The sequence below is a fragment of the Ignavibacteriota bacterium genome, from assembly GCA_013285405.1.
Lineage (GTDB): Bacteria > Bacteroidota > Ignavibacteria > Ignavibacteriales > Ignavibacteriaceae > IGN2.
On record CP053446.1, the window covers coordinates 2076170 to 2133840 of the forward strand.

General features: G+C 34.6%; 54 protein-coding genes and 2 pseudogenes (2 of these 56 running past the window's edge). 37 read left to right on the top strand and 19 right to left on the bottom strand.

Features of this window, described 5'->3' with window-relative positions:
* The 4 genes from HND39_08955 to HND39_08970 all read left to right on the top strand — a co-directional run.
* On the top strand, nucleotides 1-519 hold the 3' portion of the coding sequence (locus tag HND39_08955) for a T9SS type A sorting domain-containing protein (protein QKJ96402.1). It extends 2316 nt beyond the left edge of the window; 519 of the gene's 2835 nt are visible here — the last part of the coding sequence; the start codon falls outside the window, past its left edge; it ends in the stop codon at nucleotides 517-519.
* Nucleotides 520-1022: 503 nt separating this feature from the next.
* On the top strand, nucleotides 1023-1634 hold the full coding sequence (locus HND39_08960) for a T9SS type A sorting domain-containing protein (GenBank protein QKJ97946.1): 612 nt from the start codon (nucleotides 1023-1025) through the stop codon (nucleotides 1632-1634).
* A 115-nt stretch (nucleotides 1635-1749) separates the two neighbouring features.
* Complete coding sequence (locus tag HND39_08965; protein ID QKJ96403.1) at nucleotides 1750-3246, top strand: aminotransferase class V-fold PLP-dependent enzyme; 1497 nt, start codon at nucleotides 1750-1752, stop codon at nucleotides 3244-3246.
* A gap of 337 nt (nucleotides 3247-3583) precedes the next feature.
* Nucleotides 3584-4306, top strand: a complete 723-nt coding sequence (locus HND39_08970; GenBank protein ID QKJ96404.1) for a cytidylate kinase-like family protein — start codon at nucleotides 3584-3586, stop codon at nucleotides 4304-4306.
* Nucleotides 4307-4353: 47 nt separating this feature from the next.
* Here HND39_08970 and HND39_08975 read toward each other — a convergent pair whose 3' ends face one another.
* The 7 genes and pseudogenes from HND39_08975 to HND39_09005 all read right to left on the bottom strand — a co-directional run bounded on the left by HND39_08975 (nucleotide 4354) and on the right by HND39_09005 (nucleotide 11014).
* Nucleotides 4354-5946, bottom strand: a complete 1593-nt coding sequence (locus HND39_08975; GenBank protein QKJ96405.1) for an acetaldehyde dehydrogenase (acetylating) — start codon at nucleotides 5944-5946, stop codon at nucleotides 4354-4356.
* A 144-nt stretch (nucleotides 5947-6090) separates the two neighbouring features.
* Nucleotides 6091-6472: pseudogene (locus HND39_08980) on the bottom strand (four helix bundle protein).
* 59 nt (nucleotides 6473-6531) lie between these two features.
* Nucleotides 6532-7284, bottom strand: coding sequence for a response regulator (locus HND39_08985; GenBank protein ID QKJ96406.1), 753 nt, complete (start codon nucleotides 7282-7284; stop codon nucleotides 6532-6534).
* A gap of 82 nt (nucleotides 7285-7366) precedes the next feature.
* Complete coding sequence (locus HND39_08990; GenBank protein QKJ96407.1) at nucleotides 7367-7741, bottom strand: GxxExxY protein; 375 nt, start codon at nucleotides 7739-7741, stop codon at nucleotides 7367-7369.
* 51 nt (nucleotides 7742-7792) lie between these two features.
* Complete coding sequence (locus HND39_08995) at nucleotides 7793-8884, bottom strand: histidine kinase (protein QKJ96408.1); 1092 nt, start codon at nucleotides 8882-8884, stop codon at nucleotides 7793-7795.
* A 12-nt stretch (nucleotides 8885-8896) separates the two neighbouring features.
* On the bottom strand, nucleotides 8897-9616 hold the full coding sequence (locus tag HND39_09000) for a hypothetical protein (GenBank protein ID QKJ96409.1): 720 nt from the start codon (nucleotides 9614-9616) through the stop codon (nucleotides 8897-8899).
* Between the two features lie 174 nt (nucleotides 9617-9790).
* A complete protein-coding gene (locus HND39_09005) occupies nucleotides 9791-11014 on the bottom strand; it encodes an aminotransferase class I/II-fold pyridoxal phosphate-dependent enzyme (GenBank protein ID QKJ96410.1) in 1224 nt (407 codons plus the stop codon).
* A gap of 174 nt (nucleotides 11015-11188) precedes the next feature.
* On the opposite strand from HND39_09005, the gene metG reads away from it, so the two are divergent.
* From metG to HND39_09050, 9 genes are all read left to right on the top strand, one after another.
* Nucleotides 11189-13231, top strand: coding sequence for a methionine--tRNA ligase (gene metG, locus HND39_09010; GenBank protein ID QKJ96411.1), 2043 nt, complete (start codon nucleotides 11189-11191; stop codon nucleotides 13229-13231).
* A gap of 28 nt (nucleotides 13232-13259) precedes the next feature.
* Nucleotides 13260-15008, top strand: coding sequence for a S8 family serine peptidase (locus HND39_09015; GenBank protein QKJ96412.1), 1749 nt, complete (start codon nucleotides 13260-13262; stop codon nucleotides 15006-15008).
* Nucleotides 15009-15131: 123 nt separating this feature from the next.
* Nucleotides 15132-17108: a hypothetical protein gene (locus HND39_09020; GenBank protein QKJ96413.1), complete on the top strand. Its 1977-nt coding sequence runs from the start codon at nucleotides 15132-15134 to the stop codon at nucleotides 17106-17108.
* Nucleotides 17065-17895: a hypothetical protein gene (locus HND39_09025; protein ID QKJ96414.1), complete on the top strand. Its 831-nt coding sequence runs from the start codon at nucleotides 17065-17067 to the stop codon at nucleotides 17893-17895. The genes HND39_09020 and HND39_09025 overlap by 44 nt, the downstream gene beginning before the upstream one ends.
* 14 nt (nucleotides 17896-17909) lie before the next feature.
* The gene (locus HND39_09030) at nucleotides 17910-19184 is read left to right on the top strand and encodes a parvulin peptidyl-prolyl isomerase (GenBank protein QKJ97947.1); all 1275 of its coding nucleotides are present in this window, start codon (nucleotides 17910-17912) and stop codon (nucleotides 19182-19184) included.
* A 65-nt stretch (nucleotides 19185-19249) separates the two neighbouring features.
* Complete coding sequence (locus HND39_09035) at nucleotides 19250-20227, top strand: MoxR family ATPase (protein ID QKJ97948.1); 978 nt, start codon at nucleotides 19250-19252, stop codon at nucleotides 20225-20227.
* Between the two features lie 446 nt (nucleotides 20228-20673).
* Complete coding sequence (locus HND39_09040; protein ID QKJ96415.1) at nucleotides 20674-21702, top strand: hypothetical protein; 1029 nt, start codon at nucleotides 20674-20676, stop codon at nucleotides 21700-21702.
* 175 nt (nucleotides 21703-21877) lie between these two features.
* Nucleotides 21878-23116: a hypothetical protein gene (locus HND39_09045; GenBank protein QKJ96416.1), complete on the top strand. Its 1239-nt coding sequence runs from the start codon at nucleotides 21878-21880 to the stop codon at nucleotides 23114-23116.
* Nucleotides 23117-23213: 97 nt separating this feature from the next.
* Complete coding sequence (locus HND39_09050) at nucleotides 23214-24110, top strand: hypothetical protein (protein QKJ96417.1); 897 nt, start codon at nucleotides 23214-23216, stop codon at nucleotides 24108-24110.
* Nucleotides 24111-24127: 17 nt separating this feature from the next.
* Here HND39_09050 and HND39_09055 read toward each other — a convergent pair.
* Nucleotides 24128-24995 (bottom strand): annotated as a pseudogene (locus tag HND39_09055) (IS3 family transposase).
* Between the two features lie 89 nt (nucleotides 24996-25084).
* Nucleotides 25085-25411 carry a transposase gene (locus HND39_09060; protein QKJ96418.1) on the bottom strand — a complete coding sequence of 109 codons (327 nt, stop codon included), beginning with the start codon at nucleotides 25409-25411 and terminating at the stop codon, nucleotides 25085-25087.
* A 98-nt stretch (nucleotides 25412-25509) separates the two neighbouring features.
* Here HND39_09060 and HND39_09065 point away from each other — a divergent pair, with 98 nt between their 5' ends.
* The 6 genes from HND39_09065 to HND39_09090 all read left to right on the top strand — a co-directional run bounded on the left by HND39_09065 (nucleotide 25510) and on the right by HND39_09090 (nucleotide 30838).
* Complete coding sequence (locus HND39_09065; GenBank protein ID QKJ96419.1) at nucleotides 25510-25689, top strand: hypothetical protein; 180 nt, start codon at nucleotides 25510-25512, stop codon at nucleotides 25687-25689.
* Between the two features lie 31 nt (nucleotides 25690-25720).
* Nucleotides 25721-26215 carry a hypothetical protein gene (locus HND39_09070; GenBank protein ID QKJ96420.1) on the top strand — a complete coding sequence of 165 codons (495 nt, stop codon included), beginning with the start codon at nucleotides 25721-25723 and terminating at the stop codon, nucleotides 26213-26215.
* A 21-nt stretch (nucleotides 26216-26236) separates the two neighbouring features.
* Nucleotides 26237-26779, top strand: coding sequence for a hypothetical protein (locus tag HND39_09075; GenBank protein ID QKJ96421.1), 543 nt, complete (start codon nucleotides 26237-26239; stop codon nucleotides 26777-26779).
* Between the two features lie 310 nt (nucleotides 26780-27089).
* A complete protein-coding gene (locus tag HND39_09080) occupies nucleotides 27090-28136 on the top strand; it encodes a hypothetical protein (GenBank protein ID QKJ96422.1) in 1047 nt (348 codons plus the stop codon).
* 257 nt (nucleotides 28137-28393) lie between these two features.
* The gene (locus tag HND39_09085) at nucleotides 28394-29881 is read left to right on the top strand and encodes a hypothetical protein (protein ID QKJ96423.1); all 1488 of its coding nucleotides are present in this window, start codon (nucleotides 28394-28396) and stop codon (nucleotides 29879-29881) included.
* A gap of 15 nt (nucleotides 29882-29896) precedes the next feature.
* Nucleotides 29897-30838 carry a hypothetical protein gene (locus HND39_09090; GenBank protein ID QKJ96424.1) on the top strand — a complete coding sequence of 314 codons (942 nt, stop codon included), beginning with the start codon at nucleotides 29897-29899 and terminating at the stop codon, nucleotides 30836-30838.
* A 17-nt stretch (nucleotides 30839-30855) separates the two neighbouring features.
* On the opposite strand, the gene HND39_09095 is transcribed toward HND39_09090, so the two are convergent.
* Nucleotides 30856-32139, bottom strand: coding sequence for an IS3 family transposase (locus HND39_09095; GenBank protein ID QKJ96425.1), 1284 nt, complete (start codon nucleotides 32137-32139; stop codon nucleotides 30856-30858).
* Nucleotides 32140-32459: 320 nt separating this feature from the next.
* Between HND39_09095 and HND39_09100 the strand changes: the two genes are divergently transcribed.
* From HND39_09100 to HND39_09115, 4 genes are all read left to right on the top strand, one after another.
* Complete coding sequence (locus tag HND39_09100) at nucleotides 32460-32804, top strand: T9SS type A sorting domain-containing protein (GenBank protein QKJ96426.1); 345 nt, start codon at nucleotides 32460-32462, stop codon at nucleotides 32802-32804.
* A 171-nt stretch (nucleotides 32805-32975) separates the two neighbouring features.
* Nucleotides 32976-33584 carry a hypothetical protein gene (locus HND39_09105; protein ID QKJ96427.1) on the top strand — a complete coding sequence of 203 codons (609 nt, stop codon included), beginning with the start codon at nucleotides 32976-32978 and terminating at the stop codon, nucleotides 33582-33584.
* Nucleotides 33585-33601: 17 nt separating this feature from the next.
* Nucleotides 33602-34150, top strand: coding sequence for a GMC family oxidoreductase (locus HND39_09110; protein ID QKJ96428.1), 549 nt, complete (start codon nucleotides 33602-33604; stop codon nucleotides 34148-34150).
* A gap of 68 nt (nucleotides 34151-34218) precedes the next feature.
* Nucleotides 34219-35157, top strand: a complete 939-nt coding sequence (locus tag HND39_09115) for a hypothetical protein (GenBank protein ID QKJ96429.1) — start codon at nucleotides 34219-34221, stop codon at nucleotides 35155-35157.
* Nucleotides 35158-35162: 5 nt separating this feature from the next.
* On the opposite strand, the gene HND39_09120 is transcribed toward HND39_09115, so the two are convergent.
* The 4 genes from HND39_09120 to ppk1 form a co-directional block, all read right to left on the bottom strand.
* Nucleotides 35163-36182 (bottom strand): AI-2E family transporter, encoded by a 1020-nt coding sequence (locus HND39_09120; protein QKJ96430.1) that lies wholly within the window; start codon nucleotides 36180-36182, stop codon nucleotides 35163-35165.
* A gap of 43 nt (nucleotides 36183-36225) precedes the next feature.
* The gene (locus tag HND39_09125; protein QKJ96431.1) at nucleotides 36226-36450 is read right to left on the bottom strand and encodes a NifU family protein; all 225 of its coding nucleotides are present in this window, start codon (nucleotides 36448-36450) and stop codon (nucleotides 36226-36228) included.
* Between the two features lie 159 nt (nucleotides 36451-36609).
* Nucleotides 36610-37719 (bottom strand): iron-sulfur cluster carrier protein ApbC, encoded by a 1110-nt coding sequence (apbC, locus tag HND39_09130; GenBank protein QKJ96432.1) that lies wholly within the window; start codon nucleotides 37717-37719, stop codon nucleotides 36610-36612.
* Nucleotides 37720-37812: 93 nt separating this feature from the next.
* Entirely contained in the window at nucleotides 37813-39936 is a 2124-nt protein-coding gene (gene ppk1 / locus HND39_09135) for a polyphosphate kinase 1 (GenBank protein QKJ96433.1), read from the bottom strand.
* Nucleotides 39937-40193: 257 nt separating this feature from the next.
* Between ppk1 and HND39_09140 the strand changes: the two genes are divergently transcribed.
* The 4 genes from HND39_09140 to HND39_09155 all read left to right on the top strand — a co-directional run bounded on the left by HND39_09140 (nucleotide 40194) and on the right by HND39_09155 (nucleotide 43578).
* Nucleotides 40194-40652: a hypothetical protein gene (locus HND39_09140; GenBank protein ID QKJ96434.1), complete on the top strand. Its 459-nt coding sequence runs from the start codon at nucleotides 40194-40196 to the stop codon at nucleotides 40650-40652.
* 312 nt (nucleotides 40653-40964) lie between these two features.
* Nucleotides 40965-41387 carry a hypothetical protein gene (locus HND39_09145; protein QKJ96435.1) on the top strand — a complete coding sequence of 141 codons (423 nt, stop codon included), beginning with the start codon at nucleotides 40965-40967 and terminating at the stop codon, nucleotides 41385-41387.
* A gap of 83 nt (nucleotides 41388-41470) precedes the next feature.
* Nucleotides 41471-42145 carry a response regulator transcription factor gene (locus HND39_09150; GenBank protein QKJ96436.1) on the top strand — a complete coding sequence of 225 codons (675 nt, stop codon included), beginning with the start codon at nucleotides 41471-41473 and terminating at the stop codon, nucleotides 42143-42145.
* 5 nt (nucleotides 42146-42150) lie between these two features.
* Complete coding sequence (locus HND39_09155; protein ID QKJ96437.1) at nucleotides 42151-43578, top strand: GHKL domain-containing protein; 1428 nt, start codon at nucleotides 42151-42153, stop codon at nucleotides 43576-43578.
* 9 nt (nucleotides 43579-43587) lie between these two features.
* On the opposite strand, the gene HND39_09160 is transcribed toward HND39_09155, so the two are convergent.
* The 5 genes from HND39_09160 to HND39_09180 all read right to left on the bottom strand — a co-directional run bounded on the left by HND39_09160 (nucleotide 43588) and on the right by HND39_09180 (nucleotide 46969).
* Entirely contained in the window at nucleotides 43588-43845 is a 258-nt protein-coding gene (locus HND39_09160; protein ID QKJ96438.1) for a tetratricopeptide repeat protein, read from the bottom strand.
* A gap of 300 nt (nucleotides 43846-44145) precedes the next feature.
* Entirely contained in the window at nucleotides 44146-45189 is a 1044-nt protein-coding gene (locus HND39_09165) for a deoxyhypusine synthase (GenBank protein QKJ96439.1), read from the bottom strand.
* A gap of 30 nt (nucleotides 45190-45219) precedes the next feature.
* Entirely contained in the window at nucleotides 45220-45627 is a 408-nt protein-coding gene (locus HND39_09170) for a hypothetical protein (protein ID QKJ96440.1), read from the bottom strand.
* Complete coding sequence (locus tag HND39_09175; protein ID QKJ96441.1) at nucleotides 45599-45808, bottom strand: hypothetical protein; 210 nt, start codon at nucleotides 45806-45808, stop codon at nucleotides 45599-45601. Before HND39_09175 ends, HND39_09170 begins: the two co-directional genes overlap by 29 nt.
* A 123-nt stretch (nucleotides 45809-45931) precedes the next feature.
* Nucleotides 45932-46969, bottom strand: coding sequence for an NAD-dependent epimerase/dehydratase family protein (locus HND39_09180; GenBank protein ID QKJ96442.1), 1038 nt, complete (start codon nucleotides 46967-46969; stop codon nucleotides 45932-45934).
* A 272-nt stretch (nucleotides 46970-47241) separates the two neighbouring features.
* Here HND39_09180 and rplM point away from each other — a divergent pair, with 272 nt between their 5' ends.
* The 10 genes from rplM to HND39_09230 form a co-directional block, all read left to right on the top strand.
* Nucleotides 47242-47676, top strand: a complete 435-nt coding sequence (gene rplM / locus HND39_09185; GenBank protein ID QKJ97949.1) for a 50S ribosomal protein L13 — start codon at nucleotides 47242-47244, stop codon at nucleotides 47674-47676.
* Complete coding sequence (gene rpsI, locus HND39_09190) at nucleotides 47676-48062, top strand: 30S ribosomal protein S9 (protein QKJ96443.1); 387 nt, start codon at nucleotides 47676-47678, stop codon at nucleotides 48060-48062. Before rplM ends, rpsI begins: the two co-directional genes overlap by 1 nt.
* A 271-nt stretch (nucleotides 48063-48333) precedes the next feature.
* Nucleotides 48334-49203 (top strand): 30S ribosomal protein S2, encoded by an 870-nt coding sequence (gene rpsB / locus HND39_09195; GenBank protein ID QKJ96444.1) that lies wholly within the window; start codon nucleotides 48334-48336, stop codon nucleotides 49201-49203.
* A gap of 21 nt (nucleotides 49204-49224) precedes the next feature.
* The gene (locus HND39_09200; protein ID QKJ96445.1) at nucleotides 49225-50079 is read left to right on the top strand and encodes an elongation factor Ts; all 855 of its coding nucleotides are present in this window, start codon (nucleotides 49225-49227) and stop codon (nucleotides 50077-50079) included.
* A gap of 71 nt (nucleotides 50080-50150) precedes the next feature.
* Nucleotides 50151-50891 (top strand): UMP kinase, encoded by a 741-nt coding sequence (locus tag HND39_09205; protein ID QKJ96446.1) that lies wholly within the window; start codon nucleotides 50151-50153, stop codon nucleotides 50889-50891.
* Between the two features lie 13 nt (nucleotides 50892-50904).
* Nucleotides 50905-51459, top strand: coding sequence for a ribosome recycling factor (gene frr / locus HND39_09210; protein ID QKJ96447.1), 555 nt, complete (start codon nucleotides 50905-50907; stop codon nucleotides 51457-51459).
* 274 nt (nucleotides 51460-51733) lie between these two features.
* Entirely contained in the window at nucleotides 51734-54436 is a 2703-nt protein-coding gene (locus tag HND39_09215) for a hypothetical protein (GenBank protein QKJ96448.1), read from the top strand.
* Nucleotides 54437-54445: 9 nt separating this feature from the next.
* A complete protein-coding gene (locus HND39_09220; protein ID QKJ96449.1) occupies nucleotides 54446-56359 on the top strand; it encodes a hypothetical protein in 1914 nt (637 codons plus the stop codon).
* Nucleotides 56360-56529: 170 nt separating this feature from the next.
* On the top strand, nucleotides 56530-57177 hold the full coding sequence (locus HND39_09225) for a T9SS type A sorting domain-containing protein (GenBank protein ID QKJ96450.1): 648 nt from the start codon (nucleotides 56530-56532) through the stop codon (nucleotides 57175-57177).
* 371 nt (nucleotides 57178-57548) lie between these two features.
* Nucleotides 57549-57671: the 5' end (the start) of a L,D-transpeptidase gene (locus HND39_09230; protein QKJ97950.1), read on the top strand. 546 nt of this gene lie beyond the right edge of the window; the window shows 123 of its 669 coding nt (coding positions 1-123); it begins with the start codon at nucleotides 57549-57551; the stop codon falls past the right edge of the window.

Genomic DNA, 57671 nt, shown 5'->3' on the forward strand with positions numbered 1-57671 from the left:
GTAAAAAAAGTTTCTGCCGATAGTGGTTCAATAGATTTAAATATCCTGGTTCATACAAATTCATATCCGGTAAGTCTAGTATGGGAATTAAATCCGGAGAATGGTATTAATTATTCATTCATAAATGATAGTGGGACGGGAAAAATTTCAGCTTCTCTTAACGAATTAAGCCAATTAACTTTTTATAATCTAAATGATAATATGATTAAACTATCGGCAATGGCAACTGATAGAAATGGTTTATCAAATACTCCTCTAAAGTTTGACTTATATCAAAATTATCCTAATCCATTTAATCCTGTTACAATAATAAAGTATGATATTGTTAAAGTGCAGGATGTGAAAGTTACAATTTATGATATTCTTGGGCGAGAAGTGAAAACATTGGTAAATGAACAACAGCAACCAGGGAGTTATACAATAAAGTGGGATGCATCAAATGTATCAAGCGGTGTATATTTTTATCAGCTTAAATCGAAAGACTATATTAATACAAAGAAAATGATATTGTTGAAGTAAGGAGGTGTAAGATGAAATACTTAATCTTAGTTTTAAGTTTAATTTTCTATAGCTATTCAAATTGTCAAACTCAAATTCCTGATTTGGTTATCCCTATTCAATTTACCTTCCAGCTTGGAGGTGGGCCTATAAATATGCAGGTAGGTTTGGATTCTACAGCAACCAATTGTCTTGATCCTCAAATTGGAGAATCAGAATTACCGCCAATACCGCCACCAGGCTGGGAAGCTTTGATTGAATTACCATATCCTGAATGTCAAAACAGCTTTGGTTCTCCAATAGCAGTTCACAAAGATTTTAGATTTGGTGAACTGCCTTTTACCGGTACAAAAACCCATAAATTTTGGTTTCGGCAGGAACTTGGTGTAACCATTCATTGGAATTTACCAAGCGGAGTAACCGGATTGTTAGAGGATGTATTAACCGGTGGTAATATTATAAATTATCCTATGGCTGGGCAGGATACTTTTTATGTGTCGTATAATTTTATCAATGAAATAAATATGATATTGAATTATGATAACGTTATACCGGTTGAGTTTGATTTGTTCACAGCTTCAGTATTACAAAATGAAAAAGAAGTTCGGCTTAATTGGACAACAGCAACTGAAACAAATAACTCAGGCTTTGAGATTCTTCGCATTGCTCAGAATGAAAATGTGTGGGGAACAATTGGTTTTGTTCCGGGATTTGGAACTACAACAGAGCCAAAATCATATTCTTTTACTGATGAGAATATTACAGCCGGAAATTATAAATACCGGCTTAAGCAAATTGACTTTGATGGAACATTCAAATATTCAAATGAAATAGAAGTCACAGTAGATTTTACTCCGAAAGAATTGGTGCTTTACCAGAATTACCCAAATCCGTTCAATCCTATTACTATAATTCGTTTCGAGATTCCGAGTCAAACCCGAAATGTCAATGTGTTTGTAACGTTAAAAGTTTACGATGTACTTGGCAATGAAGTTGCAATATTAGTTAATGAAGAAAAACAACTCGGTGCATATGAAGTTGAATTTAATGGTTCTCAACTATCAAGCGGAATTTATTACTACACTTTAACCTCCGGTAATTTTTCATCAACAAAAAAACTTATCTTGTTCAAGTAGTTCATATTAAGCCCCGTTGAATCAACGGGGCTATTCTTCCATAAATCCGTTGGTGCTTTCCTTTCCTCAATTCATTATATTCACATGCCAAAAGATAAAAAGTTGAATTAAGACAATGAACAAATTAGAACAATATTTCGCTCCATTCAGAGAAAATATTGTAGGTTATAATAAAACATTCACTTCGCCTTATGGTGAAAAGAGAATTATTTATGCCGACTGGATAGCTAGCGGACGTTTATACAAACCAATCGAAGAAAAAATAAGTGAAGTATTCGGACCACTCGTCGGCAATACTCACTCAGAAGCAAGTGAAACCGGCACATCAATGACTCACTCATATCACGAAGCTCACGAGATAATTAAAAAACATTGCAATGCTTCAAAAGATGATGTGATAATTACAACCGGTTCGGGAATGACAGGAGTTATCTGCAAGTTCCAAAGATTACTTGGTCTAAAAATTCCAGAGCAATTGCATGACTATCTGAAACTTCCTGAAGAACTTCGACCGATTGTTTTTGTAACACACATAGAACATCATTCAAATCAAACTACCTGGCTTGAAACAATTGCAGATGTAATTGTTATTTCTCCAACAGATGAAGGTTTGGTTGATGAGAACGATCTCGAAAGATTATTAGTCAAATATAAAAATCGTCAATTAAAAATCGGTGCATTCTCTGCTTGCTCAAATGTTACAGGAATTGAACTGCCTGTTCACAAGCTTGCAAAGATTGTTCACAAACACGGCGGATATTGTTTTGTTGATTTTGCTTGCTCAGCGCCCTATGTAAAAATTGATATGCATCCACCTGATCCATCAGAAAAACTTGATGCAATTTATTTTTCACCTCATAAGTTTCTTGGTGGACCTGGGTCCTCTGGAGTTTTAATTTTTGATTCACAGCTTTATAAAAATAAAGTTCCGGATCAGCCCGGCGGTGGAACAGTTGACTGGACAAATCCGTGGGGTCAGCATAAATTTGTTTCCAATATTGAATTACGAGAAGATGGTGGAACTCCGGCTTTTCTTCAGGCAATTAAAGCTGCACTTTGTATAAAGTTGAAAGAAGAAATGTCAGTTGATAAAATGAGAAAGAGGGAAGAAGAATTAATTGATATTGCATTTGAAGAGATGAGTAAAATCCCCGGTTTACACATTCTTGCTCAACATATCAAACATCGGCTTGGTGCAATTTCATTTTATGTGGACGATATTCATTACAACCTTATTGTCAGATTATTGAATGACCGATACGGAATTCAAACACGAGGGGGTTGTTCCTGTGCAGGAACTTACGGACATTATCTTCTCCACGTTGATCCACAAAGATCAAAAAGAATAACAGATAAAATTGATTCAGGTGATCTTTCAGAAAAACCCGGATGGGTGAGGATGTCAATTCATCCAACAATGACAAACGATGAATTGTATCTTATCACAAATGCCATAAAAGAAATTGTAGAAAATATTGACAAATGGCAAAAAGATTATACGTATGACATTCACAAAAATGAATACTTACACAATTCGTCAAACGGAGAAGATAAAAAAAGAGTTAAAAGCTGGTTCGATCTTTCACAGAAAGAATCAATTGAGAAAGACTGAAGCTTTCCTAAAATATGAATGGGCTAAAGCTCTGTCATTTTAGCTTGATTTCTTTCTCCCCGACCTGCCCGTCTAACCTCGGTGAGCCAGGTGGAAAGGTCGCGGCTAATTGCCACGTCCTTCAGGACGTGGATTATTTGATAAAAACAGAAGTGTATAGGCTTTAGCCAAATACTCAACATCTCAAAGTTGTATTTCTTCATTTTAAAATTATATTATTTATTGTATGTTGGAAATAATTTTGGAGTTTATCATTAATAATTTTTATGAGAGAAATAAATTAGGTTTTGTTTATGCTGAATCATTCAGCGCTTAATTTAGAAAGGAGAAAATTTAAATGGCAATCGGAGTTTACGAAAAAAGCAAACGATATATAGAATCCAACACACAAAAACCGGATCAGCAAAAACACAAAAAAGGTGTTTATCCGTGTATTACTATCTCTCGTCAGACGGGTGCAGGTTCAAAAGTGGTTTGCGAAAAGTTGATAGAAATAATGGATAATTATTCAGAGTTTGAAGGTGTGAAGTGGGCGTACTTTGATCAAAATCTTATTGAAAGAGTTCTTGAGGATCACCATCTTCCGCAACAAATTTCAGAATATATGAAAGAAGAAAAGTTTAAGAATATTGATGCTGTTGTTTATGAGATGCTTGGATTGAAACCATCTGAATGGACAATCGTACACAAAACAACTGAAACTATTTTGCAGCTTGCGCGAATGGGTAATGTTGTGATTGTTGGAAGAGGTGCTCCATTCATTACCGCAAAATTAAAAAATGCATTTCATGTCAGACTTATTGCTTCACTTGAGAAAAGAGTTGAGCATATAAAAACATTAATGAACCTGAATGAAAAAGAAGCATTAGCTCATATTAAAAAGGAAGATGAAGATAGAAAGAAATATCTGAAATCTTATTTCCATGTAGATGTTGACGATCCGTTGCTCTATCATCTGACAATCAATACAGAATTATTAACTCACGATGCTGCTGCTCATTTAATTGCGGAAGCTGTTGTGCAAAAGTTCCCGGATTTGTTTCCGCAGTTTGCGCATTGAAGAGGTTTAAAGATGACATCTTTTTAATAAGATGTCATCTTTAAAAGTCACTTAAACTCTTCAATTATTTTTTTAATCTCTACCTCAGAAATTCCTGTTCCGTAAGTAATTGGTTTGGTTGGTTCTAATTTCTCTTCGGTTGGTTTTTCTTTTTCAGAGTAAGTGTAAACATCTTTTAACGGAAGATTACCTGCACGTTCACGAAGTCTCTCTTCAATTTCTTTTATGAACCAATCTTTTCCACCTTTGTATTTCTGAACTTCGAACTTAACTACACTTTTTCCTTTATTGATTGGATTAGTTTCAAAAGCAAGCGATTTAATATTCAGAAGATGTTTTGCACTAACATTATCTGAAATAATTGAACCACCCCAGGTTCCAGGTCCGAGTGTCATTGAAGGTTCAAGTGCTGTTGTGTAACCAACCGCACCGATTGATGCAACTGTATTGACCAGAATTCTGAATGCCGGTTTCTCGAGTGCAAATTTCATTATTATCGGTTCATCATTGGAATGGATTACAAGTGTATGTCCGATTCCACCAAACTGCAGAAGATCAATACAACGATGACATCCTTCAAGCCAGCCATCAGCAATATAAAAAGATAATATTGGCGAAAGTTTTTCTATGGACAGCGGTTCTTTCTTACCAACTTCATAACAAGTTGCGATTAATACTTGTGTGTTCTCAGGAACTTCAAACCCTGCATACTTGGCAATAAACTTGGCAGGCTTTCCAACTATTTCAGGATTGATATGAAGATTTGTCTGTACTGCTTTTGTAAGTTTTTCTTTTTCTTCTGCATTAACAAAATAGCAGCCTTGTGCAATTGCTTCTTCAATAACTTTTTCTTTTAACGGAAGATCAACAATCATTGATTGTTCGGATGAACACAAAGTTCCGTTGTCGAAAGTTGTTCCGTAAACAATATCGGCAACAGCTTTTCGATAATCAGCAGTTCGTTCAATGAATGCAGGAACATTGCCAGGTCCGACTCCGTACGCAGGTTTGCCTGAACTATAAGCTGATTTTACCATCTGAGAACTTCCTGTTGCTAGAATAACAGAAATATTTTTATCGTGCATCAATGCATCTGTTCCTTCAATCGTCGGCTCACTCATACATTGAATTAATCCTTTTGGTGTACCGACTTTTTCAGCAGCATCAGATAAAATCTTTAACGCTTCAATCGTACACTTTGCAGTTTTAGGATGTGGACTTGCAACGATTGCATTTCTGCTCTTCAAAGAAATTAATGCTTTGAACATTGCAGTTGAGGTTGGATTTGTAGAAGGAACAAGTGCACACACAACTCCCATCGGTTCTGCAATTTTTAAAACTTTTCCGTTTGCTTCCTCTGAAACTATACCGACTGTTTTTAAATTCTTTATCGACTCGTAAACATTCTTTGTTGCAAATTGATTTTTGATAATCTTGTCTTCAAATTTTCCAAAACCGCTTTCATCGCAAGCCATCTTTGCAAGTTTTTCCGATGCAGAATAACCAGCTTCTGCCATAGCTTTTACAATTTTATCAACTTGCTGTTGTGAGAAGTGTTTGTATTCAAGCTGCGCTTCTTTGGCTTTTGCAGCCAGGCTGCGGGCTTCCTGGATTGAAAGTAAATCTTTGTCAAGTATCATTTTATTCCTTGTGAATGGTCAGGGCAAATATATTTATGAAAGTGGAGAGATTCAATTGGTTCGGAGGTAATCAGTGATTGGTAATCAGTAATCAGTAATCGGTAATATGTGTTTAGTTAATATTAATTTTGACTTTTGTAAGTATTAAGTAATAAAATCTTTACAAAATAAATTCGATTTGTTAATCATTCCATTTAACATTTTCCCTACTGTTTCACTTTTATTCAACAGATTATCAAGTGTAGGTTTATCTAAATAATTACAATCGAATGCAGTTTCCAGCCAATGCTGTGTTTATTGTTGTTCACCATCTGCATCTGTTAATTTGCTCGTGAAGTGTTTTTCATATCTCCTTTTAGCCCAGGCTTATTTGAGCACCAATTGAGCGTGAAGACCGTCTCACATGATCTGTAAGTGAATATGTTTCTTCCTTCGGAAAAATTTTCGATAATAAGAAAATATCTCTTGATAACTCACGGGCTAATTTATACACATCTAACTCTCTGAAACTTTTTACATAAGTCATTTTGCCTCCACTATTATAAATACTGATTACCGATTACTGGTCACTGTTTACTACTGTAATTAAAGTGTGTTTCTCAGCTTTGTCAATCCTGTCTTACTAACGGGAAGCTGTTTACTGTTCTTCAGAATAATTTGGTAGGATTCTTTTCCGGTTTGTTCAAGGTGCTGAATAAAATCAACATTGATGATATATGAACGATGAATTCTTATAAAATTATTTTCATTAAGATGGTTCTCGAAATATTTCATCGTCTTTTGTTTGAGGAATCTTCCCTGATCGCAGTTTATCATCACATAATCGTCCTGAGCTTCCAGCCATTTTATTGTTTCCACAGGAATGATTGAGATTTTTGAACCTTCTTTAATAACAACTCTTTCAAGATACTCTATCTTTTCATCTTTATAATCAATAATATTTTTAATTACAGTATCGTGTTCAAATTTATCCTGCAGGAAATTTAAAGATTTTTTTAGTGCATCATTAAAACGTTCTTCAGAAAAAGGTTTGAGCAGATAATCTGCTGCACTCACTTCAAATGCTTTGATTGCATAATGATCGAAAGCAGTTGTGAAAATTATTACGGGTGGTTCTTCGAGAAGTTCAAGCATTTCAAAGCCGCTAATTTTTGGCATTTGAATATCGAGGAAAATTATGTCCGGTTTTAGCTCATTGATTTTTTTTATTGCATCAAATCCATTTGAACATTCTGCAACAATCTCAACTTCGGGATGATTTTTCAGATAGCCTTTTGTTATTTCACGGGCTAACTTTTCATCATCGATTATGATGGCTGTGATTTTACTTTTTGGCATAATTTGTATGAGTTTTATTTTGTGACTATTCGTGAAATTAGTGGCTGATGCGGTTGCCACGAATTACACTAATTAACACAAATTATAATACCAATCTTTGAAATTTTAGAGAATCTTCTCCGAAATTTACGATAATACCTAGTTTATTTTTGGATGCACTTAAGTAATTTAATGTTTGTTTAGTGAATCCTTCTATAATTCCGCTCACTGCTTTTACTTCTAAAATTATTTTATCGTAAACTACAAAATCTGCATGATATTTGTGAGGTAAGATTATCTCTTTGTATGGTATAGAATATTCTTTTTCTCTTTCGTATGGAATAATGTTTTTCTTAAATTCAAATTCAATTGCATCCTTATAAATTATTTCTAAAAATCCCCGACCAAGAGTTCTATGTACTTCCATACAAATTCCAATAATTTTATAAAATTCATCTTTATATATCAATTCAGCCATAGTTTATTTTTTTAGTGAAAATTAGTGAGATTCGTGGCTATGGTTTGGTTTCTAATTATTACGAATATCTTCCTCAATTGGTATAAATAAAGTCACACTAAAAATACCTTTTTCTTTTTTTACTTCCATCAAGTCATTTCGTTTATAAATAAGATTTAATCTGTCGTTTATATTTTTAAGTCCCACGCCCGTACCTTTTCTTGATTTGGTTGATTCATCAAAATTATTGATCAACTGGATTTTTAAATATCCTTCATCTCCGGATGATTTCATTCGGACAAAACTACACTTTAAAGTTAGTAATACTTTATCAAAAGTTTCATAAACAGCGTGCTTGATTACATTCTCAAATAACGGTTGAAGAATCATATTCGGTATTTCAATTTTGCTGCAATCATCATTTAACTCTTCCCTGTAATCAAACTTATCTTCAAAGCGAATCTTTTCGATATCAAGATAAAGACGAATATTTTTTAATTCCTCACTTAACTTATTTTTCTCTCTTTCGTTTGTAGCCAGTATATACCTGAGAAAATCAGCAAGCTTTATTATCATCTCTTTTGCTTTTTTTGGATCGATTTCTGTTAAAGCACTCATTGAATTCATACTATTAAAAATAAAATGAGGATTGATTTGAAACTTCAGTGATCTTAATTCTGCTTGTGTTACCAGATTTTTTAATTCTGATTCTTTAAGGGATCTTTCCTGCAGTTCAGAATAATATGAAACTAGATAGTAAAAAGAAACTACGATTGCATAAAGAAGAAACCCAACGAGAAATCGCCAAAGAATAGTTTTGTAAAAATAATTTTCGTATCTATCACCAAACCCAATTATCGGAACCATTAACAGATAGATAAACAGCACCCATAAACCCGAAGAAATAATCGCACTGATGGTATGACTAATAAAAATTTTAAATAGATGATTTTGCTCAATCGAAATATATTTTGCGGGATAATGCCAGATGATTGTTAACCCAGATAGCAATATGGCAGAAACAAGACTTTCTACAACAGATGCATACAGATCAAGTTTCAGACCGAAAAACAAAATCAGAAAACTGATAACCGCGAATGAAACGGAATACAGCAGAAGAATTATTATGTTCCTGAAATTCCGGAGAATGGGATTGTCTTGCATCAGTCAGACAGCTTACAAATAAGTTTTAACTTCGCCGCCGCCAAACATCGCCAAACCTTTGATATGCAAGGTTCTGGTTTGATCAATTACAATACTTGGATTCCTGACTGCTTTGTTTGAAAATCCACCCAGTATTGAAGTTACATTTATTACAACGTTCCATTCTTTGGGCAGAATTATCGTTGTCCCTCCAAAAATGCAAAGCACATCGAGAACATTATCACCTTCAGCAAGCTGACAATTGATAAGATTAATTTCTGAACCGCCGAAAATGGCTGTGATATTTCCTCCCTGAAAATTACCTGATGAAATTATCTTGGTCCCACCACCGAAAATTGATACATCATCAATTTTATCTTTGTTCACATTAAAAGTACCCGACTCACTTCCTGTTTCGGAATCAATTTTTCTTTTTCTAAGTATAATGTAAATGCCAAGAATGATAAAGAAAATCGGAAGAATGATTCCGCCATCGTAATCAACTTCCGGGAAGATTTTTGGTATGAGGAAGAGAAAACCTATTCCTGTTAAAATTCCTCCAAGAAATTTTTTCTCAGTATTTACTAGCACGAACAATCCGATCACAAACATTATGAACGACCAGGAAAAAATAACATGAGCAATTCTGAAATGAAGAATGTTCATTGTGTTGAGAAGAAATATCCCACCAAGAAATATTAATATTCCACCAAGTAAAACCCTTTTATCCATAGATCTTTTATTTTCAGACATTTTTTGCTCCTTTAATTAAATCTCTGCCAAAACGTATGCAAAATAAACAATGTATGAAAGAAAAAATCGGTGAGTTGTGGAAAAAGCTCGGTGAAAGGGGTTTGAAAACAGTATGGTTGTATGAATGTATGATTTAATAATTCCATACATCCATACAGTCATACAAATAATAGTTTAAATTCGTTCTGCTTCCGCTTCAATGAAATGAGCTTCTTTTACTTTTTCAAGAGCTTGTTCGAGATCAGAGATAAGGTCATCAACATTTTCGATGCCTACTGATAGTCTAACTAATCCATCTGAAATTCCTCCAGCCAATCTTGCTTCTTTTCCCATTGAGAAATGAGTCATACTTGCCGGATGTTGAATTAATGTTTCAACACCACCAAGACTTACGGCAAGCTGACAAAGATGAAGTGAGTTCATAAGAATTTTTCCTGCTTCAATTCCACCATTAACTTCAAAAGTTATCATTCCACCTGAACCTTTGTGTTGTTTTAACCCAACTACATATTGTGGATGATTTTTTAAACCGGGATAAGCAATGCTTTTAACCATTGGATGTTTCTCAAGCCATTCGGCAATCTTCTGTGCGCTTTCACAATGACGCTGCATTCTTAACCCAAGTGTTTTCAATCCGCGGTGTACCAGAAAAGAGTTGAACGGATCAATTACACCCCCGAGTTGGTTGAGAGTTTTTCTGAAATGTTTATAAGTCTCTTCATCTTTTACGACAATAATTCCTCCGACAACATCAGCGTGTCCATTTAAAAATTTAGTCAGACTGTGCATAACTACATCAGCACCAAGCAGCAAAGGATTTTGAAGTGCAGGGCTCATGAATGTGTTATCGACAACAACTTTTGCTTTAATCTTGTGAGCTATTTTTGAAATTTCTTCTATATCAGAGATGCACAGAGTCGGATTACCGGGTGTTTCGAGATAAACAACTTTTGTGTTTGGCTTGATTGCATCTTTAACATTTTCAATCTCTGAAGTGTCAACGAATGTAGTATCAACTCCAAATTTTTTCATTACAGTATTCAATAAAGTAGTTGTTGGTCCGTAAACTGCGGCAGAACAAACAACGTGATCACCAGTTGAAAGCAGTGAAGCAAAAATCGTATGAACCGCAGCCATTCCACTTCCGCAGCCGAGAGCTTTATGTCCACCTTCGAGTTCTGCAATAGCATTTTCCATCGCTTCAATTGTTGGGTTGAGCATTCTTGTATAGATATATCCTTTTTCTTCGCCAGAAAAAAGTGAAGCACCATGTTGAGCAGATTTAAATTTGAATGTTGATGTCTGGTAAATTGGCGGAACTACTGAACCGTATTCATATTCATCAATTCCTGAGTGTACACATTTTGTTTGGAAGTCGAGTTTGGAATGGTTTTTCATAACTGATTTGATCCCATTTTTATGTAGTAAATTTTAAAACAATAAATAATCCGCTACAAAGTTACAGATTTTATGGAAGAATTTGCGAGGGGATGTAATATTGAAATTCAAATTCACTACAAAATCTTTATATTTCTCTCCAATATTTTGAAATTCATTCTGTAAGCAAATCATTTGAGTAAAGAAAAAGTATTAGTTACATCAGCTCTTCCGTATGCAAACGGACCGATTCATCTTGGACATCTCAGCGGTGCATATCTTCCGGCGGATATTTATGTTCGCTATAAAAGATTAAACGGCGACGATGTTTTATATATTTGTGGTTCGGATGAACATGGCGTTCCAATAACGATCACAGCAGATAAAGAAAAAGTTTCTCCTCAGGTAATTATTGATCGTTACCACGAATCAAATAAAAGAGCTTTTAAGCGATTCGGGATGAGTTTTGATAATTACTCAAGAACAAGTCTTCCAATTCATCACGAAACTGCAAAAGAATTTTTCCTCGAGTTTTATAATCGCGGACTTTTCATTGAGAAGAAATCTAATCAGTTCTATGATGAAAAAGCTAAAATGTTTTTGCCTGACAGATATGTTGAAGGAACTTGCCCCCGATGTGGAAATGAACAGGCACGAAGTGATGAATGTGAAAACTGCGGTTCACTTTATGATCCATCTGAATTGATTAATCCGAAAAGCAAAGTAACCGGTGAAACTCCGGTTCTGAAAGAAACCACTCACTATTATTTTCCGCTTGGAAAATATCAGCCTGCATTAGAAAATTATGTTAATGAGATGAATGAAAAATATGGCTGGAAAGAAAATGTTCTTCAATATTGTCGCGGTTGGTTTAAAGAAGGATTAAAGGATAGAGCAATAACTCGTGATCTTGATTGGGGAGTTAAAGTTCCAGTTGATAGTGCTGCCGGAAAAGTAATTTATGTTTGGTTCGAAGCTGTGCTTGGATACATTTCATCCACAAAAGAATTTTCGCAATTAAAAAAACAGCCCGATCTCTGGAAAAAATACTGGCAGGATATAAAAACAAAATACATTGCGTTTATTGGAAAAGATAATGTTGTATTTCATACAATAATTTTCCCGGCAATTCTTATGGCATGGAATGAAGGGAAGAACGAAAAATATTGTCTTCCGCAGAATGTTCCGGCTAATGAATTCCTGAATTTTGAAGGGAAAAAATTTTCCAAGAGTCGCGGCTGGGGAATTGATGTTGATGAATTTCTGAATATTTTTCCACCAGATCCATTGCGGTACACACTCGCAGCGAATCTTCCTGAGAATAAAGACACGGATTTTTATTGGAAGGAATTTCAGTTAAGAAATAACAGCGAACTTGCAGACATACTTGGTAATTTTATCAACCGGACATTTACATTTATCCACAAGCATTTTGATGGAAAAGTTCCGGCAAAAGGGAAGCCGGAAAAAATTGATAATGATATGCTTATCGAAATATCTGAATACCCGGGAAGAATTGCCGAACTATTTGAAAGGTATAAAATAAAAGATGGTGTTAACGAAATGATGAATCTCGCCCGGGATGGTAACAAATATTTTAATGACTCTGAACCCTGGGTAACCATCAAATCAAATAAGGAGAAGTGTGGAACAACATTGAACATTTGTCTTCAGGCAATTTATACACTTGCGGAATTGTTCTATCCTGTTTTACCTTTCTCTTCAGAAAAATTATTTAAAATGTTAAACGCTGAACCTGTTGATTGGAGAGAAAGCGGAAAATCTTTATTGAAAGAAGGACATCAAATCAACAATGCAGAAATATTATTTCCTAAAATAGAGGATGAAGTGATAGAAGAACAAATATCAAAACTTGGTCATACAGAAACACAAGCTGATAAGAAACCAGATGAATTAATTTCATACGAGGACTTTATGAAAACAAAATTGAAAGTTGCTGAAGTTTTATCGGCTGAAAAAATTACAAAAAGTAAGAAGCTGATGAAGATAAAAGTGATGCTTGACGATGGAGAAAGACAATTAGTTGCAGGTATTGCTGAACACTATAACCCGGAAGATTTAATCGGTAAAAAGGTTGTTGTCGTTGCAAATCTTCAGCCTGCAAAATTGATGGGTGAAGAATCCTGTGGTATGATTTTAGCCGTTGATAAAGAACCGAATGGACTGCAAGTTTTAATTGTTGATGATTCTGTTAAAATTGGAACAAGAGTTAAATAATTTTTCAAATAATATTTAAAGGTATAAAATGAAGTATCTGGTAATGTCTTTTATTCTTTTTTCAGGGGCGATTTTAGCTCAATCTTCTGTTGAAAAATTCACACCGCAATTAAATACTGTTGTGGAAAACTCAAATCCAACTGAAGAGTTGTTGGTTTGGGTTTTCTTTTCTGACAAGGGGAATCAAACACAAAACTATTTTCTTGAACCATCCACAGTGGTTAGTGAAAAATCACTGAAGAGAAGAGCAAAAGTTCTTACTGCAGATAAAATTATTTCTCAAAGAGATCTGCCGGTCAATCAAAGTTACGTTGATCAGCTTCTTGCAGTGGGTTTCGTTCTAAAACAAAAATCAAAATGGTTCAATGGAGTCAGCGGCTGGATAAAATCTTCTGAGCTTCCTCAAATAGCAAACTTGTCATTCGTAAATCAATTGGATATTGTTTATCGGTTTCGGTCTGATAAATTCGAAGAAGAAATAATTAGTGATTCGCCGGATGAATCAAACCAAAATTTATTAAAACCACAGGAAATTTATTCTTATAATTACGGTCAGTCATTAACCCAATTAAATATTATATCAGTTCCTCAGGTTCACGATTTAGGATATACCGGTACTGGCGTAACTATTTGTATGATGGATGCAGGTTTTGATTTATGGACAACACATCAGGTATTTAGTTCTATGAATGTAATAGCTACGTGGGATTTCGTTAATGGTGATGCGGATGTTGAAAATGGAAGTGATATGGGTAATGGCTCGCACGGTACATCAACGTTATCATTAATCGGTGGATTTTATGAAGGAGAACTTATCGGTCCTGCTTTCAATGCAGATTTTATACTTGCAAAAACTGAAAACACTGATACCGAAACTCCGATTGAAGAAGATAATTGGATAGCAGCAATGGAATGGGCAGATAGTATTGGTGTGGATATTACCTCAACTTCATTAGGTTACCTTGATTTCGATCCACCGTATCCGAGCTATACATGGGAAGATATGGATGGTAATACAGCTCGGATAACAAATGGAGCTGATTATGCAGTCAGCCTTGGAATTTTTGTTGTTAACTCCGCCGGTAATAGTGGTTATGATGTACATAATACGCTTGGCGCGCCAGCAGATGGCGATAGTGTAATTGCGATTGGAGCCGTTAACAGTGGTGGGACCAGAGCTGCATTTAGTAGTGTTGGACCAACAGTAGATGGCAGAATAAAACCTGATCTTATGGCAATGGGTTCCGCTAACTACACAGCTTGCAACGGCTCAAATAATTGTTACAGCAGTTGGGGAAGTGGAACTTCCTGGAGTTGTCCTATGGCTGCTGGTGCTGCAGCATTGTTATTGGAAGCAGATCCAAGTATGACTCCGATGCAGTTAGCTGAATTAATGAAAAACACTGCTTCACAAAGTGGCAGCCCGGATAATCTGATGGGTTGGGGAATTGTAAATACATACGCAGCACTTCAATCACTTCTCACAAATAACAACGAAACAAACCAGTTCCCGGAAAATTATTATTTGTTACAGAGTTATCCCAATCCATTCAATCCCACGACAAAAATCAGATTTGCAGTTCCTGAAAAATCAAATGTAAAACTTTATTTATATGATATTCTTGGGAATGAATTGTCGGTTCTTTTTAATGAAGAAGTTACTCCGGGTATTAAAGAAATTGAACTTAATGGTAATAACCTGGCAAGCGGAATTTATCTCGTTAAAATGTTGACTAACAATTACCAGAATACCATCAAAATATCACTTCTCAAATAAATTATCTCAGCCTGATCTTGCAACTAAAACAAGCAGGTCAGGCTGAATTTCCCTTGATTTTCAGGAACGCTATACCTAAAATTCCTCTCTCATTTTTCAGAAATTTTTAGGAGTAGGTACAAAATGTGGCGAAATTATTTTCTTATTTCATTTATCCTTATTCAATTATCTGTAGTAGTTGATATATCTGCACAGGTTGTCGCAGAATTTGGTAAATATGAAATTACTTTGGATGAATTCGAGCATGCTTACGCAAAAAATGTAGGCGGCTGGGAAAATGCAATCAATAAAGATTTGCAGGAATACAAAAACTTTTTAGATCTTTATGTTAAGTTCAAAATGAAACTCAGAGATGCTCAGGTTAGAGCGTACGATAAAGATGAGGATTTAATGAATGAACTTAAAGATTATCAGAAACAGGTTGGTGTATCGTACATACTTGAAAAGAAAATTAATGAACCAGGCGTAAAACAACTTTACGATAGAAGAAAGGAAGAATTTAGAGTAAGTCATATTATGATCAGACCAGATTCCTTGGGCGATGAAGCTGCCAGACTAAAAGCTCAGGCGATTTTAGACAGCATTAAGAACGGTCAGAGTTTTGAAAATATGGCTATGAAATATTCCGATGATAAATTCTCAGGGGTTGCCGGAGGTGATATTTATTTTATAACAGCCGGATTGCTTCCTTATGAATTTGAAGATCCGATGTACACATTAAAAGCCGGTGAAATTTATCCTGATGTTGTAAAAACCAGATACGGTTATCACCTGATTAAAGTGACACAAAGACAACATCGGTTTCCTAAAATAAAAGCAAGTCATATACTTATTGGTTACCATAACAGTGAAGGACAAATCGATACGGCTTTTGCCAAACTTCGCGCTGATTCTGTTTTAGCTCAGCTAAATGCCGGAGCTTCTTTTGAGGAAATGGCATTAAAATATTCTGATGATCCTGGATCAAAAGAAAAAGGCGGCGACCTTGGCTACTTTGAAAGAAGAATGATGGTTAAGGAGTTTGATGAAGTCGCTTTTCAAATGGAAGTTGGTCAGATTTCAGATCTTGTTCAGACAAACTTCGGTTACCACATTATTAAACTTACCGACAAAATGGATACTCAACCCTACGAAGCTGAGTATGAAAATCTCAAGGGCATTTTCAATAAGCAAAGATATGCTCATGAACTAGAAGTACTTGTTGAATCTCTGAAACAAAAATATAATTTCAGTATTGATGAAGATAATTTACTTACATTTGTTGTTAACAGTGATTCATTAAGATTTGGAATGGTTCATCCAAAGTATGATGAACTTGCCAATGATGTTTTATTCTCTTATGCTGGTAAAAATGTTACTATTGGTAATTTTCTTGAAGCAGCAAGTCAGAATTCAAAAATAAGTGCCAAACCGATGGATGATGCTGCTGAAGTTACAAATGCTATCAATATTCTTGCAGAAAATTTACTGCTCGAAGAAGAAGCAATGAACCTTGATAAAGAAGACTCACAATTTGCTCAGCTTATGAACGATTACCGTGATGGTATCTTCATATTTAAAATTCAGGAAGATGAAGTCTGGAACAAAGTGAAAATTGATAGCGCTGATGTTCATAATTACTGGAGTACTAACAAAGAAAAATATTCCTGGCCGGAAAGAATAAGTTTTACGGAAATATATTCGACACAGGATTCAACGATTCAAAAATATTACAGCATGCTTAAAGACGGTGCTTCATTTGATACTCTTGCTGCACTTTATACCGAACGAGGTACAAAAAAGAAAGATAAAGGACAATATGATTTGCAGGCGGTTGACTATACAGATGTTTATAAAGAAGCAAATAAAATTGCAAATGCAGGAGATTATTCGCAGCCAACTGCATTCAGCGGTGGATTTGTAATGTTTAAATTGAATGACAGGCAACCAGCAAGAATTAAAACTTTCGAAGAAGCAAAAGCTGAAGTTTCCGGAGAATACCAGGAAATGATAAGTAAAAAACTGGAGAATGATTATTTGGTAAATCTGGAAAAGAGATACGAACCAAAATTATATTATGATAAACTTGAGAATGCATTTAAGCAGAAAGAAAATAATTAAAGGAATAACTCTCTTATTTGTATTTTTTCTTGCTTGCAATAAACCGGAAACGCCTGAAAATTATGTAGCGCGAGTTAATAACTCATATCTTTCAGAATCCGAACTTCAGGATATGGTTGACTCGCAATACGTTTCTGAAAAATATAAATCGGTAATAATTAAGAACTGGGTCCGGCTGGAAATTCTTTATCAGGAAGCTGTTAAGCAGGGCATTACAGATTCGAAGGATTTCAAAGTGTCAATTGAAAATTCTAAAAAAGAATTAGCATCTTCAATACTTCTTGAAAAATTTTCTAATTCAACACAACAAGTTGTAACACCGGAAGAACTGGAAAATTATTATGATGAAAATCAATCAAGTTTCCGGCTGCCTTTTAATTCTTATTTCTTAAACCGTGCAACTTTTACAGACAGAGAATCAGCTGTGATGTTTCGGACTGATGTAATTATGAATGGTTGGCAATCGGCTGCTGCAAAAATTAAAAAGAGTTCATCAATTGCAAGTTTAGATGAAGAAGACCTGGTTCCTGAACAGGATATTTATCCGACAAGGTTAATCGGAATTTTAGATGGGCTTTACCCACTGGAAATTAGCATTGTCATTCCTGACGACAAGAGCTATTATACAGTTGTACAGCTTTTGGATAAATATACGGCTCAATCGATTCCTCCGTTTCAGGCTGTAAAAAATGAAGTTGAAAGAAGATACAAATCTGCTTTAACCGAACTGGCACTGGAAAACTATATAAGCGATTTGTATTCATTAAATGAAGTTGAAATTAAATGATTAATATGATTAATATGATAACCAAAACTATAGCTGTCATTTGTTTTTATGCGGGATTTATATTTGGTCAAACAGGTGTTATAGATAAAATAGTTGCTGTGATTGATAATGAAATTATTCTTCAGAGTGAACTTGATTTTCAGGTAGCGATTTACGCATCCCAAAGAAGTCTTGATCCAAAATCTCCTGAACTTAAAAGACACATACTCAATACGATGATTGATGAAAAGCTGGTCTATGCGCAGGCAGAACTTGATTCTATTACTGTTACTGATGCTGAAGTATCGCAAAGAATCGAATATCAGATCAATGTTTTGAAACAGCAATACGGATCGGAAGCAAATATTGAAAAGATGTATGGGATGAGTCTTGATAAAATAAAAAGAGAATTGCGTGATGATGTTAGAAAAAATTTGATGGTTCAACGCTTGCGTGAAAAGAATTTTGCACCTGTTGAAGCATCACGGCGTGAAGTTGAAGAATTCTACCACAATTTCAAAGATAGCCTTGGTATGATACCGGAGAAACTGCACATATTTCATATCTTCCGAAATCCAAAAACAACCGACAGGCTTAAAACACAATTACGTGAATTCGCTCAGTCTGTGCTTGACTCAATAAAGCAAGGTGCAAGTTTTGAAGATATGGCAAAAAAATATTCTGAAGATCCGGGAAGTAAAGCTTACGGTGGTGATCTTGGTTTTGTGAAGAAAGGTGTTTTCTATCCTGAGTTTGAAGCCGCTGCATTTGCACTTGAAGTTGGTGAAATCTCCGATGTTGTTGAAACTCCTGTTGGATATCACATCATTGAACTTCTGGAAAGAAGAGGTGAATCTATCAGAACCAGACATATTCTCTTCAAATTTAAAACTGATGAAGGCGCCGATCTGGAGACAATTGAATTCCTTACTGAAATCAGAGACAGTATTGTAAATGGTGTTAATACATTTCAATATTATGCAAAAAAATATAGTGAGGATAAGGAAACTGCTCCGTTTTCGGGTGATCTCGGAACTTTCTATATAAACCAGCTTGATAAAAATCTGCTCGACGTTGTTTCCAAAATGAAGCAAGATGAAATCAGTTTCCCGAAAAGAATAGATTATGGGCAGGGTGTCTATGGATATCATATAGTTTATCTTCAATCAAGAGTACCGCAGCATCCTGCAAGTCTCGAAGAAGATTATGCTGAACTCAAAAGACTTGCTGATGAATACAAAAAGCAGAAACAATATGATAACTGGGTTGCTTCACTCAGAGATAAGATTTACTGGGAAGTAAGGTTGTAATCAGAATAAAAAGATTAAGGTAAAAAGTTTTTAAGGAAATAAATTTGAAAGAAAATCCTGCCGGAATAAAAGACGTTGAGCTTGTTGAGAAACTTGCTGAAAAAATCAAGAGAGTTAAATTAGAAATTGCAAAAGTAATTGTTGGTCAGGATGAAATTGTTGATCAACTTTTAATCTCATTATTTTCAAAAGGGCATTGCCTCCTCGTTGGAGTTCCCGGTCTTGCTAAAACACTTCTGATAAAAACTGTTGCCGAAGTTCTTGATTTAAAATTTAGCAGAATACAATTCACACCTGATTTGATGCCAAGTGATATTACCGGTACTGAAATAATTGAGGAAGATGCAGTATCGAAAAAAAGAAATTTTAAATTTATTTCAGGACCCATCTTTGCGAACATCATTCTTGCGGATGAAATAAACAGAACTCCTCCTAAAACACAAGCGGCGCTTCTTGAAGCAATGCAGGAATATAACGTAACGGCTGCCGGTGTAAAATATCAGTTACCACAACCGTTTTTTGTTTTAGCAACACAAAATCCAATTGAGCAGGAAGGAACTTATCCTTTACCTGAAGCTCAGCTTGATAGATTTATGTTCAATCTTTGGCTTGAATATCCTTCTTTCAAAGAGGAAATAAGAATTGTTGAAACAACTACAAGCGAATACAAAGCAAAGCTTGAAAAAGTTTTAAATGCAAATGAAATACTCGAATTCCAGGAACTCGTTAGAAAAGTTCCCGTTGCTGATAATGTAGTCGAGTATGCAGTTAAAGTTGCAAATATGACCCGCCCAACAAATGGAAACTCTCCTCAATTTATTAAAGACTGGATTACCTGGGGTGCTGGACCGAGAGCTTCTCAGTATATGATACTTGCTTCCAAAACACGTGCAGTAATTCAGGGAAGATTCACTCCGAATATTGATGATGTTAAAGTTGCAATGCTTCCTGTTCTGCGTCACAGGATTATCACTAACTTCAGTGCTGAAGCAGACGGAATAAAATCTATTGATGTGATTTCGAAACTGAGTAAGGAAGTTTGAGAAAGTTAAGATCGTTCTTCCTTTAAATTATTTTTCCGACATCGTCTTTGCAATGAAGTAACAAATCTGTTGCCGGAAAAAGATTTTAAACTTTTTTCTTCAAAATATTTTTGAAAATCTCATTCACTCTGCTTAGCACAATAGTTGCAATATCAATTACAGGTTTTTAATTTTACGCTGTGAGTTGCTTAGAAAACTAACCCAATTTCTCGGAGAAATTGGGTTAGTAAACAATCAGTTATTCTCTTTTAACTGATGAGACAAGAAGGTGAAGATTGAAAGGTTTTTGTAAAATATTTAGTCTGTTTTCTGGAGAACATAGAAAAGGAAGACTGAAAAGCTCCTCTCCCAAGGATACCATATACTTATACATACCATTTTTTATAAATAAACTCTTTCGGTTATATTTTTTATTTTGGCTATCGTATTTATTAAAAGGAAATACAATGAAAATAATATTTCTTGCATTTATTTCACTAACGCTAATATCCTTAAACACCTGCGATGAAAACCCGGTTAACGGCGATAATATAAAACCCGGCAGAAGAGATTATGTTTGGACAGTGGATACACTCTTTATGCCTTTTAACTCTTTTACAGATATAACAGGCACATCACCAACAAATGTGTGGGCTTGTGGACCCGGAGGAGATCTTGACAAAACCTTTTATCATTATAATGGACAAAGCTGGAATACTGATTTAATACCACGTCCAATTTCGCCTCTATCGGTTTCTAGCAATTCAATAAATTTTGTTTGGAGTTGTGGATTAGAAGGAAAAATTTGGAAATACTGTGGAAATGAATGGCTTGAGCAATATGTGTATTTTGCTAATACAGACACGTTAGTTGTCTTACAAGAAATCTTCGCAATTTCGGAAAACGATATATATGCAATTGGGCAATATTTTGTGAGTAATGAAGACTATTGGGGATTGATTTTGCATTATAACAACTCTAAATGGCAAGATATGACAATTCCTAAAATCAGAACTTTATTTACTGAAATAGGAAAAGATAAAGTTAAAGACAAACTATATTTGCGAGGACTTACCCAACAAAATCTAAATGAAAACGACTACCAGCTTTATGAAATTAATGGAACAACACTAAATGAAATAAAATCTGGTTCTCAAAACGATGATGAGTTTGGGAATATTTTTGTACTAGGTTCTCATATATACTTTATAATAGGCTATGACTTTTTCAAATTTAATGGAAATGATTTTTTAAAAATTGGAAGACTTTCAGATGACCCAAAATTTCTTCACGTGGGTTGGGGAAGAAATGAAAAGGATATTTTTCTTGGAATGAGAGATGGCATAGCTCACTATAATGGCGATAGCACGGTTTATCTGTATCAGACACCAAATAATGTTTTTGTTAGGGCAGGTATAGTGTTTGAGAATGAAATTTTTTTTATAGGGAGAGATTCTTACGGAAACAATCTCATGTTTCATGGGAAATTAAATTAACAAAAGAGGAGTTGATGCAGCTAGAAAAAACCTTTAATTAACAAGAGACAATGTTGCAGCATTGCCTCTCATAAATTGAATAATCCTCTAAGGCTGGCACCCTTAAGTTATTACTCAAAGAGTAATCGGGATTATTCTTTTTAAATATAACATTTTTTTAAGAAAGGGCAGACATATGAACACTCTTAAATTATTCTTTGTCGTTTTCTTGCTTTGCTCATCAATTTTTCCGCAGACATATACGTATGAAGAATATCCGACCGTAATTCAGGAAATTGAGAGATATTATGACGGTAGTTATAAATATAACAGGGATTCTCAGCTATTTGACAATAATGCCTGGGCTGGAAAAAATGGAGCAATTTTGACTATGAACACTTTCAGGTTAATCTATACCTGGGTTCTCAATATTCCGCAGAACGCGAATATAACTTCTGCGATTTTATATTTTGGCGGTACTACGCATTCAAATGCTCAGCACCCAATTGTTGACATACAGTGGCAGATAAAGAAATTTCCTAACGATAAATTTAATGCTCAACCAAGCGAACAATGGAATGCTATAACATCATCTGATGTATTAAGAAATGAAGTACATGCTTTAAGTACTCAATTTGAAGGTTCACCTACTTTAGATCAAACATTTCTCACTTATATTCAAAACGGTCTTTCTACTCAAAGGCTTCATATTTCTATTCGGGGAACAGATGAAGAAACCTGGGGAAATAATCGCAATGTTCATTACATTGACTATAAGTATTCAGGTCACAATGTTTGGAGTGCCTTAAAAATTAAAATCAATTATACGATTCCTACCCCGCAGATTGATTTAACAGCTCAAAACAATTTTATTTATGGTACTATTAAAACAGGAGTAAATGAACCACCAGTTCAACGCAATAGTCCTTTTACCTTCTCAGCACAGACTGGACAAACAGTAAACCTTGAAGCTCAGAATCAACCTTATGGTGGTTATGAAAGAGTTTGGAATAATAATGCTCCTCTTAATCATAGCAATTGGCTGAGGAGTGGTGCATTCTTTTCTAACATAATTAATCCAAGTTTTACGGTTGCACAGAATGATAATGATGCAGTTTATGAGGCAGGTCTCCGTCAAAACTACAAGATAGACCAAACCCATAAAACAGAGTTTGATGGAAACCAGACTCAACAAAACACTGCCTGGATAGTAGAGCAAAACTCAGGTAATATTTCAACCCAGTCATTTCGTTTAATCAACGGGAAGAATTATCTTTTTGCAGGCTGGGAAGATAATTTATCGCTCGGAACTTCAAGGAATATTACACCAACTGATAATGAGGTGTACGATGTACTTTACAAATACCCTCACCATTCTAATACTACGACGGCTTATCAAAATCCCGGAGGGAAGAATGAAAACTTACTTGCCTGAAATCAGTCTTTATTTTTTCATCCTCTTTTTAATCTCTCAACAGTTGGCGTATTATTTTTTATTTTGCTATAAGATTTTAACAAAACAGGTAACTGCTATGCTTGATAAAACAATTCTTCCATTTCTTTTATTACTTTTCTTTACAATCGGTTGTAATTCAGTAGAACCACCACCCAATGGTAATAGTGTTGATACTACAAGCCACAATTTTACTTGGCAAAACTGGACATTTGGCGAGCACAGCAGCAGTGTGATTTACGATGTTGCAATCATTGATGAAAACAATATCTGGGCGGTCGGAGAAATTTATTTGAATGATTCTCTTGGGCAGCCAGATCCAATTGCATATAACGCTACTTATTGGGATGGAAATGAGTGGAAGTTAATCAGGATAATGACAAATGCTTGTGGTGGTGTAGTCTATCCTCCCATTCAAGCAATTTTTGATTTTTCGTCGAACGATATATTATTTGCTCATATTGATGGCAGTATTTCTCATTTTAATGGAACAGAATTTAATAATGATTGTTCTTTAATCACGCAATTAAACGGATCGGCCTATAGAATGTGGGGGAAGACTAAGGATGATTTCTACGTAGTAAGTGGAAACGGATTTATAGCCCATTATCAAAACGACAATTGGACTAGCATAGAAAGCGGAACAGATTTAGATATTTATGATATATGGGGAGATTACAATACTATCAATGGAACTTATGATATTATTGCAGTTGCTGCAAAACAGTTTGTTAATTATGATAAAAAGATATTTAGAATTAATGGAAACACAGTTCAAAACATACTAACTGATTCAATCCCATACAGTATCCACGGAGTTTGGTTTAAGAGCGGGAAAAAATATTTCGTTGCTGGGGCAGGTCTCTATTCAAAAAACAATGTCAACTCAACTTCACAATGGGGGCTGCTACATCCCGGTGATATTAATTATTATCTGTATTGTATTGGTTCAGCGGAAAATGGAATTTCTGGTTAGTTAAGTAAGGTAGAAAATCAACTGACATTTCTTACCTCAATTCTTTTCAGTTTGGCTTCATTAAGTTTCATTTCTCTTAGCTCTAATTTTTCTTCAACTCTGCTAAACAGAAAATCTTCGGGAGTTAAATAAAACAACGAACTGTGAAGTCGTTCAGTATTGTAGTAATCAATATAAGAGGAAATCTGTTTACGTGCATCATCAAGATTTATTAAAGAAGATTTCATTAAGCAGTCCTGATGAATAGTTCTGTGGTAACGTTCAATCTTTCCGTTGCTCTGAGGATATGCAATAGAGGTTCTGATGTGCTGTAATCCAGCTTGCTTCAGATATTCAGCAAAATCTTTGGAAATAAACTGAGGACCGTTATCAGAAATAATTCTTGGTTTATAACCGGGATATTTTTCTAAAGCTCTCTGCAAGGTTATCTGAACATCAAATTGCTGCATATTCTGCCTAAGCTCGTGATGAACAATATATCGGGAGTAACCATCAATAACAGAAATAAGAAACAGAAACGTTCCGTGATAATTAACGTACTTAATATCTGTATGCCAATGCTGATGAACTGCTGCTGGCTGATTAAAGCCATCTCCTTTAGAAGATCGTTTAACTTTATTCCATCTGTTAAGCAGCCCTGCTGCTTTAAGAACTCTGTAAGTAGTAGCCGGAGATACAGCAGCAGCATTATCATCAATCATCATATAAGTAAGCCGTCTGTAACCTTCACCCGGATGATCTTTAGCATAACTGATAATAGTTTCTTTCTCCCAATCAAGGCACCCAATGCCCTCTGGGAGTTTTACCGTTATGGTTATTAGAGATTCCTTTTCTATCAATCCAGGAATAATATTTACTGTAATTTATTCCTATAAGGCGAATCATTCCTTTAAGAGAAATATCAGCCTTAGCTCTGATGAGATTTATAAAATCAATTACATTATCTCGTATATCCGGTTCAACCCATTGCCCGGTCATATTTCCCCATCTATACTTTTTTTTATATCTATGTTTTCTTTAAGCAGAATAGCAATTGCTTCATCCCGGTCTCTCAGTTTAGATTCAAGTTTTTCTATCTTTTTTTGTTCAATAGTAGTTTGTTTATTATTTACTGCTTTTGTTTGAAAAATATCTTTTGCTCCTTCAAAAAGCTTTTTCTTCCAGTTATATATATCATTGGGGTGAACATAGTATTTTTCTGCAAGCTGGCTGATGGGAATATTGTTTTCAAGAAGTTCTCTAAGAATAAGAACTTTCTGCTCAGGTGAATAAAATTTTCTTTCTCTTTTTGTTTCGGACATTGAAATTTTCCTTTCTGTTTACATTAATACAAATTTAGGAAATTCCATTTCCGTCTGAAGCATTACAGTATGCCATAAGAGGACAAGAAACAAATGATTTGTTTACTTGCGGAGCTTTTGGTGAAACAATTCACTATAATGGAAATACGTGGAAGAGTTTTATTAATGAAACGGCAATATCAAATGGTGCATTTAATAATATCGATTTTAACAAAGATATTGTAGTGGCTGTGGGGTATGACAGCCCCAAAGCAGTAATAAAAATGGGAACCAGATAAATTAAGTATTAACAATTAAAAGGGAGAACTTATGAAATCGAATATTTTATTTTTCATCACTTTTGTTATCCTAAATTTATGTGTTTTTGCACAGGAAGAACCGGAAAGCATATGTGAACCCGATGACAGAGTTTCGTCAATCGATCCATCCATCGGAAGAATAATTCTTACAGGTTTTACAAATGGTTGCGCAACTGGATTTATAATTCCAAATGGAAAAATTGTCACAGCAGGGCATGTAATAAGTGAAGACATTGTGGATGGAGATTGGATTGAATTCAATGTTAAGCCATCTTTACCGAATGGTGATTTACAGTATTCTGATCCGGAAGATAAATATATGATTGATATGAACAGCATTTCATATCAATATGAAGGACTTAATGCAAGTGGTTATGGTAAAGACTGGGCGGTTTTTTCAGTATTTCCAAATTCAATAACTGGTTTAACACCTATCCAAGCACAGCAATCTTATAAAATTGCTAAAAAAACTTATACACCAGGAAGTATTATTAGAATTACATGATATGGTGCGGATGATGGCATAATGAATGGTGTTCAACAAACTGCTACCGGTACCTATGAAGGTTATGGGCCTGAATCAAACTTTTTTAAATACAAAACTGACACTAATCCTGGTAATTCGGGTAGTCCTATTATTGATGAATCAACAGGCATAGTTATAGGGGTGCATTGTCAGGGGCAATGTGCGGGGTTTGGATGGAATGGGGGCACTAGCTTTACAAACACCGACTTTTGGAATTCAGTAAACCTGGGGGATATCGTAACCATTGACCAAAAAAGAGAAAATGGGACTAGGTTATCGGGAACAAATATTTCACACTATGAAAAAAGGTTTGTTACTGATGAATTTCTTGATTATCAAATTCCGTCAAACTATGGAATATATTTTCAATTTAATAAAAACAATACAGAAACTTTCAGAGGATTACAGGATTTAGTAACCTCTCCAACGACAGAAAAATATTATCAATGGAACAACTTGAATGCGGTAACAAATCTGTCGCCGGGAAAAATTTTTAAGATTTTTCTTGAGAATATTTTTGAAAATCTCATTCACTCTGCTTAGCACAATAGTTGCAATATCAATTACAGGTTTTTAATTTTACGCTGTGAGTTGCTTAGAAAACTAACCCAATTTCTCGGAGAAATTGGGTTAGTAAACAATCAGTTATTCTCATTTAACTGATGAGACAAGAAGGTGAAGATTGAAAGGTTTTTGTAAAATATTTAGTCTGTTTTCTGGAGAACATAGAAAAGGAAGACTGAAAAGCTCCTCTCCCAGGGATACCATATACTTATACATACCATTTTTTATAAATAAACTCTTTCGGTTATATTTTTTATTTTGGCTATCGTATTTATTAAAAGGAAATACAATGAAAATAATATTTCTTGCATTTATTTCACTAACGCTAATATCCTTAAACACCTGCGATGAAAACCCGGTTAACGGCGATAATATAAAACCCGGCAGAAGAGATTATGTGTGGACTGTGGATACATTAGCTGGTTTAAACAGCCCGCGATACAGAATGTGGGGGAGTTCTCCATCTGATGTTTGGGCTACAACCTCCAGCAATTGGGAAGTTTCAATTTCTCATTTTGACGGAAGCCAGTGGACTTCTTATGGTGTACCGGGAATAATTCAACCCAATGCTATTTACGGTTTTTCTAGTAACAATATTTTTATAGGTGATGAAAATGGAAAAATCTGGAGGTTTGACGGAAGTAGTTGGATATTATTTGCTGAATTAAAAAAGGAAGGAACTGATTTTATTATGTTTGAAAATATATGGGGAAAGACACCAAATGATTTCTTTGCTGTCGGTAACGGACCGGACGAAAATCTTTATGCTAATGTAAGTGTTATTGCCCATTATATAAATAATAAATGGATTATGCAAAATACTGACTCACTTACAGGTGATGTTGTACATCTATATAGAAACGAAGCTGATAGTAAAATTTATTTTAGACTTACAAAAATAGGAGGTACAGCACACATTGATAGCACAATTATCTACGCATATGCAAATGAGAAATATTATGTGGTATATAGTAGTACAGAAACCAAAGATTTTCAGTCGGATATTAACCTTATTAATGACGAAGTATATTTTGTTTTAGGTGGGCAAATAGCTAGGCGAGTAAACAACCAATTTCAAACAATTCTAAATGTAAATAATTCTGAATTCTACCAACGAATCTGGGGAAGAAGTTCAAAAGACATTTTCCTTTTAATGACCGATGGACTGGCGCACTATAATGGAAATGATATTGAATATTTATTTCATTTTACGTTTGGTCAAGCAACACCCTGGACGCAAATTTTTGGTGCTGCCCTGTTTGAAAATCAAGTTTTCTTTTTAGTTTATGAGCCACCAACCGGTTTAAGTTTAGTTTATCATGGCATATTAAAATGAGGAGGGAAAATAACCAAACAAAAACAATTTAATAATTAACAAGGAGCTGGTGGTTTCAGCACCAGCCCCATAAATGAATAACCCTTCCAAGGCTGGTTACCTTATTATTTTCATTAATAGAATGAAATGGGGCTATTCTGTTTTTAAATATACAAAATATTATGGATAAGAAAGGAGGAAAACATCAATAAAACTTAAAGAAAATTTTAATGATCATTATCAACAAAAACTTTTATTAATATGAAAGGAATATTAAAATGAAAACTATTTTGCTTTTTATGGTAACAATTCTGATTTTCGGGAACATATATGCCGAACAGGTTACTATCTATCAAAGTGGTATTAGTACCGTTGTAAGATACATTAATTCAAGTGGTAATTATGATTACACTTATAATACACTTCATAGCATAGGACGCCATGATGGTAATAATGGAATAAACTCCGGTTCACAGAATGATATATGGCGTTCAGAACATTCCTTTTACCTTGGCTCAATTCCTTCAAATGCAACCATAACCCAGGCACAATTACAATTTTTTATTAGTGGCTACCAATGTTCTACGTGCAGTTTAAAAGTCACAAAAACTACTGGTCAATATAGCTACGGACAATTATGGACAAATATAAATAACACAAATACAATTGTAGCAAGCTACGTTTATAATGCAACAACTCCTGTTGTGTCAACAGCCCTTAAAGATGCAATAATAGCATCTCTTACAACAGGCACTATGTATTTAGGCTCGCTGTCATTAGTAGAAGGATCAAATAATTCTTATGCGAGTTTAGAATTACGCCTTATAGTAGATTATACAGTCCCACCCTCTATAGTAAATATTACTGCCGATAATAATTTTACTGCTTCTGATGGTGCAAACCGAGGTACGATGGTAATTGATGGAGTTAATCGAACTATTCCTCTTACACCACCAGGATATACTTTTCAAAAAACTGTTGGTCAAAATTTAACGTTATCAGCAAATTCTCCCCAAAATGATAACCAAGGTCATCAAAGAATTTGGTATACAGGATTAACCTTCCCTAGTGATTGGAGAAGGAACGGTGAATTTAAAAGTTACAATCAAACTTATTCATTTCCTGTTGCAGCAGACGATAATGGAAAAATTTATATGGCTAATCTCCGAAAAAACTTCAAGATAGACCAAACACACAAAACAGAGTTCGATGGAAACCAAACTCAACAGAACACTGCGTGGATAGTAGAGCAAAACTCAGGTAATATTTCAACCCAGTCATCTCGTTTAATCAACGGGAAGAATTATCTTTTTGCCGGCTGGGAAGATAATTTATCACTTGGAACATCAAGGAATATTACCCCAAATGATAATAAGGTGTACGATGTACTGTACAAATACCCGCATTATTCCAATTCAACATCAGCATATCAAAATCCCGGGCAGAGAAGATTTATCAAAACAAACAGTGGTCACTTGCATATTGTTTATGAGAGTATGAACAAAGTTTGGTATGAAAGAAGTACGAACAGCGGACAGACCTGGGAAATAATGAATGGTGGCAAACCAATCTATAGTGGAATTGCAACTCATCCATCAATAGATTTTTATCCAGGCACTAATGATATAATTATTGTATATAATAGAGATGAATCTGTGATAGCCGCACAATATTATGAAAATGGTATATTTAAATGTGAATCAATAGTGGCAGATAATTCTATTTGGGATCAAGTAACTCCGGATTCAAAACCAGTAATTGCCTAGACATACACAAGATTAATGGTTGCCTGGAATGCTTCGGGTGAAATTTTTTATAGTCTTGGTCAAAAAGTTACTATTTCAAATCCACCCTACCACGACTTTTATTGGTATTTCGATCCTCGCACCATTTCAAATCCATTTGAAGCGTTCAGAAATAATCCAACAATCGGAACTTCTAAACTTCAATTAAATAGTTTTTGGTTAGCTTGGGACAGAGATCAGACATTTATTGAATTTGCAAATTTAGTTCCGATAAATGGTGCAAGTGATATCCAGCAATCACAACTTTTAGCCTATGGTCAGGCAGGTTTTTCTAAAAACGAGCAACCATCAATAAGTGTTATGCCTAATAATGATTACCGTATTAGCTGGTTCGGTGAAAATTACGTGGATGGAATAGGTCAAAAGCAAGTTGTTACTTACTTCAACTATCAGTTTTATATTTTCGGCACAAATGTAAGCAGCCACAGTATGAGAACTACAGATGATGGGAAAGCAATCATTGCTTATGGCGACCAGAGTGGTACGAGAAATAAGTTCAGACAGGTTTGGTATTGGGGTTCAGAAAAAAATCTGGGAACAACAGGTAAACAAACTCATCTGAGCAACGGTTCAAGTCTCAACAATATGTATGCAATGTCATTCCAGAATACTACACTGCCTTATAGTTTTTCTATGTCAGCTAATCTTGGAAGTCTTCAAAAAGTAACTGAAATACCAATTGCTTCTGGAAGAAAAGGAATTGTAGCTGGTGATAGTGCTGAGTTCTACTTTACTTTAGGAGATGTATCTCTTAATGGTAACACCATTGAATTCATCCAAACCGGAATAAATCCTGATTTCACAAATCTTGATACTTTGAATTATTACCTTAGTACTGAACAGTTTAATGTTACGAATTCATCGCAGTTTAATTTCTCAATTTGTATTGGTTCAGCGGAAAATGGAATTTCTGGTTAGTTAAGTAAGGTAGAAAATCAACTGACATTTCTTACCTCAATTCTTTTCAGTTTGGCTTCATTAAGTTTCATTTCTCTTAGCTCTAATTTTTCTTCAACTCTGCTAAACAGAAAATCTTCGGGAGTTAAATAAAACAACGAACTGTGAAGTCGTTCAGTATTGTAGTAATCAATATAAGAGGAAATCTGTTTACGTGCATCATCAAGATTTATTAAAGAAGATTTCATTAAGCAGTCCTGATGAATAGTTCTGTGGTAACGTTCAATCTTTCCGTTGCTCTGAGGATATGCAATAGAGGTTCTGATGTGCTGTAATCCAGCTTGCTTCAGATATTCAGCAAAATCTTTGGAAATAAACTGAGGACCGTTATCAGAAATAATTCTTGGTTTATAACCGGGATATTTTTCTAAAGCTCTCTGCAAGGTTATCTGAACATCAAATTGCTGCATATTCTGCCTAAGCTCGTGATGAACAATATATCGGGAGTAACCATCAATAACAGAAATAAGAAACAGAAACGTTCCGTGATAATTAACGTACTTAATATCTGTATGCCAATGCTGATGAACTGCTGCTGGCTGATTAAAGCCATCTCCTTTAGAAGATCGTTTAACTTTATTCCATCTGTTAAGCAGCCCTGCTGCTTTAAGAACTCTGTAAGTAGTAGCCGGAGATACAGCAGCAGCATTATCATCAATCATCATATAAGTAAGCCGTCTGTAACCTTCACCCGGATGATCTTTAGCATAACTGATAATAGTTTCTTTCTCCCAATCCAGGCACGAATGCCCTCTGGGAGTTTTACCGTTATGGTTATTAGAGATTCCTTTTCTATCAATCCAGGAATAATATTTACTGTAATTTATTCCTATAAGGCGAATCATTCCTTTAAGAGAAATATCAGCCTTAGCTCTGATGAGATTTATAAAATCAATTACATTATCTCGTATATCCGGTTCAACCCATTGCCCGGTCATATTTCCCCATCTATACTTTTTTTTTATATCTATGTTTTCTTTAAGCAGAATAGCAATTGCTTCATCCCGGTCTCTCAGTTTAGATTCAAGTTTTTCTATCTTTTTTTGTTCAATAGTAGTTTGTTTATTATTTACTGCTTTTGTTTGAAAAATATCTTTTGCTCCTTCAAAAAGCTTTTTCTTCCAGTTATATATATCATTGGGGTGAACATAGTATTTTTCTGCAAGCTGGCTGATGGGAATATTGTTTTCAAGAAGTTCTCTAAGAATAAGAACTTTCTGCTCAGGTGAATAAAATTTTCTTTCTCTTTTTGTTTCGGACATTGAAATTTTCCTTTCTGTTTACATTAATACAAATTTAGGAAATTCCATTTCCGTCTGAAGCATTACAAATTGAATATGGTGTAACAGATTCGCTAAAAGCAGTTCAAAGTTTATCAGAGAATGAGTTCGTTAAATTCAAGCTTCAACTTATAAACGCAAACACAAACCAGGTTATTGGTGAATACACGGTTGTTACATTTACAGATCAAAATATCATTCCCTGCTATGGTGAATCATTTTCAATTAACACTAACGGTATAGGCAATAAAAAAGTAAGAGTTCGGTTTGTAGTTGAAGAAAATATCGGCGGCGAATATGCTATGGCAAACATATCTGCTGAGGAAAATGTTCTGCCAAAGCAAAACCAAAATGTTATTTCATATTCAGGTTCAGAAGTAGTTACTGAGTATGCTTTGGAACAGAATTATCCCAATCCATTTAATCCAACAACTACGATAAAGTATCAATTACCAGAATCAGGAAATGTTTCGATCAAAGTATATGATATACTTGGAAACGAAGTAGCAAATCTTGTTGATGGTTATATGGAAACCGGAAAGTACGAGGTTGATTTTAATGCTTCTTCACTTGCAAGTGGTGTTTACATCTACCGGCTGAATGTTAATGATTTTGTGAATGTTAAGAAGATGATACTGCTGAAGTGAAAAGTGGTTAAATTAATCATAGCCCTGATTGCTTCAGGGCTTTTTTATTTTTTATAATACTGTTATTGAACTTTTACATTCTTCTTACAAACCACTGACATCAAGCCGCATTTGATTTAACATTTTAGCACCAGAAACAATTTAATAATAATTGGACTGGAATAAACTAAAATGAATAATCAAACAAATTATAATATCAGCAAGAATGAGCAAACCGTTCTTGCTAATATTTCAAGACTCGACTTTCTGAAAAAAATTTCTTTCACTTTCGGTGTCCTGATGACCAGTTGTACACCGGTTAAAATCCTTCTGAATACCCATGAAGATAAATACGATGATGATACGGTATTGAAAAATAAAATTCTTGCAGCATTTATAACTGCAGTTATTCCGGGTGCTGATCCGGAGGATGCAGATAATTATAAAATATTCTGTGATGAATACTATCCGTTTCACAAGTATTGTGGATTCTTTGTTTCGGATTTGTGCAGTAAAAGTGAAAAGCTGTTCGGCACAGAAAAATTTTATGATTTATCACTTGAACAAAGAACTGAGGTAATTCAAGCTGGACTAAATGACGATTCAACAACAGAAAGAATTTATACGGCTGCCATTTTCATTTCACAGGTTTCAGTCTATTGTGGTATTTACAACGATGAAAAAGGCTGCAGTTTGATTGATTACAATGGTTCGTATGGATTTGTTGATGCGGAAATATTTTATTCAAATTCATCCAGCTACCTTGCAGCAGAAATGACTTCAACAGGAAATTATTCATAACTATAAAAGGAAACATTATGGAAAATTTACAAACAGACGTACTTGTAATCGGAAGCGGGTTCGGTGCAGCAGCTCCGGCTTTAAGATTAAGTGAAGCAGGCTTTAAAGTATTGATGATTGAAAAAGGTAAAAACATTGTGCCCGAAAAAGATTTCAGGATGACACAGGATCCAAAATATTTTCTGAAATATTTAACCGGAATATCAGACAAATCTATGTCCTTCACTTATGCAGAAGCACTTGGCGGTGGTTCAGGATTTTATGAAATGGTTTCATTAAGAGCACCATCAAAAATTTTCTTTCAGAAAGATAAAACAGGCAATTATCTCTGGCCGAAAGGAATTAACAGAGAATGTATGGATGCTTATTATGATGTTGCCGAAAAGATGCTCAATGTTGAACAGATTCCCGTTGAAGAAGTTCCGAAATCAGGAATTGTATTTTCACTATTAATGAAAAATCTTGGTTACTCCTGTGACAGAGCAAGATATGCGGTAAAGGATGTGTTGGCAGTGGATTTTGCGTCTCCGGTTGTGTATTCGGTGCTAAGCAATCACTCCATTTAAATTACCTTCCGCAGGCACAAAAGTCTGGAACAAAGATTTTAACTGATACCGATGCATTGGAAATCAGAGTGATTGAATCAAATTTAAAATCAACAAAGAATCTAAGATCTATCAGAGCTATACCTTATCGATATGAAGTTAAATGCAAAGACGTTACAAAGAGTGAAGTATTCTATATCAACACTAAACTATTAATTCTGGGCGGTGGTACAGTCGGGACAGCAAAATTATTAATGAATTCAAAAAAGAATTTGCATTTTTTAAGTTCACACGTCGGAAAGAATATTGCTTTCAACGGAAGTGTTAAATCCGTAGGATTAATTCCTGAAAATATGATAGAAGGTGATATGTTTAGCGGAAGATCACATCCGGGAATGATAAGCTATCAGTTTTTTGATTCGAAAGGAATAACTATTTCATCAGCAAAGCCATTGCCATTGCATGTGGTTGCAGCAGCAAGATTAAATCTGGAAGGAGAAAAAAAGAATCCGGTTTATTGGGGAGAAGCCAATGTTGAGTTGATGAAACTTTATAGGAAAAGAATGATTGTTCTTTATGCATTAGGATTAACTCCACCAAGTGCCGAATTAGTTTTGGATAATAATGGTCAGGTCAAGCCAAAATTAAAAATAACACCCGAACTGGAAAAATATTATAAGAATACAACAAAACTGCTTGAATCAATTTTCAGAAAGAATGGTTGTAAAATTATTGAGCATCAGGAAGTGGATTCTGAAGGTCAGGTAAAAAATGATATTAGTTTTTCAACAACACATATGATTGGATCCTGCAGAATGGCTGATAATAAACAAAATGGCGTGGTTGATGCTTTTGGTGAAGTGTTTGATTATCCGGGAATTTATGTGACTGATGGCGCTGCTGTTCCATCTTCACTTGCTGTTAATTCGAGCTTAACAATTCTGGCAAATGCTGAAAGAATTGCACATCATTTACTTAATCAGTTGCAGACAGAAAACTCAAACATACTGGCAGAAAGAAAAAATTAATAATATTAAACTTTTGCAATCTTATAATTCTTCTTTGCAAAGTAAATTTCTTTCAGGAAAGTTTTTATTACAGTTGCAACCGGAACAGCCAGCAGCATACCAATTAAACCAAATAAAGTACCGCCGCTGATTATTAAAAGTATAATTGCAATCGGGTGCATATCAACACTCTTTCCAAAAATATAAGGCTGCACAAATCCATTATCGAGAATATATGTAGAAAAGATTACCAGCAGAATTAATGGGAACTGTGAGAGGTCTCCATATTGCACGATTGATACAATGAGTGCAGGAACGCCACCAATGATCGGACCGAAATATGGAATCAGATGCCCGATCCCTGCTATTACTCCGAGTGGTAAAGCATTCGGAATACCTATAAAATAAAAACCAAAACCAATCATTACTCCAACGAAAGTTGCGTCAAAAATCCAGGCTCGAGCAAACAAACCAAGTCGTAACGAAACTTTCTTCAATATGTAATAGGACATTTCGAAATATTTATTTGGTATTGTTTGAAGCAGACCCTGCATAATCCTTCTGTAATCTTTTAAAATAAAAAAAGTGATGAATGGAACTATCACAAGTCCTGCGATTATCGAAAATACACTTGATAAAACTTCAGAAATCGTATCAAAGATATTTGTAATCTGATTAGTTATAAACAATTCCATTCTTTGAGTAATATCTCCAGATTTAAGAAAGGGAATGTAGTGAAGTAAAGTTGTTTCCAGAGTTTTCATTTCTTCTGCAAAAGAAAAACCCTCAAGTGAACTGATCAAATGATCCATCTGATAAACGAACTTCGGAATTATTATAGAAAGACTTAAATAAATGATGAATCCAAATATTCCAAAAACAACAAGTGTAGAGGTCAAACGATTCAGCCCTTTTGCTTCAAGCAGAGAAACGAATGGTGCAAAGATGAAAGCAAGCAGTATGGATAATGCAAGGATAATAAAAATTTCACTTAATAAATAAAAAAGATAGAGAAGAATGATGGCACCTGCAGTCCATTTAATCATTTTTATAAAATGATTGTAGCTCGAATCGGTCATAGTGTAAAATTCATATTACTGATTCAATTCTTTTTATTGATGGTACCTTATTCATTAAGGCTCTTTCAATACCCGCACGCAAAGTTAATATTGACATAGGACAATCGGCACAATCACCAAGCAGTCTTACTTTAACAATTTTCTCTTCGGTGATTTCAACAAGTTCAACATCACCATTGTCAGCTTGCAGAAAAGGTCTGATTGTTTCGAGAGCTTTTAAGATTTCGTCTTTCATCGTCATAACTAATTCACATGTGTAAATCTAAAGAAAAATTTGGAATGAAGTATTCATTGTCATTGCGAAGTTCAAAAAATTTGGAATGAAGCAATCGATATGTGATTCAAGTTGAGATCACTTCGTCCGGCAAATGCCGCACTTGTGATGACAGTTACTTTAATCATCATCTCCCAGAAGTATTTCAACTTTTCCGGAGGCTTTAGAATTCCGGATGTTTACCTGTTCTGTCAGGTTTCTTGAAATATCCAGAATTATTTCAGCATCATTGGAATCAGGAATATCGAAGACGATAGGAATTCCTTTGTCACCACCTTCTCTTATTTGTGGATTGATAGGGATACCGCCAATGAACGGGACATTCAATTCTTTTGAAACTCGCTCACCACCGCCGGATCCGAAAATATCATATCGTTTCTTTGTATCAGGTGCGATAAAGTAACTCATATTTTCGATCAAGCCAAGTACAGGAACATTTACACGCTCGAACATTTTCAAAGCTTTTCTTGCATCAATGAGTGATACTTCCTGCGGTGTTGTTACTATTACGGCACCGGTCAACGGAATTGTTTGCACAAGTGTTAGTTGAATATCACCGGTTCCAGGAGGCATATCAAAAACAAGATAATCAAGTTCTCCCCAGGCAACATCAGTCATAAATTGTTTAATTGCTCCACTTGCCATTGGTCCGCGCCAAATCAGCGGTGCATTATCATCAACTAATAAACCGATCGAAATCATTTTTAATCCAAACGCATCAATCGGAATCAGCCTGGCTTTACCATCATCCTGAATTACATCCGGTTTTTCATTTACACCAAGCATCAGTGGAATACTTGGTCCGTAAATATCAGCATCAATCAATCCAACTTTTGCACCATCTTTCGCAAGAGCAACTGCAAGATTAACAGCAACAGTTGATTTACCTACTCCACCTTTTCCACTTGCCACGGCTATTGTATTTTTAACTCCCGGAAGTACTGCTTCTTTCTTAGGATCTTTATGCGTTGATATTGTTGATACTCTCTGCTGAACATTCAGATGAATATCGTCGAGTTCGGGAAATTCCAGCTTTATTATATCAGCGATTTTATTGTAATCAAAATTAGTCTCTTTATTCAGAACAGGAATTGATATATCAACTGTAAGTGAGTTTCCCTGTCGATCAATTTTTTTTATTGAGTTGAGAGTTAATGAGTTCTTATTAAAATTTTTATCATCAATCTTCTTGATAGCTGTAAGAATACTGCTTTTAGTAATTTCAGTCATTGCTTTATCTGATTTTATTTATGAATTATTAAAAGAATTATTCAAAAGATAAGCAATTAGAACGAGAGAGGAAGTTCCTAAATAAATATCTATTCAGGGTTTTATTGCAAGTCCGTGATTTTTTTCTACCTGTTTCATTAGCCATTCCTGACTGTTGATTGGTTTTGAACCATTTGTTGGGGCAGTCATTATATATGTCATATCAGTTAAAAGTGTGCGGGCTTTTTGATTGTCCTTTAATGAAGCTTTAATAACAGTTTTCATTACCTCGTTTCTAATCTTTTCATTTTCAATCGGGAACAAAGTTTCAACTCTTCCATCAAGATTTCTCTGCATCATATCGGCGCTGCCCATATACATCTCTTCATTCCCATCATTAAAGAAATAAAATATTCTGCTGTGTTCAAGAAATCTTCCGACGATGCTTCGAACTTTTATATTTTCACTTAAACCAGCTACCCCCGGAATCAAACAGCAAATACCGCGAATAATCAGATCGATCTTCACTCCCTCATTGGAAGCTTCGTACAAAGCACTGATAATTTGTGGATCGACTAGGGAATTCATCTTCCAGATAATTTTTCCTTCTTTACCAGCTTTCACATTTTCAATTTCTCTGAAAACTTTTTCAAGTACTTTTTCTCTCATATTAACAGGAGAAACAAAAAGTTTTCTGTATTCTGTTTGCTTTGAGTATCCTGTCAAATAATTAAACATATCGGAAACATCAGAGCAAATATCTTCATCGCAGGTAAACAGTCCGAAATCAGTATAAATTTTTGCTGTGAGAGCATTGTAATTTCCTGTAGCAAGATGAACGTATCTTTTCACTCCGTCAAATTCTTTTCTTACAACCAAAGTCATCTTCGCATGAGTTTTCAAGCCAACAAGACCATATACGACGTGTGCGCCGGCTTTTTCAAGTTCGCGTGCCCAGAAAATATTATTCTCCTCATCAAATCTTGCTTTGAGCTCTACGAGTACAGCAACCTGTTTTCCTCTTTCAACAGCTTCTATCAGTGCTTTAACAATAGGTGAATCAGTACCAACTCTGTATAAAGTTTGCTTGATTGCAAGAACTTCAGGATCTCTTGCTGCCTTTCTTACAAATTCAATTACAGGTGTGAATGAATGATATGGATGATGAAGTAAAATATCCTTTTGTTTAATAACAGTAAATATATCCTCGTCTGTTTCAAATACTTTTGGAATCACCGGGTAGAATGGTTTTTCCTTAAGTTGATGAAGCGGAAGTTTGTATAAACTTATCACATCACTCAGCCCGATAGGTCCATCTGCAATATGGATGTCATCACGTTTAATCCGCAGGTTTTCCATCAGTGTTTCAAGCATGTATTCAGGCATTGTGTTTTCCACTTCAAGCCTGACAACCTGACCGAACCTTCGCTGCCGGATGTTCTCCTCGATTACACGCAGCAGATCATCAGCTTCGTCTTCCTGAAGTTCGATATCAGTATCACGAGTTACGCGGAATTTATGTGCTTCAACAACTTCAACACCCTGGAAGAGCAAATCAAGGTTCGACCTTATAAGATCACCAAACCAGATAAACTTAGCTTCAAAGCCTCCGTTGTTATCAGGTCTTCTTGAAGGATTCAGTATATCATCCACAGGTACTAATCTCGGATAAGTACTTGGAATTTTCACCCTGGCAAAGTGAGTATCACCTTTCGGATTTTTTATTAGCACAGCGAGATTCAAACTCAGATTGGAAATGTATGGAAAAGGTCTTCCAGGATCGAACGCAAGCGGAGTAAGTATCGGATAAATTTCTCTTTTAAAATATTCGCGCAGCTTGTTTCGTTCTTCTTGCGAAAACTCGCCAATTTTCTGAACAAAAATTTTATGTTCACGTAATTCCGGAACAATTTCATTATTCCAGTAATCATCAAGCTGCTTTAACATCGGGCGCAAAGCTTTTTCAATTTTTTGTATTTGTACTGATGGTGTTAATCCATCGATAGTTGGCTCCAGAATATTTGCAGCAATTTGCTCTTTCAAACCAGATACACGAATCATATAAAACTCGTCGAGGTTTGAAAAAAATATTGATATGAATTTCACTTTTTCCAGAAGAGGGAGTTCAGGGTTAAATGCTTCTTCCATCACTCTTCGATTAAACTCAACCCAGCTCAAATCCCTGTTAAAAAAGTTGTTTGGGTCTTTATATTTTTTGAGGATTTCTTTTCCAGTCATTGTAATTATTCTTTCAAATCGGGCACAAATATAATACAAATACAATCTATATGCCGTATCAATATAGTGCAATTAAAATCATCATCTACTGATCAAAAGACTATTAATTACGCAAAGCGTCAGACTAACTCAATTCTCATGAACAATTAACAATTTTTAATCTAACATTAATAAGTAATTAATGCTTGTCCATTAAATTTTTGCAGGTGATTTTTTTCATAAAGTGATTTATCAATTAATTATTATAAGGAGCATTAATGAAAAAGCTGATAATCTCGTTAATATTTACATCAACCCTAATAGCATTAATTACAAATGAAAGTATAATAGCACAGACTGAATCGTCCAGATTTGCTAAACAACATAAAACTCATTTTCTTAAAGAACATCTGGAACAAACCGAAAAGATGTTAATAAAAGCTTTGAGTTCTGACATACCTAATATGAAAGCAACAGCAGCACAAACTACAAGAGAACTTGAACAAATATTTCCATCTGCGCAATTTACCTCGCTTGTAGATCCGTTGGGTCAGATAGTTAGTGATGAGAAAGCTGATATTCAAAGCAGGGTATTGTCAGCTTTAGCATTGGATGGTTTACATTCTGAACAAGGGGATGAGATTATTTTTAATACCGCAAAAACAACCTCAGATAAAACGTTAGAGATTATTTGCAAAGCTATGGCAACGGAGAGTTTTAAATCGGAGATACAGTAAAATTAAAATAATTGTCCACTGGAAGTTACTCTCGCTCTAATTATACTTTTAGTGAATATATGATCATTTCTTCCCCACACTACACAATGAACCCCGACTCATTTAACTTAATGCGGCTCGGGGTTTCGTTTTTTAAAATGAATCTATTAAATAAATATGAATTCAGATTAAAATGCGAATATGGAATGATATTGCATTAAGATTTTTTAATCTTGAATTAATTACCTGTTAATAATAGTGTCGTAAGTTTCTAATGTGGATTTTGATAAAAAACAATTCATTCATTTAGTAAATAAAAAAAAGGAGTATAAAATGAAAAATCAAATTCTCTCACTCACACTTTCACTCGTAGTACTATTTTTCTTTGTCAGTTCAGTCTCGTTTTCTCAGAATCAACCCGTAAAGAAGGATGTTAAAAATAATAAACAGGAAATAACCAAAGAGACTCAAGAACATACCGGGGCAACTCAGGATCAAATGAAAAAGAACGAATCTAAAGTCAACAATCAGATGGATACTAAACAGATTCAGAATAATACTAAGGTTAATCAAAATCAGAAAATGCAAAATAAAGATAACAAAGTAACTATGGATAAAGAGAAGAACCATGCTACGATGACAAAAACTAATAAAAATAACGAATCGGTGAATAAAGAATATCATAAAAAGCAGATGAATACAAGCGACCAAAAACAAATTCAAGAGAAATCGCCTACGAAAGGAGGAATTAAATAGGCTGAAGAGTTCCATTCATGAATTGAAATTCTTGGTAAAAAAGGAGAGTTAATGACTCTCCTTTTTTTTTAATAATTTTAACTATGAAAATTTTAGTGGTTGAAGACGAAATAAAGGTCGCGAACTTTCTTAAGAAGGGATTGGAACAGGAATACCATTCGGTTGATGTAGCCAATGATGGAAAATATGGTTTGGAATTATCTCTTACTGAAGAATATGATCTGGTAATTCTTGATATTATGCTTCCTTTGATCGATGGGATTACAGTTCTGCGTGAATTGCGTAAACAAAAAGTTGAGATACCAATCTTAATGTTAACAGCAAAGGGAACTACTGAAGACAAAGTTTCAGGACTTGACTCCGGTGCGGATGATTATTTACCAAAACCCTTTGCCTTTGAAGAATTACTTGCAAGAGTCAGAGCTTTACTGAGAAGAAAAGATAAAAATAAATCAATCGAGATAACAGCAGAAGATCTGATACTAAATACACAAAGTCACAAGGTTTTAAGAGGTGGAAAAGAAATTATTTTAACACCAAAAGAGTATGCAATTCTTGAATATCTGTTGAGAAATAAAAATCATGTCGTTTCAAGAATGAAACTAACTGAACACGTTTATGAATATCAGTTTGATCCTGATACAAACGTTATTGATGTATATATAAATAAGCTTCGGAATAAAATTGATAAGGATTTTGATATTTCTCTGCTTATTACAGTCAGAGGAGTTGGTTATATGATAAAGGAAAACAAGTAAAAGACATGTTCAGACGAATAAAACTGTTCATCAAGTCAACAAGATTTAAATCTACAATATGGTATTCAGCTATATTTTTAGGACTGGAAATAGTTCTGGGATTAACAATTTATTTTTACCTGCGTAATAGTCTCTACAATCAACTTGATGTTTCGTTGACAAAGCAATGCACACTCATTTATCATTTTGTTAGTGAAAAAAATGTTGAACTTTACGATTTCATTCCTGATTCAATTTATTCATCACCTGATGAACTTGTTTATGATCTCGCATTTGAAGCCATTGCATTAAACCCAAATAATACTTTTATTCAGGTAAAGTATAAAGATAAAATTATATTTCAGACCGAAAATCTCCTCGAGTTCAATAAAATATTAACCGATAGCTCATCCAGTGAACACTCAATAAAAACTTTTAATGATATAAAACTATCACCTCACACAATCCGTGCGTCGGTTCTCAACAAAAACAATTACCAGATAATTACTGCTTTCCCAGTTGTACTAATCAGCAATGCGCTGGATAGTTTAACTGATTTATTCATAACAATAGCACCAATATTTCTCGTAATCTCGATAGTAGGAGGCGCAACTATTTCTTTTAAATCACTTTCAAGAATTGATTCAATAATAAACAGAACAAAGTATATCACCACTCAAAATCTGAATGATAAAATTGCTGGTGAAGAATTTGATGATGAATATGGGCGTCTTGCCAAAACGATGAATGAAATGATCACGAGAATTAAGAAATCAATTGATTATATGAACCAATTTTCAGTTTCAGCAGCTCACGAGCTTAAAACACCATTAACAATTCTACGGGGTGAAATAGAACTTGCACAAAGATCAAAATTAACACCTGAAGACTATAAAGAAATCCTTCAGAGCAATCTTGATGAAACTTTACGATTGATAAATATTGTTGATAAGCTTTTCTTCATATCAAAAACAGATCATGCATTAATCAGGATCACTAAGGAAAAGACAAACCTGAACAGTTTCATTATTAATGCGATAGCTTCAACAAGTAAATTAACGGAAGAAAAAAATATTGATGTAAAATATGATATCGCAGAAAGCAGCCATACCGAAATTGACATTGATGTTGCATTGATGAACCAAGTTATGTACAACCTGATTGAGAATGCTATAAAATTTAGCAATGGAAATGGAGAAGTGATAATAAGGTCGGGTAAAACAAAATTAAACAAAATATTTATTTCGGTTTCCAACTACGGTGAATATATTCCACCGGAATATTACAGTAAAATATTTGAAAGATTTTTCAGACTCGAATCATCACATAACAGGAAAACAGGAGGAACCGGTTTGGGTTTATCAGTAGTAAAATCGATTGTTGAAATGCATGGTGGTGAGATAGAAGTTGAATCATCCCCAAATGGATTAACTGCTTTCACGATAATTTTATAGTTCACAACCTCAACGCTTTACAATAGAATCAAATCTTTCGAAATCTTCTCTCGCACCAATGAAATCCCCGATATCTATTTTGATTGTTGCTCTGTTAAAATATGCTATATGATTTTGTGGATTTGTTTCTATTGCTTTATTAAAATTCGTCAGTGCGTCGTTCAGACGACCTATATCTGCTAATCGGGTTCCCCTGATGCAATAGTATTTTGATTGGTTATAAACTCTTACTGATGAATCTGAGGTATTGATAACTGTTAGTGCCATTAGTCTCTCCGATTAAAATATGATTAATTGTTAACCGAATAATAAAACCACAAGATGAACTTACAGTTAATAAAAGATTAAAGTTTTTTAATAATGGTTCGAAATGTGAGTTCAATTGGAAGACATATTATGCGCATTATCAGGGATGACATTTTTAGAAGCAAGATAGTAATGCAGAAAATATCAACTCTTTACCTGTAATTTATCAGATTGGCGGATGCACTTGAAAACAGATTTCTGATTCACATCATAATTATAAATCCTTGTAGCTCTCACTACGACGCGTCTGCAAAGTACAGATTAGACTGTTATACCAGCTTTCGCAAATAACTTCTGAAACTCTTTTGCTTTTCTATCCTTCCAGTTTCCTTTGTGATAGGCATAACCAACAACCAACGGCATTGCTACTGTAGCTTCGGAGTAAACCATCTGCTCGTAAGTTGTTTCAACCTTTCCCCACGAGCTTGCTTCTTTAAGTGTTGAACCGGAAAGTGCACCATCACGTTCATCAGCGACTGTTATTTGAACAGCGTACTTGTGCATCGTTGCATCTTCCTGAAGAATATCTGCTGCTACAACAATATCCTGTGTAAAGTTTTTAGGAACACCTCCGCCGATCATAAATATTCCTGTTTCTTTACTGGCTAATTTTATTTTTGTTAGCTCAACAAAATCTTTTGCTGAGTCAACAGAAACATGGTTATCAGGGTTTTGTGTTTGGTGAACGACAAATCCGAATCCTGCTGAGCAATCAGAAAATGCAGGAACAAAAATTGGTACATTTTTTTTGTAAGCTGCCCAGATTACTGAGTCATCTACTTTTGGTCCGCCGTTATTTTCCAGATATTTACCAAACTCCCATAAGAATTCTCTTGATGAATAGGGTTTTGGTTCCATACCATCAAATATTTTTCCACAGGTATCATCACAAATTCTCAGTTCGTCTTCGTCAATGAAAGTATCGTAAATTCTATCAATGTGCAGATCTCTCATCTGATTATCATCAACCCATTTTGTTCCTTTGTAATGTTTGAAACCGAGTGCTTCAAAGAAATCCTGGTCAACTATAATTGCGCCAGTTGAAACAATCGCATCAACCATATTATTCATTATCATATCATAAACAACTTTTTTCAAACCTGCACTAAACAAACTTCCTGCAAGTGTTAGAATGATTCCGCAGTTTTTATCTTTAATCATCATGTCATAGATTTGTGCGGCTCGATTCAGATCGCGAGCAGTAAAAGCCATATTCTCCATCGCATTAACAAGCGGAACAACATTGTGCTTTTTAATATCAATATGTTCAATTACTTCTTTAAGAAAATCTTTTTTCTGAGCCATAATTTTTCTCCAAATTAATTCTATAGTAAATTAAATATTTTCAAGGTCATCAAGATCCCGGAAACGTTTAGCAGCCGCTTTATTTTTTTTCAAATCATCCAAATTGATTAGATTAATTTCAATGTTGTCAATCGATACTACATTCCGATTTGGATAGCATTCTTCAAACTTTACACCGGAAATACTTGTTAGTACTTCAATTCGAAGTGGTGGTACACCGATCCTTGTTATCTGATTTTCTTTCGTAAAAAGTTCAACTGAAAGTTCAGGAACATCGAAAACAAATTCTTTAAAAGCATTGATCAATTTAAAAGCATTTTCTCTTTTCGCTGACACCCAAATATCCATATCACCCGTAGCTCTGGGATAACCATAATATCCTACCGCCCAACCTCCGATTAGCAAATATTCAATTTGTTTTGAATTCAGCAGTTTCAAAAACTCGCTGAAGTCTTTCGGTAGTTTGATCATATCCGTAAAGTAATTGCCTTAAAAATTCAACTGCAAGGATCCTTTCCACTGGTGATTTTGAAAGCCAGTATTCAGTTTCACTATTATTTTCTTTTAGTGAAACAATCGAAAAAGATTTTTTATCTAACTTAAAAATATCTTGCTTCATTTTTCTGATCTATAATTCATTTAAAATAAATAAAATAAAACGAGTTCATTAATAACAATATAATTTAGTAAACAGGGAACTTAATAAATAAAGGATTTAGATTCCGAAATCTAATGTTTAAATCTAAAAAAATACTTTTGCGACTTTAAGAATACCTTGTTTCCATGGAACTCTGTGTGAGATTCCGGATTTGTTTTTAAATTCTTCGTGATGTTCAAGATACCATTTATAATTTCTAATTAATGCATCCTTATTTGAATACTTTGGTTTGAATCCCAAAACTTTTTCTGCCTTTTCAATTGAAACAAAAGAATCTTTCGATGCTGTTTCATAAACCCATTTATAAAGCGGTGAAAGTTTCATTGCTTCGAGAATTCTGAGTGTTAATATAATTGGCTTTTCAGGAAGTCCCTTTATTTTTTTTCCGTGACCTGCAAAATCAAGAACAGCCTGGTAATCTTCTTTCATAGTTGTGAATTCTTTTGCACCAATATTAAATGTATCATTAACTTTATCTTTGTCGAGAGTGCAACAAATATAAATCGATTCACAAAGATCTTCTACATCCAATAACTGGTAACGATTTCTTCCATTTCCAATCATTGGAAAACCGTGACCATCTTTTGCCCAATCATATAACAAATCAAATACACCCAATCTTTCGGGACCGATAAATGATTTTGGTCGGATAATTGGCACGCACATTCCTTTTGTCCGGAATTTAATGCATTCTTCTTCAGCTTGAATTTTTGCTTTTCCGTATGGACCAACGCCATCTAATTTATCAGTTTCATAAAGAGGATGATGATCAGGAATCCCATATACAGCAGTTGAAGAAATATGAATGAATCGATCAACTTTCAACTTCTCTGCAGCTTCAAGCATCGTTCTTGTGCCATCTATATCAGTAGAAAAAATTTCTTCAGGTGTATAGAGCGGAAGTGCTGCAGCACAATGAATTACTATGTCAATTCCTTCGACGGCTTTTTCAACATCTGCGCTATTTCTGATATCTCCAGTGATAGCTTCAATTTTATCCTGCATATCCGGATAATCAAAATCAACCAGATCTAGAGATTTAATTTGATGTCCTTTTGAATAAAGAAAGCGTATTAAATTTATTCCTAAAAAGCCCGAGCCGCCGGTAATAAGTATTTTCATTATAACCTTAAGAATTATTCAAAAAACTGAATTTTCAGGCACAAATTTACAAATTCTGCTTCGGGCTTCAAATAATTAAAGCTGAAATACAATCAGGTATCCTTTCAATTTTAATCACAAACAAAGTTATCTATTATGCAATCAACTATAATTAGATTAATGCAAATACGGTGGTTGTTAAATTTCTTGACTTTTAGAGGGCATGGGCTTATTTTTTCAGGCTCAAAATTAGAATTTGTTTAACGAAGGAGTTTATTTTGAAAAAGGATAGAATGACAAGGTTCATTAAGACTGAGGATGCCGACCATAAATGGTACCTCGTCGATGCTAAGGACCAGATTTTGGGAAGGCTTGCTTCCAGGGTTGCATCGGTAATAAGAGGAAAAACGAAACCAATTTTCACTCCGAATATGGATACTGGTGATTTTGTAATAGTGATTAATGCTGACAAAGTTAAAATGACCGGCAAACGAGAAGAGTTGAAAAAATATATCTGGCATAGTATGTATCCGGGCGGACAGAAGATCAGATCATACGAAGAAATGAAAAGCAAAAAACCTGAGTATGTAATTCAGGAAGCAGTGAGAGGTATGCTTCCGAAAAACAGATTAGGGAAAAGTCTGATTACCAAGTTAAAAGTTTATGCAGGATCAGAACACCCGCACAAAGCTCAGAAACCAGAATTATTAAGTACATCGGAGAAATAATGGTTGATAGAATTTTTATAGGAAGAAGAAAAACATCTGTAGCAAGAATTATACTGAAAAACGGTAATGGTAAAATAACTGTTAATGGAAAGGAATTTGAAAAAGCTTTTCCATTACTTGTGAGTCGTGAAGACATAACAAAGCCATTTGATTTAACTGAAACAAAAGGAAAGTATGATGTATATGTTAATGTGAAGGGCGGCGGTTCAACTGGTCAGGCACAAGCAATCAGATTGGGAATCTCAAGAGCTTTGATAGATACAAATCCTGAATTCAGACAAGCTTTAAAAATAGAAGGACTCTTGACAAGAGATCCCAGAATGGTTGAAAGAAAGAAATACGGTCAGCCGAAAGCAAGAAAAAGATTTCAATTTTCTAAAAGATAATTTGGTTAGTGGTTTTTTAGTTACTAGTTATTGTTAATTAGTTTATGGTTTTATCTTATATGAAAGAACATAATCCGAAATCATAAACTTTAATTGCAGACTTAGTAACTAAAACCAAAACTAAGAGCGAACAACTAAAAATAATTTAATTAATCAATATTCATATTCTCCGATTTACCTCCTGTGTCCGGTAGTTGCCGGGTGAAAGGTAAAGACGACGAGGATAGAAGACCTGTCTGACGATAGGCAGGAAAAAACAGGAGATATATTTATGGCAACTTTAGAGTTGACGCACCTGATTGAAGCTGGTGCACACTTCGGGCATTTAACACGCCGTTGGAATCCCAAAATGAAGCCATTCATCTTTATGGAGAAGAATGGTATTCACATCATTGATTTAAAGAAAAGTCTCGGATTACTTAATCAATCTTACCAGCAAATGGTTGAATCTGTTTCGCAGGGAAATACTGTTCTTTTTGTTGGTACAAAAAAACAAGCAAAAGGAGTAATAGAATCCGAAGCAAAGAGATGCGGAATGAATTGGGTTAGTGAACGATGGCTCGGTGGAATGCTGACAAATTTTTCAACTATCAGAAAAAGTGTAAAAAGATTACAGAACATTGAAAAGCAGGAAACTGATGGAACGTTCGAAAAGATTACAAAGAAAGAAAGATTATTTCTTACACGCGAACGTGATAAATTGAAAAAAATTCTCGAGGGAGTTGAAACGATGGGAAAACTTCCGGGAGTTGTTTTCGTTGTTGATATAAAGAAAGAGGACATAGCTGTTAAAGAAGCAAAAAGATTGAACATCCCTGTTTTTGCAATTGTTGATACAAACTGTGATCCTGATGATGTAAATTATATGATCCCGGCTAACGATGACGCAGTTAAAACTATTGAACTCATTGTTAAACATATGGCTGATGCTGTTATTGAAGGACTGGCGAAATTCAAAGAGAGAAGAGCCGAAGAAGTTGCTGATAGAGAAAGAGCAAGAAAAGAACATCACGAAGAATCGGACCAGACAGAAGAGAAGAAAGTATCTAAAAAACATTTGAAGAGAAAAGACAGGAAAGAAGAAAATATCCCAGAAGAGAAAAAAGATGCTGAAGAGACTGAAACTTCTTCAGAAAATTAATTTTGAAAGGAAATAACTAATATGGCAATTACTGCTGCACAAGTAAATGATTTAAGACAACGAACCGGCGCCGGTATGATGGATTGTAAACGTGCGCTTGAAGAAGCAAATGGAGATATTCAAAAAGCAATTGAAATATTAAGAAAGAAAGGTGCATCCGTTGCTGCAAAGAGAGCTGAAAAATCTGCGAATGAAGGATTAGTTGTAATTAAAGTTTCTGATGATAAAAAATCGGCAACAATTCTTGAGATTAATTGTGAAACTGATTTCGTTGCTAAGAGTGAGGATTTTGTCAATCTCGCAAAATTTGTACTCGATGCTGCTCATAAATACAAACCTAAAAATGTACCCGAATTAATGAATCATGCTGAAGTGCAGGATAAAATTAATGAAATGCTTGGAAAGGTTGGAGAGAAGATAGAAATTTCTCGTTTCAACATTATCGAATCTGCAAGCGGATTGCTCGTTGATTATATTCATATGGGATCCAAGCTCGGAGTTCTGATAAAATTTGAGGATGTAAATTCAGGTGCTGATGAACTTTATGCAATTGGAAAAGATATGGCAATGCAAGTTGCAGCTATGAATCCAATTAGTGTGAAAAGAGAAGATGTACCGAAAATTGTAATAGATAAGGAAATCGAAATTTATAAAGAGCTTGCAAAGAAGGAAGGTAAACCTGAGCAAATGCTTGAGAAAATTGCAATGGGAAGACTTAATAAATTCTATCAGGAAAATGTACTTCTTGAACAGGCATTCATAAAGGATAATTCAAAAACTGTTGGAGATTTATTAAAAGAATTTAACTCAAAGCACGGATCGTCTGCGAAAGTTTCCCGGTTCGATCGCTTTCATCTCGGCGATGAGAAAAAGTAATTCTAAAACGAAAGGTCTTAATAATATTAAGACCTTTTTTTATATTTAAACATTAAAATATTCAGGATGTGATGAGCTTAAAGTACAAACGAATTTTACTCAAACTTAGCGGCGAATCCTTAATGGGTTCACAGGATTTTGGCATTGATAATAATGTGCTTGAATTTTTTTCTGAAGAAATAGAGAAAGCATATAAAACAGGTGTTGAGCTTGGAATTGTAATCGGTGGTGGTAATATCTATCGTGGTCTTAGTGCGGCTTCACAGGGAATTGACAGAGCAACAGGTGATCAAATGGGAATGCTGGCTACTGTGATTAATTCGCTTGCTCTTCAAAATGCAATCGAGAAAAGAGGAATCTATACACGACTTATGAGCGCGATAAGTATGGAAGCAATCGCAGAACCTTATATAAGACGAAGAGCAATAAGACATCTTGAGAAAAAAAGAATTGTGATTTTCGGTGCGGGTACAGGTCATCCGTATTTTAGTACTGATACTGCAGCCTCACTTCGTGCCGTTGAAATAAAAGCCGATGTAATAATCAAAGGGACCAGGGTAGATGGTGTGTTCGACAGTGACCCGGAAAAAAATCCTGATGCTTTAAAATTTGAAAACATTTCGTATCTGGATGTTCTTAAAAAGAATCTTCGTATAATGGATTTAACAGCAGTAAGTCTTTGCCAGGAAAATGATTTGCCAATGATTGTGTTCAATATGGATGTTCCCGATAACTTACTGAAACTTGTTTCCGGGGAAGATATTGGTACTCTGATTAATAGTGGAGAAAAAATACCTAAAGAAATTAAATAATATTGGAGTTAAAATGCATCAGCAAATAAAAGAAGCCAATAGCAGAATGGATAAAACACTTGAGACTTTAAGAAGTGAACTCGCTAAAGTGAGAACTGGAAAAGCTACAACAGTTCTGCTTGATAGTATCAAAGTTGATTATTATGGAAATATGGTTCCATTAAACCAGGTTGGTAATGTTTCAGTGCTTGATGCTCACACTCTCTCCATTACTCCCTGGGAAAAACAAATGGTTCAGATAATTGACAAAGCAATTCTTGAAGCAAATCTTGGACTAAATCCCATTAGTGACGGAACAAATCTTAAAATTCCAATTCCACCTTTAAATGAAGAAAGAAGGAAAGACCTGGTAAAACTTGTGAAAAAATTTGGTGAGGATAGTAAAGTTGCTATCAGGAATATTCGTCGTGATGCAAACGATCATTTAAAGAAGGAACAAAAAGATAAAAAGATGACTGAAGATCAGCTTCACGATGCAGAAAAAGAAATGCAAAAAATAACAGATGATCATATAAAACTTATTGACGATACACTTAAACACAAAGAAAAAGAAATTATGGAAGTTTAATAAAGATGATTCGTCTCAAATAGTTTCAATTGTCCCTTGCAGGAATAATTAAATCAGATCCCATAAAACTTACAACGCATCTTGACAAATCAAAAGAAAGAAGATAAGTTTCAGACGGGAAATAAAAGTAGAAAGAAAGCGGGAGAAAAACTTTTTAATCAGTGGAGTAAAACTTTATGAAAAGAAGTTTAGAAAAAAAAGCACTTGACAAACAAAACAAATTGAGTAAACTTTCACTACTCACTACTCACTACTTACTTTTACTTTTTACCTATTGCTTCTATCTTTTAGCGTTTCCGCACAAGTAATAATAAAGGAAAGAGTAGAGATAAATCCACAAACAATAAATCCTGAATATCAAATCTCCCAATTTGATCCCTGCCCTAATATTACAAGACCACAATATCATCAATCAGTATATAGCTATTCAGGATTTCCAGTTGAACCATATCAGCAGCTTTATCCATTTCAGAGTGGAACAGACTCAACAAAACTAATCTCCACAGCATTATATAACGCAGAGATTATTACAGGAACAGATTACGCTTACTTTGAAAGGATTGAATATATAGATTCATCGGGTAATACATATCCATCAGAAACATTTGGAAGCTTACTTACAGGATTAACCGGCGCAGAATTATCGGGCACAGGTAACTATATTGGAATCGAACATACAGGTACATTTGAAAGAGAAAACTCAACAGTTTACCGGATAAAATTTAATAATTACTCTGAGCCAGAGGCAACAGTAATAGTAAGAATCACAAACTTAAATACTAACACATACACAGATTGGCATACACTGATCGTAAATCCGGATTTACGATTAGTAAACCAACAATATGAAGCAGATACATTACTGCATTACTATTCAAAAGATGTAACACCAAGATTGGTAAATGCAAACTATCCCTGTAATCATCCGGGATTTGGAGGCTGTCCTCCTGAGAATGTAACATTTAATATAGAAATAATTGAAGGACAACAGTACGGCAGAATAAAGAATGAACTGACAGAAGAATTATCAACATCATTTACAGGAATAGCATTTAGTGAACTATATTTATTTACATACTATGCAAACGGTAATCAGCCTGATTCAACAGCAACAGTAAGAATAAGACACTCAAGCAATGATGCAGAAATAACACCAATGGAATTTAGTTTTACAATAAAACGAAACACAATACCACCGCCATCGGAAGGAGGAAGCATATATGTAAAAATGAATAAGAAGGTAGTTGCTCCGGGCGATACAGTAAATGTACAGTTAAGATGGGTAGATGAAGTTGGCGATACAATTGATTTCTTACCGATACAGAGATTCAGAGTTGGTCTTGCAGAAGGAAGTCAGTATGGCAGAATACTTGATATTCAAACAGGAGATACGGCAGATACATTTACAGAGATAGGAAATGAATTTAAGGTGATAAGCTCAGCAGAAATAGAACCATCACAGGTAAAGATAATACTTGTTGCAGAAGCAGACCTGATGATCTTTACACGTCCTGTAAGAATAAACAACGGAACAATGAAGACAAAAAAGTTAGAAGAAAATACAGTTGATAAAAACGATGAACAGGGAGGAACAAACACAGACCTTATAATAATTGGCAATCACCTTGTAGGAGTTGGAGAAATAACAATTACAAAAACACCGTTTGTTGTAGAGATAATTCCATCAAGAGTTAGTCCGGGAGATACTGCACAAATAATACCTATGAAACTAAACCCTGATGGAACAACTTCTCCGTTTGACAGCTTGCAAACCTTTGAGCTTGGAATGATAGAAGGTTGCGATGCAGGATTGATTCTTAATAACGGAGCAATGGAAAATTATTTTGCAGAAGTATATCAGCCGATATATTTTGTAGCAGCGAATGATTTAACAGAGACGGATACAGTAATGGTAAGAGTAGGATTGATAGAAGGAGGAGGAAGCAGCAGACCAGTGAATACAGGTGGAGAAAAAACAGATGCTATTATAACTAATCTAAATAAAAATAAAAAAGAACCTGAGCTGCTACCAATGAATCCAAGTACTTACTGTTTTCCAGAAAATTTCTGGACGCCACACGATCTGGAAGGTATTGCCAATCTGGTGGTGGGGGATGAGTGTGATAATTTACCTACAGAACAACAAGAAATTTCTTACACTTTGTTAGAACAACCAGAGTTTTTTATAGTTCCTCATTCTGATCTGGAAGAACTTAAACTCGTAGAGCTAATTCAGGTGTGTAATGATACTGCACATCCAAATCAAAATGGAGGCTCAATCCCTGTGGAGTATAAAAGATACAGATATGATTATACCACAAATTCATTTAAAATTTCCTGGGTACTTGAGCCATATAAAGGAATAGATGGGTACGTACATTATTATTTTAAAAATCAACAATCCAATCAATCCACAAGTATTTTATTTGATTATGTAAAAGGGGTATGTTACACAAAGATTAACAAACCTTGGTTAACTTTAATAGAAAATATTTCTGACATTGATGAACCAACTAAGATCCCCTCTTCAGATGACAAGCAAGCATTCAAAGATTTTTGTGGGCATCTATGTTATCCAAATGAAAGAGCAACTTATGTTCTTGTAGAAATAATTCAAATTCATGAAAGTGAACATATGAATGATTTTGAAGAAATAATTTCAAGGAGTTTTCCAAAGTTGGCTCAAAAAATAGAAGATCATAAAGATTTGTGTGAAAGTTACGATGAAACTGTAAGAATAAATGCCGAAAAGGTTATTTATGATATGATTGAAAATTTTATTGATGAAGCAATCAGTGAATTTCAAGCAAAATCAGGTGAACCAAATAGTGAAACTGAACTTAATAACGAGAGGAAGATTCAAGGTCGCCCAAGTATAACGAACAGGATTGAAGATTATAAAAATGCTTTGAAAAATAGATTTTCAATTCTTAAAGATGAAGTTTGTCAAAAATGTTCGTATGAAGAACAAAATTAGGGAGATAAAATGAAGAAGTATAAATATATAATAATAGTAATAATTCTTTTAAGCACTTTTGCGAATATTATTTGTCAGCAAGAACCTCGTCCTGAGACAAAAGCATACATACTCGATAAACTTCAGAATGGTGATTATTATCATAGAAGTGCAGTTATTGGAGATGCAACAAATATGTATATAATTCCTGAAGTTGTTCCGATTTTAGAACAAACATTACATCAACAGGGTCGTACACTTGCCTATAGATATTTAAGAGCCCTGGCAAAATATAATTCTCCAAATTTCACTTCATTAGCACATTGGTTCATTAATTCGGTGGATACTCTTCAAGTAGAAAATGTTTCTTTTGAAACCGCATTAGAAATGAAAGTTTATGTAACAGATAAACTTATGGATAGAGGTGATTTTAGTACAGTGCAATATGTATTTGATTTGGTTGAGGAGAAAAAGCCAGAAACATTTATCGGTGCGGCTAATATGCTGAATAAGATAATTGAAAATGTGCCACAGTGGGAAGCAGAATTAAAAGCAGAATTAATAAGATTGACATATCTTAACGATTATTTTGAAAGTTATGATGCCATTTACTCATTAACTAAGTATTACAGCAGTGAGACTATTCCTATATTGGTTTTTGTATTTGCAAATAGTCCATATAGACCTGAGAAAGCTTTAGCGCTTGATAGCTTAATAAAATATGGGTATCCAGAAATTGAAGGATTAATGAGAATCCGTTTGATTCCAGATTCATCGATGACAACTGCGATTGCCGAGCGATTGTTAGAGTATTATCCATCTCCGTATAACTATAAATTTATTAGTAATAACTTCGACCAAATTTCGATCAGCAGAAAACTGACAATAAATTTTCTTTTACAGGGTTTTACACCTTCACCACCTGATACTTTAATGTCAAAAAGTGATATGATTGAAGATCTAATAAGTCTAATTGATACTGTTTATAACTACACCTGGCTCGGTGATCTAACTTTCTCCAACGAACTAAAAAATATTTTAACAACAGCCAAAACAAATTTACAAAATGGAGACTCACTCGCTTGCAGAGTTCAGGTAAAAACATTTCAGGATTTGGTGGATAATGTTTATAAAGATTCGCTTAACTCAGACCCTCGCTTCGTAACAATAGAAGGTTGGAAATTTCTTTACTGGAATGCTCAGTACATTCTCGACAGACTTCCGGAACCGCAAGCAAACCCAAACCTACTCGTAAACCTAAAAAACAGTTTGGGCAACCAAATACCAGCAAGCAATGTAATGTATTATGAGTCCGCCACAAGCGGATGGAAAGATGCAGTAAACAACGGCGATGGAACATTTACAGTAATAACAACAAAACCAACAGTAAGCATAAGAATGTTCTATGAATATGCAAATCAAACTGTTCATAACGTTACTGCACAAAATAATACTTATACTTTTACAACAGTAAATGCAGCGGTAGAGTTAAGAAACAGTTCAGGAAATTTAATGCCTGCCCCTTCGGGGGATCAGGGTACAGTTCAATACTATGCTGATGCTTGGAGAAGTTTTGGTACAACATCAAACGGAGTTGCATACAAAGAACTTCTGCCAATCAATTACAGTTTCAGAATGACTTATGAATATATACCTAATGACAAACAGCAGGATATAAGCACAAACAGTACAGTTACATTCACAACAGTACTGTGTACATTAAAAGTAACCAATGCAAACAATCAGCCGTTAGCAGGTGCAAGTACAAAATATTACTCAACAGCGTGGAGAGATATTGGATTGACAAATTCTGAAGGAATAATAACAAAGGAACTTCTTCCAAAGAATTTAAGTTTCAGAGCAAGTTATGGAAATGCAACTAAAGATAAACAGCAGGATATTGGAGTAAACAGTTTGGTAGAAATACAGTTAAATGTTCCGTAGGAATGTATAATTCATAATGTATAATTAACAATTAAGAATTAACAATGAAAAATTAAAAATGAAGATGAAGGTTCTGATTCATAGCTCCGTAGGAGCGACATATTTATAGAAACAGAAAAAACAAAAAAAATCAAGTCCCGTCAGGGACGACATAGATGCAGAGGTAAGAAATGAAAATAAAAATTTTAATTATAGTATTAGCAATAACACATTATTCATTTTCACAAACCATTTACGAAGTAACACCCGGAACAAAAGGCAACGAGATAACATTGACAGTTGCAAATATTTCAGAAACGGATGCAGCAAATAATGTGGAAGTAATTCTCACCAAGAAATCATCGGCGCTAAGCTTCAACAAAGAAACAGAGACGATAGCGATTATTGAGGCAAAGACGGAGGCAAAGGCATCATTTACGTTTGATGTTAACAGGGATGCACCAATAAATAAAAAAGATACAATTGAGTTTATGATAACGGATGCAATCGGATTGATAATAACAAAGCAATTCATCTTCAGTTATGTTGGTCCAAAAGAATTCAAACTTGAGCAGAACTTTCCAAATCCATTTAATCCAACAACAACGATACAGTATCAAATACCGGCCTCCCCAAACCCCTCCAAAGGAGGGGCTTTTGTATCATTAAAAGTCTACGATATACTTGGCAGTGAAGTTGTAACATTAGTAAATGCAGAACAGCAGCCGGGATATTATGAAGTTGAATTTAATGCTTCTCATTTAGCGAGTGGAATGTATGTTTACAGATTGAAGGCAGGAGAATACATTTCTACAAAGAAGATGTTGATGATTAAATGATCTGATCATTTCAACTGCCTTACGACAGACAGGTCAGAAATCCCGACCTTGTCGGGGATCGTGGTGAAACAAAATTATTATTTATGGATAAATCTTTACACCTTGAGAATGCAATGTGAATAGAAAAAATTATTAAAAAAGAAATTATGGAAGTTTAAATCTGTTCATAATATTCTTATGAAGCCCGGTTCAACAGACCGGGTTTTTTTATTTAAACAAAATACAGCTTAATACTGAGCAGTATTATCTGCTGACATTTATTACTGTAAATAATTATTTGATTTTTGAGTAAATTTTAAACTAAATAATTACGAATTAAATATTTAAGAAGGTTTTTACATAGCGTGAAGTTGCTGGAAAAACTAAAAAGAATAAAGTTAGGTCCGGTGAATGCCTCAGACTATCTTAATAAAGAAGTACTGAAAAATATCATCTATCTGACTTTGGCTATCGTGTTGTTTTTCGGTGGTATTCTCGTCTATGGTATCATTTTA

Coding starts and splice junctions, on each gene's coding strand:
- HND39_08960 (QKJ97946.1), top strand. CDS start 1,023: ATGATATTGAATTATGATAACGTTATACCGGTTGAGTTTGATTTGTTC.
- HND39_08965 (QKJ96403.1), top strand. CDS start 1,750: ATGAACAAATTAGAACAATATTTCGCTCCATTCAGAGAAAATATTGTA.
- HND39_08970 (QKJ96404.1), top strand. CDS start 3,584: ATGGCAATCGGAGTTTACGAAAAAAGCAAACGATATATAGAATCCAAC.
- HND39_08975 (QKJ96405.1), bottom strand. CDS start 5,946: ATGATACTTGACAAAGATTTACTTTCAATCCAGGAAGCCCGCAGCCTG.
- HND39_08985 (QKJ96406.1), bottom strand. CDS start 7,284: ATGCCAAAAAGTAAAATCACAGCCATCATAATCGATGATGAAAAGTTA.
- HND39_08990 (QKJ96407.1), bottom strand. CDS start 7,741: ATGGCTGAATTGATATATAAAGATGAATTTTATAAAATTATTGGAATT.
- HND39_08995 (QKJ96408.1), bottom strand. CDS start 8,884: ATGCAAGACAATCCCATTCTCCGGAATTTCAGGAACATAATAATTCTT.
- HND39_09000 (QKJ96409.1), bottom strand. CDS start 9,616: ATGTCTGAAAATAAAAGATCTATGGATAAAAGGGTTTTACTTGGTGGA.
- HND39_09005 (QKJ96410.1), bottom strand. CDS start 11,014: ATGAAAAACCATTCCAAACTCGACTTCCAAACAAAATGTGTACACTCA.
- HND39_09015 (QKJ96412.1), top strand. CDS start 13,260: ATGAAGTATCTGGTAATGTCTTTTATTCTTTTTTCAGGGGCGATTTTA.
- HND39_09020 (QKJ96413.1), top strand. CDS start 15,132: ATGTGGCGAAATTATTTTCTTATTTCATTTATCCTTATTCAATTATCT.
- HND39_09025 (QKJ96414.1), top strand. CDS start 17,065: ATGATAAACTTGAGAATGCATTTAAGCAGAAAGAAAATAATTAAAGGA.
- HND39_09030 (QKJ97947.1), top strand. CDS start 17,910: ATGATAACCAAAACTATAGCTGTCATTTGTTTTTATGCGGGATTTATA.
- HND39_09040 (QKJ96415.1), top strand. CDS start 20,674: ATGAAAATAATATTTCTTGCATTTATTTCACTAACGCTAATATCCTTA.
- HND39_09045 (QKJ96416.1), top strand. CDS start 21,878: ATGAACACTCTTAAATTATTCTTTGTCGTTTTCTTGCTTTGCTCATCA.
- HND39_09050 (QKJ96417.1), top strand. CDS start 23,214: ATGCTTGATAAAACAATTCTTCCATTTCTTTTATTACTTTTCTTTACA.
- HND39_09060 (QKJ96418.1), bottom strand. CDS start 25,411: ATGTCCGAAACAAAAAGAGAAAGAAAATTTTATTCACCTGAGCAGAAA.
- HND39_09070 (QKJ96420.1), top strand. CDS start 25,721: ATGAAATCGAATATTTTATTTTTCATCACTTTTGTTATCCTAAATTTA.
- HND39_09075 (QKJ96421.1), top strand. CDS start 26,237: ATGAATGGTGTTCAACAAACTGCTACCGGTACCTATGAAGGTTATGGG.
- HND39_09080 (QKJ96422.1), top strand. CDS start 27,090: ATGAAAATAATATTTCTTGCATTTATTTCACTAACGCTAATATCCTTA.
- HND39_09085 (QKJ96423.1), top strand. CDS start 28,394: ATGAAAACTATTTTGCTTTTTATGGTAACAATTCTGATTTTCGGGAAC.
- HND39_09090 (QKJ96424.1), top strand. CDS start 29,897: ATGGTTGCCTGGAATGCTTCGGGTGAAATTTTTTATAGTCTTGGTCAA.
- HND39_09095 (QKJ96425.1), bottom strand. CDS start 32,139: ATGTCCGAAACAAAAAGAGAAAGAAAATTTTATTCACCTGAGCAGAAA.
- HND39_09100 (QKJ96426.1), top strand. CDS start 32,460: ATGGCAAACATATCTGCTGAGGAAAATGTTCTGCCAAAGCAAAACCAA.
- HND39_09105 (QKJ96427.1), top strand. CDS start 32,976: ATGAATAATCAAACAAATTATAATATCAGCAAGAATGAGCAAACCGTT.
- HND39_09110 (QKJ96428.1), top strand. CDS start 33,602: ATGGAAAATTTACAAACAGACGTACTTGTAATCGGAAGCGGGTTCGGT.
- HND39_09120 (QKJ96430.1), bottom strand. CDS start 36,182: ATGATTAAATGGACTGCAGGTGCCATCATTCTTCTCTATCTTTTTTAT.
- HND39_09125 (QKJ96431.1), bottom strand. CDS start 36,450: ATGAAAGACGAAATCTTAAAAGCTCTCGAAACAATCAGACCTTTTCTG.
- apbC (QKJ96432.1), bottom strand. CDS start 37,719: ATGACTGAAATTACTAAAAGCAGTATTCTTACAGCTATCAAGAAGATT.
- ppk1 (QKJ96433.1), bottom strand. CDS start 39,936: ATGACTGGAAAAGAAATCCTCAAAAAATATAAAGACCCAAACAACTTT.
- HND39_09140 (QKJ96434.1), top strand. CDS start 40,194: ATGAAAAAGCTGATAATCTCGTTAATATTTACATCAACCCTAATAGCA.
- HND39_09145 (QKJ96435.1), top strand. CDS start 40,965: ATGAAAAATCAAATTCTCTCACTCACACTTTCACTCGTAGTACTATTT.
- HND39_09150 (QKJ96436.1), top strand. CDS start 41,471: ATGAAAATTTTAGTGGTTGAAGACGAAATAAAGGTCGCGAACTTTCTT.
- HND39_09155 (QKJ96437.1), top strand. CDS start 42,151: ATGTTCAGACGAATAAAACTGTTCATCAAGTCAACAAGATTTAAATCT.
- HND39_09160 (QKJ96438.1), bottom strand. CDS start 43,845: ATGGCACTAACAGTTATCAATACCTCAGATTCATCAGTAAGAGTTTAT.
- HND39_09165 (QKJ96439.1), bottom strand. CDS start 45,189: ATGGCTCAGAAAAAAGATTTTCTTAAAGAAGTAATTGAACATATTGAT.
- HND39_09175 (QKJ96441.1), bottom strand. CDS start 45,808: ATGAAGCAAGATATTTTTAAGTTAGATAAAAAATCTTTTTCGATTGTT.
- HND39_09180 (QKJ96442.1), bottom strand. CDS start 46,969: ATGAAAATACTTATTACCGGCGGCTCGGGCTTTTTAGGAATAAATTTA.
- rplM (QKJ97949.1), top strand. CDS start 47,242: ATGACAAGGTTCATTAAGACTGAGGATGCCGACCATAAATGGTACCTC.
- rpsI (QKJ96443.1), top strand. CDS start 47,676: ATGGTTGATAGAATTTTTATAGGAAGAAGAAAAACATCTGTAGCAAGA.
- rpsB (QKJ96444.1), top strand. CDS start 48,334: ATGGCAACTTTAGAGTTGACGCACCTGATTGAAGCTGGTGCACACTTC.
- HND39_09200 (QKJ96445.1), top strand. CDS start 49,225: ATGGCAATTACTGCTGCACAAGTAAATGATTTAAGACAACGAACCGGC.
- HND39_09205 (QKJ96446.1), top strand. CDS start 50,151: ATGAGCTTAAAGTACAAACGAATTTTACTCAAACTTAGCGGCGAATCC.
- frr (QKJ96447.1), top strand. CDS start 50,905: ATGCATCAGCAAATAAAAGAAGCCAATAGCAGAATGGATAAAACACTT.
- HND39_09220 (QKJ96449.1), top strand. CDS start 54,446: ATGAAGAAGTATAAATATATAATAATAGTAATAATTCTTTTAAGCACT.
- HND39_09225 (QKJ96450.1), top strand. CDS start 56,530: ATGAAAATAAAAATTTTAATTATAGTATTAGCAATAACACATTATTCA.